The sequence below is a fragment of the Micromonospora sp. 15K316 genome (assembly GCF_004348525.1).
In the GTDB taxonomy this organism is placed as follows: Bacteria; Actinomycetota; Actinomycetes; order Mycobacteriales; family Micromonosporaceae; genus Micromonospora.
Map to the genome: position 1 here is coordinate 1 of NZ_SMKG01000026.1, position 43,352 is coordinate 43,352.

At 71.8% G+C, this 43,352-nt stretch carries 35 protein-coding genes, 4 tRNA genes and 3 pseudogenes; 16 read left to right on the forward strand and 26 right to left on the reverse strand.

The genetic code is table 11. The features are described 5' to 3' along the window. From E1211_RS08855 to E1211_RS08880, 6 genes and pseudogenes are all read right to left on the reverse strand, one after another. A pseudogene (locus E1211_RS08855) lies at positions 1-232 on the reverse strand (SDR family NAD(P)-dependent oxidoreductase); the annotation flags it as partial. A gap of 24 nt (positions 233-256) precedes the next feature. Then, a tRNA-OTHER gene (locus E1211_RS08860) sits at positions 257-329 on the reverse strand. 36 nt (positions 330-365) lie between these two features. Continuing rightward, entirely contained in the window at positions 366-1,928 is a 1,563-nt protein-coding gene (locus E1211_RS08865; protein ID WP_132347310.1) for an ankyrin repeat domain-containing protein, read from the reverse strand. A gap of 27 nt (positions 1,929-1,955) precedes the next feature. Continuing rightward, positions 1,956-2,027: transfer RNA gene (locus tag E1211_RS08870), tRNA-Ser, on the reverse strand. Positions 2,028-2,054: 27 nt separating this feature from the next. Further along, positions 2,055-2,130, reverse strand: a tRNA-Asp gene (locus E1211_RS08875). Between the two features lie 31 nt (positions 2,131-2,161). Next, a tRNA-Gly gene (locus E1211_RS08880) sits at positions 2,162-2,234 on the reverse strand. Positions 2,235-2,296: 62 nt separating this feature from the next. Between E1211_RS08880 and E1211_RS32950 the strand changes: the two are divergent. After that, a pseudogene (locus E1211_RS32950) lies at positions 2,297-2,644 on the forward strand (hypothetical protein); the annotation flags it as partial. A gap of 387 nt (positions 2,645-3,031) precedes the next feature. Here the strand turns inward: E1211_RS32950 and E1211_RS08895 are convergent. Beyond that, on the reverse strand, positions 3,032-3,496 hold the full coding sequence (locus E1211_RS08895; protein WP_243709441.1) for a MarR family winged helix-turn-helix transcriptional regulator: 465 nt from the start codon (positions 3,494-3,496) through the stop codon (positions 3,032-3,034). A gap of 111 nt (positions 3,497-3,607) precedes the next feature. Between E1211_RS08895 and E1211_RS08900 the strand changes: the two genes are divergently transcribed. Continuing rightward, a complete protein-coding gene (locus E1211_RS08900) occupies positions 3,608-4,024 on the forward strand; it encodes an SRPBCC domain-containing protein (protein ID WP_132347312.1) in 417 nt (138 codons plus the stop codon). A gap of 128 nt (positions 4,025-4,152) precedes the next feature. Here the strand turns inward: E1211_RS08900 and E1211_RS08905 are convergent, their stop codons facing one another. Continuing rightward, positions 4,153-7,383 carry a S8 family serine peptidase gene (locus E1211_RS08905; protein ID WP_132347314.1) on the reverse strand — a complete coding sequence of 1,077 codons (3,231 nt, stop codon included), beginning with the start codon at positions 7,381-7,383 and terminating at the stop codon, positions 4,153-4,155. 182 nt (positions 7,384-7,565) lie between these two features. Between E1211_RS08905 and E1211_RS08910 the strand changes: the two genes are divergently transcribed. Both E1211_RS08910 and E1211_RS08915 read left to right on the forward strand, forming a co-directional pair. Beyond that, positions 7,566-8,066: a SigE family RNA polymerase sigma factor gene (locus E1211_RS08910; protein ID WP_132347316.1), complete on the forward strand. Its 501-nt coding sequence runs from the start codon at positions 7,566-7,568 to the stop codon at positions 8,064-8,066. Continuing rightward, positions 8,059-8,772, forward strand: a complete 714-nt coding sequence (locus E1211_RS08915) for an RICIN domain-containing protein (protein ID WP_132347318.1) — start codon at positions 8,059-8,061, stop codon at positions 8,770-8,772. Before E1211_RS08910 ends, E1211_RS08915 begins: the two co-directional genes overlap by 8 nt. Before the next feature lie 141 nt (positions 8,773-8,913). Here E1211_RS08915 and E1211_RS08920 read toward each other — a convergent pair whose 3' ends face one another. The 5 genes from E1211_RS08920 to E1211_RS08940 form a co-directional block, all read right to left on the reverse strand. After that, a complete protein-coding gene (locus E1211_RS08920; RefSeq protein ID WP_243709442.1) occupies positions 8,914-10,944 on the reverse strand; it encodes a glycogen debranching N-terminal domain-containing protein in 2,031 nt (676 codons plus the stop codon). Next, a complete protein-coding gene (locus tag E1211_RS08925) occupies positions 10,941-11,318 on the reverse strand; it encodes an SCP2 sterol-binding domain-containing protein (protein ID WP_165947208.1) in 378 nt (125 codons plus the stop codon). The genes E1211_RS08920 and E1211_RS08925 overlap by 4 nt, the downstream gene beginning before the upstream one ends. A gap of 102 nt (positions 11,319-11,420) precedes the next feature. Further along, on the reverse strand, positions 11,421-12,059 hold the full coding sequence (locus E1211_RS08930; RefSeq protein ID WP_132347322.1) for an HD domain-containing protein: 639 nt from the start codon (positions 12,057-12,059) through the stop codon (positions 11,421-11,423). A gap of 112 nt (positions 12,060-12,171) precedes the next feature. Then, positions 12,172-13,983, reverse strand: coding sequence for a glycoside hydrolase family 15 protein (locus tag E1211_RS08935; protein ID WP_132347324.1), 1,812 nt, complete (start codon positions 13,981-13,983; stop codon positions 12,172-12,174). A 46-nt stretch (positions 13,984-14,029) separates the two neighbouring features. Next, a complete protein-coding gene (locus E1211_RS08940) occupies positions 14,030-14,506 on the reverse strand; it encodes a hypothetical protein (RefSeq protein ID WP_132347326.1) in 477 nt (158 codons plus the stop codon). A 472-nt stretch (positions 14,507-14,978) separates the two neighbouring features. Here E1211_RS08940 and E1211_RS33335 point away from each other — a divergent pair, with 472 nt between their 5' ends. Genes E1211_RS33335 through E1211_RS08950 form a run of 3 tightly spaced genes read left to right on the forward strand, consistent with a single transcriptional unit; the run spans position 14,979 to position 17,214 of the window. After that, positions 14,979-15,266: a glycosyltransferase family 2 protein gene (locus tag E1211_RS33335; RefSeq protein ID WP_243709443.1), complete on the forward strand. Its 288-nt coding sequence runs from the start codon at positions 14,979-14,981 to the stop codon at positions 15,264-15,266. An 18-nt stretch (positions 15,267-15,284) separates the two neighbouring features. Continuing rightward, positions 15,285-16,067 carry a hypothetical protein gene (locus E1211_RS08945; protein WP_243709444.1) on the forward strand — a complete coding sequence of 261 codons (783 nt, stop codon included), beginning with the start codon at positions 15,285-15,287 and terminating at the stop codon, positions 16,065-16,067. Beyond that, on the forward strand, positions 16,054-17,214 hold the full coding sequence (locus tag E1211_RS08950; RefSeq protein ID WP_132347328.1) for a glycosyltransferase: 1,161 nt from the start codon (positions 16,054-16,056) through the stop codon (positions 17,212-17,214). The genes E1211_RS08945 and E1211_RS08950 overlap by 14 nt, the downstream gene beginning before the upstream one ends. A gap of 28 nt (positions 17,215-17,242) precedes the next feature. Here E1211_RS08950 and E1211_RS08955 read toward each other — a convergent pair whose 3' ends face one another. The 4 genes from E1211_RS08955 to E1211_RS08970 form a co-directional block, all read right to left on the reverse strand. Further along, on the reverse strand, positions 17,243-18,844 hold the full coding sequence (locus tag E1211_RS08955; RefSeq protein WP_132347330.1) for a hypothetical protein: 1,602 nt from the start codon (positions 18,842-18,844) through the stop codon (positions 17,243-17,245). Beyond that, a complete protein-coding gene (locus E1211_RS08960) occupies positions 18,841-19,704 on the reverse strand; it encodes a hypothetical protein (protein ID WP_132347332.1) in 864 nt (287 codons plus the stop codon). The genes E1211_RS08955 and E1211_RS08960 overlap by 4 nt, the downstream gene beginning before the upstream one ends. A gap of 129 nt (positions 19,705-19,833) precedes the next feature. Beyond that, positions 19,834-21,678: a glycoside hydrolase family 15 protein gene (locus E1211_RS08965; RefSeq protein WP_132347334.1), complete on the reverse strand. Its 1,845-nt coding sequence runs from the start codon at positions 21,676-21,678 to the stop codon at positions 19,834-19,836. A 209-nt stretch (positions 21,679-21,887) separates the two neighbouring features. Continuing rightward, entirely contained in the window at positions 21,888-22,760 is an 873-nt protein-coding gene (locus tag E1211_RS08970; protein WP_132347336.1) for an alpha/beta fold hydrolase, read from the reverse strand. 461 nt (positions 22,761-23,221) lie between these two features. On the opposite strand from E1211_RS08970, the gene E1211_RS08975 reads away from it, so the two are divergent. From E1211_RS08975 to meaB, 3 genes are read left to right on the forward strand one after another with little or no spacing between them, the layout of a single operon-like run. Further along, the gene (locus E1211_RS08975) at positions 23,222-25,078 is read left to right on the forward strand and encodes a methylmalonyl-CoA mutase family protein (protein ID WP_132347338.1); all 1,857 of its coding nucleotides are present in this window, start codon (positions 23,222-23,224) and stop codon (positions 25,076-25,078) included. Continuing rightward, positions 25,078-27,297: a methylmalonyl-CoA mutase gene (scpA, locus tag E1211_RS08980; protein ID WP_132347340.1), complete on the forward strand. Its 2,220-nt coding sequence runs from the start codon at positions 25,078-25,080 to the stop codon at positions 27,295-27,297. The genes E1211_RS08975 and scpA overlap by 1 nt, the downstream gene beginning before the upstream one ends. A gap of 8 nt (positions 27,298-27,305) precedes the next feature. Continuing rightward, positions 27,306-28,325: a methylmalonyl Co-A mutase-associated GTPase MeaB gene (gene meaB / locus E1211_RS08985; RefSeq protein WP_132347342.1), complete on the forward strand. Its 1,020-nt coding sequence runs from the start codon at positions 27,306-27,308 to the stop codon at positions 28,323-28,325. Between the two features lie 49 nt (positions 28,326-28,374). On the opposite strand, the gene E1211_RS08990 is transcribed toward meaB, so the two are convergent. Continuing rightward, positions 28,375-28,830 carry an HIT family protein gene (locus E1211_RS08990; protein WP_207915309.1) on the reverse strand — a complete coding sequence of 152 codons (456 nt, stop codon included), beginning with the start codon at positions 28,828-28,830 and terminating at the stop codon, positions 28,375-28,377. A gap of 117 nt (positions 28,831-28,947) precedes the next feature. On the opposite strand from E1211_RS08990, the gene E1211_RS08995 reads away from it, so the two are divergent. After that, positions 28,948-29,403, forward strand: coding sequence for a hypothetical protein (locus E1211_RS08995; RefSeq protein ID WP_207915310.1), 456 nt, complete (start codon positions 28,948-28,950; stop codon positions 29,401-29,403). 21 nt (positions 29,404-29,424) lie between these two features. On the opposite strand, the gene E1211_RS32955 is transcribed toward E1211_RS08995, so the two are convergent. Beyond that, the gene (locus tag E1211_RS32955) at positions 29,425-30,159 is read right to left on the reverse strand and encodes a GNAT family N-acetyltransferase (RefSeq protein WP_132347346.1); all 735 of its coding nucleotides are present in this window, start codon (positions 30,157-30,159) and stop codon (positions 29,425-29,427) included. Between the two features lie 619 nt (positions 30,160-30,778). Between E1211_RS32955 and E1211_RS09005 the strand changes: the two genes are divergently transcribed. Continuing rightward, a complete protein-coding gene (locus E1211_RS09005; RefSeq protein WP_132347348.1) occupies positions 30,779-31,777 on the forward strand; it encodes an IS481 family transposase in 999 nt (332 codons plus the stop codon). A gap of 16 nt (positions 31,778-31,793) precedes the next feature. On the opposite strand, the gene E1211_RS09010 is transcribed toward E1211_RS09005, so the two are convergent. Beyond that, positions 31,794-33,335 carry a LamG-like jellyroll fold domain-containing protein gene (locus E1211_RS09010; protein ID WP_132347350.1) on the reverse strand — a complete coding sequence of 514 codons (1,542 nt, stop codon included), beginning with the start codon at positions 33,333-33,335 and terminating at the stop codon, positions 31,794-31,796. A 779-nt stretch (positions 33,336-34,114) separates the two neighbouring features. Next, entirely contained in the window at positions 34,115-35,503 is a 1,389-nt protein-coding gene (locus E1211_RS09015) for an alkaline phosphatase PhoX (RefSeq protein WP_243709445.1), read from the reverse strand. A gap of 356 nt (positions 35,504-35,859) precedes the next feature. Between E1211_RS09015 and E1211_RS09020 the strand changes: the two genes are divergently transcribed. Beyond that, on the forward strand, positions 35,860-36,351 hold the full coding sequence (locus E1211_RS09020; protein ID WP_132347352.1) for a hypothetical protein: 492 nt from the start codon (positions 35,860-35,862) through the stop codon (positions 36,349-36,351). 139 nt (positions 36,352-36,490) lie between these two features. Here E1211_RS09020 and aroA read toward each other — a convergent pair whose 3' ends face one another. The 5 genes from aroA to E1211_RS32410 form a co-directional block, all read right to left on the reverse strand. Further along, positions 36,491-37,768 carry a 3-phosphoshikimate 1-carboxyvinyltransferase gene (gene aroA, locus E1211_RS09025; protein WP_243709446.1) on the reverse strand — a complete coding sequence of 426 codons (1,278 nt, stop codon included), beginning with the start codon at positions 37,766-37,768 and terminating at the stop codon, positions 36,491-36,493. Positions 37,769-37,992: 224 nt separating this feature from the next. After that, on the reverse strand, positions 37,993-38,172 hold the full coding sequence (locus E1211_RS33340) for a GNAT family N-acetyltransferase (RefSeq protein WP_243709447.1): 180 nt from the start codon (positions 38,170-38,172) through the stop codon (positions 37,993-37,995). Positions 38,173-38,452: 280 nt separating this feature from the next. Continuing rightward, positions 38,453-38,968, reverse strand: a complete 516-nt coding sequence (locus E1211_RS09035; RefSeq protein WP_132347368.1) for a GNAT family N-acetyltransferase — start codon at positions 38,966-38,968, stop codon at positions 38,453-38,455. Positions 38,969-39,423: 455 nt separating this feature from the next. Further along, a complete protein-coding gene (locus E1211_RS09040; RefSeq protein WP_132347354.1) occupies positions 39,424-40,593 on the reverse strand; it encodes an FAD-dependent oxidoreductase in 1,170 nt (389 codons plus the stop codon). A 13-nt stretch (positions 40,594-40,606) separates the two neighbouring features. Continuing rightward, on the reverse strand, positions 40,607-40,768 hold the full coding sequence (locus E1211_RS32410) for a hypothetical protein (protein ID WP_165947210.1): 162 nt from the start codon (positions 40,766-40,768) through the stop codon (positions 40,607-40,609). Between the two features lie 259 nt (positions 40,769-41,027). Here E1211_RS32410 and E1211_RS09045 point away from each other — a divergent pair, with 259 nt between their 5' ends. The 3 genes and pseudogenes from E1211_RS09045 to E1211_RS09055 all read left to right on the forward strand — a co-directional run. Further along, positions 41,028-41,414, forward strand: coding sequence for a hypothetical protein (locus E1211_RS09045; protein ID WP_243709448.1), 387 nt, complete (start codon positions 41,028-41,030; stop codon positions 41,412-41,414). Positions 41,415-41,743: 329 nt separating this feature from the next. Further along, positions 41,744-42,199, forward strand: a complete 456-nt coding sequence (locus E1211_RS09050; protein ID WP_132347356.1) for a hypothetical protein — start codon at positions 41,744-41,746, stop codon at positions 42,197-42,199. A gap of 5 nt (positions 42,200-42,204) precedes the next feature. Further along, a pseudogene (locus E1211_RS09055) lies at positions 42,205-43,352 on the forward strand (hypothetical protein); the annotation flags it as partial.

The following is a 43,352-nucleotide window of genomic DNA, read 5'->3' on the forward strand; positions in this document are numbered from 1 at the left end:
GCGGGGTCGGGTCGGGGATCTCGTCGTGGAACCGGGTGGCCGCGGCGAGGACCGCCCGGTCGGCGGCCCGGGTCGCGGCCTCGCGGCGCGCCTTCGCCCGTTTCTTCACCCCACGGGCAGCCGCGCCGACGGCACGTTCGAGCGCCTGCCGGGCCTGCTCGTCCAGGTCGGGGTCGTCGAGACGGGCCAGCACGGCGAGGCAGGTCGCCAGCTCGTCCCGATCGACGGACACCCTGCCTCCCTGTGCGATGTGCGGCGAGACCGGCCGGATTCGAACCGGCGTCCTCCAGCTTGATGTCAAGGCGCGTCGACCTCTGCGCTACGGCCTCGCCGCGCGGCAGCATAACCAACCGCACCGACAAAGATCAGCCCCGGCGGCGGGCCTCCTGCAACACCCGGGCCGGGGTGCGGTTCGCACCGTTCACGGCGCGCCGGTCCGCACCCGCGTCCACCAGGGCCGCCATCACGTCCTCGGCTCCGGCGGCGGCGGCCCGGTGCAGCGGTGTGTCGCCCTCGCCGTCGCGCGCGTCGAGGGAGAGACCCGCCGCGAGGAGCGCCGGCAGGGCCCGGACGTGGTCCAGGTGGGACAGCCAGTGCAGCAACGTGCCGCCCGTCCCGTCGCGCAGCTCAGGGTCCAGGCCCGCGGCGACGAAGGCCAGCACCGTGTCGGTGTCGCCGTGGAAGAGCCGGGCGAGCAGATCGGCGCGGACGCGCCGGATCTCCTTCGGCACCGCCTTGCCGCCGGTCCGCCAGGCGCGTACCGCGTTGGCGCAGCCGGTGATCGGGCCGCCGAGCCGGGCCAGCAGCAACTCCCGCTCGATCTCCGCCGCGTCGTGGTGGCCGGTGCTGAGGTGCCCGCCGGTCGACCGGAGCAGATGCCAGTCACCGCCGCAGCGGACCCGGAACTCCTTGCCGGTTTCGGGCCGCGTCGCCGGGCGGTGCTGGTCGCGGCCGGGGAAGAGCGCCTCGTGCACCAGCGGGTGCAGCTCGCCGGCGCTCAGCGCGCCGGCAAGCAGCAGCGCCACGTCCGACGGTGCCGGCACCCCGACGAGTGGCCCGGGCAGCTTGTACGCCGACGGGTGGGCGTGCAGGCGCAGCACGCCGTCGTCCTCGGTGACCGCCAGCTGGGACGCGAACCGCAGCGACCGGTGCCCGTAGCGGTGCGCCAGCCGACGGTACTCCGCCGCGAGCAGCGGTAACGTCGGCGACGACCGGGTCAGCTGGTGGGTGACCAGGTGGGCCGAGCCGTACCGGGGTGGCGTGTGGTCGACGGCGAAGCCGGCTGCCCGGTAGGCGGCCGGCACATCGCCGGCCGCCAGCAGCGCGGTCAGCGCCTCCACCATCTCGGCGCGATCGGCGGGCCGCTCCGGCGGGCTCGTCTCGTCCGGCGCGTACGGGCGGCCGTCCGGGTGATGCCAGGGGAGACGCTCCGGCGACGCCCCGTACGCCCACCGCCGGTCCGTCGACGCATCGGCGTGCCAGCACCAGTCGGGCAGGTCCAGCCAGCCGTCGCCCACCTCGGCGGCGTCGACCACCCGCAGTCCCAGCCGTTGGGGCGCCCGGGCCTCCGTCGGCTGCGACACCACGAGCACCGCCGCGTTGCCGGATCGGGCGGGAAACGGGACGTTCAGCCGGGACAGCACCACCTGCTGCCGGGACGCCAGCGCCCACGAGTCCAGCCGGGGCAGGAACCGGCGCAGCAGGTCCGGCGCGAAGCCACGCAGCTCCGCCTCGATCCGTTCCGCCTCGCCCGGGCCCCACCGGCGGGCCACGTCCGGCAGGTCGACGTGCGCGTCGACCATCCCCGCCGTGCAGGCGCCACGCCAGTCTCCTGCGGCCCGCCGCCGGCCGACCGAGGCCACCATGGCCGGCGGCGACACCAGCGACAGCCGGCGTACCTCCCTGTAGTACGTCCGTCGGCGCCCCACCGGATCGTCCTCTCCCACGTCGTGCGGGCGGACCGGCCGGATTCGAACCGGCGTCCCCTCCATAGCCTGGAGGTGCGTCGACCTCTGCGCTACGGCCCGCCGCGGCGCAGTGTAGATGGAGGACGGTGGGCGGGCCGACCGGATTCGAACCGGCGTCCCCCTCCCTGATCAGGAGGTGCGTCGACCTCTGCGCTACGACCCGCCGCCGCGCAGTGTAGACGGGAAATCGAGGAGCGGGCCGACCGGAATCGAACCGGCGTCCTTCGTCTGGGAAGTACGACGCGACGACCTCTGCGCTACGGCCCGCCGATGCGAGTGTAGAACCGGAACACGGCGGGCGCGGGCCCCCGGATACGGTTCGGCCTGTGATGACCGGCCCGGTAGACCGTCACGTGCTCTTCCTCGACGTGGACGGACCGCTGATCCCGTTCAAAGCCCGCCCGGGACGGCGCGAGCCTGCCGACTCGCGATGGCGGGACGTCATCGGCAACCCGCTGCTCGATCGGCTCGACCCGGCCGACGGTCGCCGGCTGTCGGCCCTCGGATGCGAGTTGGTCTGGGCGACGACGTGGGCGGCGGAGGCGAACGAGGTCATCTCGCCACTGCTCGGGCTTCCCGACCTCCCGGTGGTCGAATGGCCGGACGGCGACGAGGAGCCGGAGCGTGGCCTGCACTGGAAGACCCGCCACCTGGTGCGGTGGGCAGCCGGCCGGCCGACCGAGGTGTCGGCGGAGGCTTTCCAGGCGGGTGGGACAAGCGTGAGGCACGCGCCCCTTTGTTCAGTCCGATTCGTCGAGGTGCCGTTGGAGGTCGTCCACGGTGTCGTAGAACCGGGTTCTGGGCCAGGGAGGCGTCTCGGCCTTGTTTCTCCACGTGAGGTGCACTCGGGCCCAACGCGCGCCGGGAAGCGCGACGATGATGTCGTCCGAGGCTTCGGATGTGGCGATGACGACGACGGGCTGGCGGTGCAGGGGGTGGTCGGCGGCGATTTCGGTCAGAAGCTCACTGCGCAGTGCCTCTTTCTGATCACGCTCGGCGGCGCCGCTCGGCCGTAGGTCCCACCACGGGTCGGTGAAGTCGGGCTGTTCGGTCACGGCAACGGTTCAGACCGACGATTGACGGGTCTCCCGCCACGCCTGCTGGTGGCCGGTGACCTCCTGTAGCGCCTCGCGGAACGCGGCGAAGCGCTGCTCGCCGAGGGTTCGCTGCAGGCGCTCTTCGATCGTGGCCAGGATGGCGCGGGCCTTGGCGATCTCGTCCAGGCCGTGTTCGGTGGGGACGATGCGCTTGGCGCGGCGGTCGGCGGGATCGGGTTCCCGGCGTACGTAGCCGAGGCTGACCAGCTCGTCGACGATCGTGCCGATGATCTGTTTGTGTTGGCCGGTCCGGGCCGCCAGGTCGGTCGCGCGGACTCCGTCGGCGTCGAGGAAGGCCAGCACCGAGCCGTGGCGTGGACGGACGTCGGGGTGCCCCTGCTCGCTGAGAGTTTCGAAGAGTTCGTTCTGCAACGCCCGCATGAGCTGCCCGGTCAGGACTCCCAGGTCGGGGTGGTGCTGCGCGGTGTCCACCGAACCGCCTCCCGAAATTAGTCACGATGCCTGACTGTCAAGTACTATGACTATACCGTGGTCTCAGCTGATCCCCCAAGCCACCCCGTGCAGACAGAGGAGAGACCCGACATGAGCGCCAACGGCTACGACTACGCCATCACCCGCACCCTGGACGCTCCGGTCGAGAAGGTCTGGGCCGCCTGGACCGACGCCGACAAGTACGGGCCGTGGGCCAGCGCCGAGGACGTCGTCCTGGACGTACGGCCGGGCGGCGCCTGGAGCGCGGTCATGGTCATCCCGGGCGGCGCCCGCATCCCGCTCACCGGCAGCTACGCGGAGGTCGTGCCGAACGACCGGCTCGTGATGGGCATGGACGTGCCGGGCCGTGACGAGCCCGTCCTGATGACCCTCGACCTGACGCCCGACGGCGACCGCACCAAGGTCACCCTCTCGCAGACCTTCGACACGGCCGAAGACCGCGACCAGTCCGAGCAGGGCAGCAACATGCTGCTTGACGGGCTGACCCGCTTCCTGGCCACCGCCTGACCGGTACGACCGCGCGGGGTGAGGAGAGCCCTCACCCCGCGCGGTCGTGCGCCGTCTGCATCCCCCGCTCCGACCGACGGCGAGGACGCCCAGCCACCGTGCGGCAGCCGAGTCGGCGCAGGCCGTGGTCAGGCGATCCGGTAGGCCCGCTGGATCGTCTGCGTCACCGTGTTCCCGGCGGTGTCGGCGGCCGTCACCCGCAGCGACACGAACCCGGACCGGCGCGGGTGGACGATGAGGGCGGCGTCGCGGATCACCGGCAACGGGAGCCACGTCCTGCCGTCGTCGAACGACGCGCTGACGCCGAGCGTCCGGTTACCCGCGGCGGACGAGCCCGCCTGCCGATCCAGGGCAACCGGGATGGTCATCGCCCGGCCCGCCCGTGCCGTGTTGGTGTCGTCGAGCGCCGGCGTCGGCCGGGCCGTCGTCAACGGCAGCCGCTCCGGCTTCGACGTGTGGGCCGAGGTGAAGGTCCACGCCACCGCGACCGACGTCGACAGGGTGTCCGGGGCGGCGCGGGTGACGGTCGCCTCCAGGCGGTAGGTGGCCTTCTCGGCGGGTACGGAGAAGTCCGCCCACGGGCCGTCCGCGGTGGCGATCTCCTTGCCGTTACGCAGCAACCGGAGGTGGACCGGCAGGTCGTCGCGGCTGGCCGGCCGACCTGTCGCGTCGCCGAACAGGGGTGGCGCCGCGATCGAGATGGTGTCGCCGTCGCGGCCCGCGTATCCCAGCGGCGACCACTCCGGCACCCCGTTCATGCTGGGCCCGAACGGCGCCGCGTTCCAGGTCTGGGCGTACCTCCTGCCCGGCTTGAAGGTGGACTCCTGGGTGGTGAGGTTGTCGCCCTCGACCAGGGTGGACGTCCAGACGATCCCGCCGTCGGTGTTGTAGTACTCGGTGCCGTGGAAGGGCAGGTCGATCGACGTGCTCGACCCGATCGGGCCGGGGCCACCGGGGGCTGCCGCGCGGTGCTGGCGGACGGCCGTGGCGGTGGTGGACTGGCTGCGGTAGGTCGCCTTGACGGTGGCGAGGTTCTTCGGCGACAGCTTGCGCGTCAGCCCGGTGAACATGTCGCCCTGGAGCACGTAGGCCAGGTCGTAGGTGTAGGGGCTGTTGCGGAAGCTGCCGTCCTTGCCGGGGCGGGCGAGCCCGATGCCCAACGTCACGGCGAGCTCGGGGGCGGCGACGGCGGGCCCGACCCGGCCGAAGAACACGTTCGCGAACGAGTCCCCGTCGAGCTGGACGCCCGGGTAGCGCAGGCCGTCGTTCCAGTTGGCGCTCACGTGGACGCCCAGCGGTGCGGCGTCGCGCTCTGGCACGGTGAGCGAGACCGGCCGGGCCGTGCGGGCGTCGATCGCCTCGGTGATCGGGCCGCGGACGTCCAGGACCGGCTGCACGAGCAGGCTCGACCTCTCGCCGTCGTGGATGGTGCTGTAGAGGGCGTAGCGGCCCTTGGGCAGCCGCATCGTGCCCCCGCCCGGTTGCCCGTCGAGGGTGGTGAACTCGCCGGTCGTCAGGCTGGCCGCTACGGCCCGGTAGTCGGTGGCCGGTCGGCCGTCCCGACCGGTGTGGTCGAGCCGTACGTCGTAGCTCTCGATCTCCCGGTTGAGCGCGAACGGTGTCCGCACCCGCAGGTCACCGGCGCCGGTAGCGGTGAGCGCGCCCTGGTAGACGCCGTCGGGGGCGTCCACTCGGGTGTCCACGGTGATCGTGGCCTCGGCGCGGCCGCCGGCCGGTACGACGAGGGTGGCCGGGTTGACCGTGAGCATGCCGGCCGGGGCGGGTGCGACGGTCAGCGACAGGGTGACCGGCGTGCTGCCGGTGTTCCGGTAGCCGACGACCTGGGTGATCGGGGTGTCGTCGGCGTGGGGCCAGCGCTGCACCGGGAAGTCGATCGCGGCGATGTCGGCGGCGATCGGCTGGGCGACGGCGCGGCCGATGTCCACCCGGCCCGCGCCCTGCTCGTAGAGGCTCTCCTCACCGGTGGGCTCGGCGGAGTCCATCAGGGCGGCCTTCAGCTGCGGGCCGGACCAGTCCGGGTGCTGCCCGGCGAGGATCGCGGCGGCGCCCGCCACGTGCGGGGTCGCCATCGAGGTGCCCGACATGGGGACGTAGCCGCCGCCGGGGGCCGCGGCGACGATGTCGACGCCGGGCGCGCTGATCTCGGGCTTGATGTGGTTGTCGCCGACCCGCGGTCCCTTGGCGGAGAAGTAGGCCCGCTGGTCGTCGGCGTCGACGGCGGCGACGGCGAGGGCGTCGTCCGCGGAGGCCGGCGTGTTTACCGACTTCGGCTTGCCCTCGTTGCCGGCGGCGACGACGAAGAGTGTGCCGTACCGGCGGCTCAGGTCCTGGACCGCGGTCTCCAGCGGGTCGAGCGCCGGCGTGTCCGTGTCGCCGATGCTCAGGTTGATCACGCGGGCCTGCGGCGCGGCCCACTGCATGCCGGCGATCACGTCCGAGTCCTGGCACTCGGTGGTGGCGCAGACCTTTCCGACGACCAGCTTCGCGCCGGGGGCGACGCCGCGGTACCGGCCGTCGGAGGCCGCGCCGCTGCCGACGATCGTCGACGCCACGTGGGTGCCGTGACCCACCGTGTCGGCGGGGTCGTCGGCGCCGGTGAAGTCCCGGACCGCGGCGAGCTGCCCGGCGAAGTCGGGGTGGCCGGCGTCGATCCCGGTGTCGAGCACGCCGACGGTGACGCCGGTGCCGTCGTAGCCGGCCCGCCAGGCCGAAGGGGCGCCGATCTGCGCCACGCTACGGTCCAGGGTCACCCGGCGCTTGCCGTCGAGCCAGACGGCGCTGACGCCGGCGGTGAGCGTACGGGCGGTCGGTGTCGCGTGGGTGAGTGACGACCAGAGCGCGGCCCGCTCGGTCCGGCCCGCCCGTACGGCGAGCGCGTGCGCGGCGGGCAACTCGGCGCGTACCCGGGCGGACCCCTCGACGGCGGCGGCGCGCGCCTGCGCCGGCTTGTTCTCCGGGTACGTCACCAGCAGCGGCAGGTCGGCGCTTCGGTCGTCGTAGCCGAACTCGCCGAGGACGGTGAGGTCGAACAGCCGCGGGTCGAGCCGGCCGTCGCGCAGCAGCGGCGCCGCGTCGGCGGGGATGACGTACTGGTGGCCGCCCTCCCGGCTGCTGACGAAGCGCATGCCGGTCCGGCCCGGTCCCCGCTGGATCTGCGGGTGGCCGGTGGCGTCCAGCGTCACGCGGTCGCCGGTGATCAGCGTGAAGGTGCCGCCCGGCCCGCTGGCCGGGGCCGCCGGTTGCTCCTGCGCGCCGGCTGGGGTAGCCGACACTCCGGCCGTGACCAGCGCGGTCGCGAGCACCGCGGCTGTCAGGGCGCGTCGTTGCCGTCGTCGCACATCGTCCTCTCCGCCTCGGGTTTCTCCCGGGTCGGCACGATGACGCCTGGACCGCTCAGCGGGTTGATCATCAACCTTGTGACGAGCATCACAATCCGGCACCGCGCGGGTGGGGTCCCTCCCCCCGACCGGGTTGCATGCGGCGTGACCAGGGGACGAGGCTTCGAGGGGGCGCCGGTCGGATGCGTGACGCTGAGGAGTTCGACGCCCTCTACGCGGCCTGCGCGGGCCGGATCGTGGGCCACGTCTACCTGCTGACCGGCAACCTCAACGAGGCGGAGGACGCCGTCGCCGAGGCCTTCGTGCGGGCCTGGCAGCGCTGGCAGACGGTGCGGGAGGCGGACAGTCCGGAGGCGTGGGTGCGGCGCGTCGCCTCCCGGATCGCGGTGAGCAGCTGGCGCAAGGCGATGAACCGGATCCGTGCGCACCACCGGGCCGCCGTCGAGCAGAGCGTTCCCGGCCTCGACGAGAACCACGTCGCGCTGCTGCAGGCGCTGCGGCGGTTGAGCGCCGACGAACGCCGGGCCGTCGTGCTGCACCACCTGAACGATCTCACCGTCGCCCAGGTGGCGGCCGAGATGCAGCGGCCGGTCGGGACCGTCAAGACCTACCTTGCTCGCGGCCGCAGGGCGATGGCCGCGATGCTGACCGAGGAGCCCCAGGAGGAGGCGTCCCATGGCTGATCCGCGCGACGACCTCACGGCCATCGCCGACGGGGCCCGTCGGACGACGAAGTTGCCCCCCGCGCAGACGCTGCGCGACCGTAGCGACAGGCGTCGCCGCCGTCGGACCGCCGTGACCGGCGTCGGCCTCGCCGCGCTCGCCCTGGTGATCGGGGCAGTGGTGGTGCAGGCGCGGGAGCAGGCGGTGGCGCCGGACCGGGGTGTGGTGGCCCCGGCGGGTCAGGTGCCGCCGTCGGCCGTCCCGTCCGTGACCGCGTCGGCGGGGCCGCGGGAGATCCTCACCGGCCGGCGGCAGGTCGCGATCGTGGTTCCCGGCATGAACCGGGCGATGCTGGCTATCGACCGCGACGGCGATCAGGTGCGGGCCACCACCGAGCGCGGCGTCGACGACCGGGCGCGGTGGGTCCTGCGGCCCGACGGGGACCGGTTCCGGATCGTGCTCGCCGGGCCGGGAGGCGGCGGGCAGACCTGCATGACGGTCGTGCACGACGCCGCGCCGGGCAGCGTCCGCGTCCGGACCTGCGAACCGGGCGCGCAGACGCAGCTGTTCACGATCGAGCAGGAGGCCGACGGAAGCTTCTCGCTCTTCCAGGGCCGTCGTTACGTGCAGGTGGTCGACGGCACCAACGCACTGGTTCCCGACCTGCCGGAGGCGCTCACCACCACGTACGAGTTCGAGGACCGGGGTCCCGTCGTCGACGAGTAGTCCGGAGGCGATCGATGCGCCCGACGCGGAGCTGGTCCGGCGCGCACTGCCAAGGCGCACACACCTCAGGCACGGCACCCCGGCCCGGACCCACCACCCGGGGGCCTACCTCACGGTCCGGAGGCCCTTACGAAACACGGGCTAGTAGCGCCCGCGCCCGAACGCATCGGCTACCCCCCAGCGCCCGGGGATATCAAGCAGTTCGATGCGTCCGATCTCTTCCGGCACCGCGGGATCGACCAGCAGGTGTTCGCCGTGCGGTTCCATCCCGAGCATCGTGCGGAGAAGCAGCAGGGTCGCCCCGCTGGACCAGGCCTGTGGGCTGCAGGCGGTCGGATACTCGACCGGGTACTGGGTCAACTCGCGGTCGTACCCACCGAACGCCTCGGGCAGACGGCCCTGGAAGTACTGCGCGGCGTCGATGATTCCATGGGCGATATGGGCAGCTTCCTCCTTGAAGCCGTAGCGCCGCAAACCCAACGCGATCAACGAGTTATCGAAGGGCCAGACGGTGCCTACGTGGTACCCGACCGGGTTGTAACGCTCATCGCCCTCCGCCAACGTCCGCACACCCCACCCGGAAAACAGCCGCGGCCCGACCAGATGGGTTGCGACTTGCTCAGCCCGCGAGTCCTCCACGATGCCACTCCAGAGCAGATGACCGATGTTCGAGGAGAGCGCGTCGACTGGTTCGCCCTCGGTGTCGAGCGCGAGCGCATAGTACTGTCCGTCCTCGATCCAGAAGTCACGGTTGAACCGATGCTTGAGGTTCTCCGCCTCCCGTTCCAGCCGATCTGCGAGCGCCGGGTCGTCCCAGAAGTTGCGGGCGAGGCGAGCGGCGCGCAATTTCGCGTCGTACGCGTATCCCTGGACCTCGCAGGTTGCCCGCGGAAAATCAGGCAGCCTGCCGTCCCGATAGGAAATCGAGTCCCAGGAGTCCTTCCAACACTGGTTCACCAGCCCGGTCGCCTCGTTACGGCGCTTGTACCACACGTAACCGTTGCCCATCAGATCGCCGTACTCATCGATCCACCCGAGAGCCGCGCGAGCGAAGTCCTCCGACTGGCGTACCAGTGCGCCGTCGCCGGTCCATCGCTCGTACTCGTCGAGGAGGATCAGGAAGAGTGGGGTCGAGTCGACGCTGCCGTAGTATGGCGAGTGCGGCTGCTCCTCGAACGCGGCTGATTCGCCGAGGCGCAACTCGTGCATTATTTTGCCGGGCTCCTCCTCGCGGAAGTCATCCAGCTTGCTGCCCTGCATGGACCCGAGGAGGCGCAAGGTTGTCGCGGCGAGTTCCGGTGTGAACGGTAACGCCTGCAGGCTGGTGAAGATGCTGTCGCGGCCGAAGAGCGTCATGAACCACGGCAGACCCGCGGCTGGCATCGTTCGACCGCCCGAGATGAGCGGCGTGTACCGCAACGCCGCGAGATCAACGAGGCTGCGTCTGTACGTCATCGCCAACGGCTCGTAATCACATTCCAGGCGTGGTGTCCGGCTGAGCCACTCGTCCTGGTCCCTCCGGACTTCTGGCCGAGGTCGGCCGCGTTGGCCCTGCAGGCTGGTTCTGATTTCTCTACCGCGTCCCCCCAGCGCCTCGACGTGCAGACTCGTCTGCCAGGTGCCGTGCGGTTCAATGCGGACGGAGAACGTGAGACCATCCTCGTCGATCTGAGCGGGCGCGGTACTGGAGATGAGGGTTTCGCGCCGGAAGGTGTCTCGCTCGTAGCCCAACCGGAGGCGCCCGTCCTCAACCACTGCGTAGCGTTTCCCGGCCTTGTGCTTCCGCACGTTCTTGATCTCGAAGATGTCGGCGAAATCGCTGCCGACGTCGAGGCGGATGGTGAGGTCGACGGGCTTGCCCGTATGGTTGAAAATGCTCAACTGCTCTTCGAGGCTGCGTCCGATCTCCTGCTTGCGGATAACCGACACCTTGGCGTCGACGTAGTGAGTAGGTTCTCCAGGGACCAGGAAGAACCGCGCCTCGAAATACTGCAGGTTGTCGACGGAAAGCGACTGGAGTCGTTCACCGTTGACGGTGAGACGCCAAGTCGACAGGAAGCGGGTGTCATACGAGAAGAATCCCGCCGGGAAGGTGGGGGACACCTCCATGTCGCCGCGCTCGTCGCTCACGACGAAGGTGTTTCCGTCGAGGATACGAACGCGTTCGGTCACCGCCGCCCCCTGGGGAAACGGGCGGCAGGCCGCGGATCATGCGCATCGGGCGGTCCTGGAAAAACCTTCGTGAGGAAGCGAAGCAGGAGCAGGTCGCCGTCACAGGTGAGTTGGTTGCGCAGCCATGCCGCCAGCGCGTTCACCTCACCGCTCGTGATGCGGTCGAATAGGACGCGATCGGCGCGGACGACGCAGTCAGCGTGGCGCTCCTCCCGCGAAACACTGACGTCTCCCTTCGTGATTGCGAGTATCCAGTGGTCCGTCCGCCCCTCATGATCAAGGTCAAAGCGCATCACGCCGCTAACCTGCGCCAGCAGGCGCTCGTGCCCGCGCCGGCCAAGCTGATCGAAGAACTCACCAGTTGGATCGGACATGTCCGAAAGCATGGTGCGGGAGATGGTGGCTCCGCATCACCCGATGCGGGTGAGATCGGTACGAGGCGGTCTGGCGTTCGCGTGACCTCGTGAGTTGTCCGATCAGCTCGGCCAGGGCGAACCGACGATGCGCTCGACCGTCGTCGAGCGCTGGAGGCCGGGGATGAAATGCTCGAGCACGTCGGAGCTGACGGTGCCGTTCGTGGTCTCGGGACGATCCTTCAGCCCGTCTACGCAGGCTCGCAGAAACTCGTTCTTGAAGTCACCTCGCGGGTGGACGGCGAGAATTTCGTCCAGCTGGTCGCGGTCCAGTCCCTCCAGGCCGAGGCCGATCACGTCGGTCAGGGCACCGAGGTGCGTGGTCGCGATTTCCGGGGCCATCCGCTCGGGGATGCCCGGGGTGGTGTGCAGCGCGATCGCCATCCACACGGTCTCGGCGGCGGCGGTCGAGAAACCCCGGTCCAGGAGGAACTTGCGCGCGTGGTCGGCGCCATCGACTTCGAAGCGCTGCACGACGTCGGAGAAGGGAGTCAGGAGGCCGACGTCATGGAACATGGCCGCCAGATAGAGCAGCTCCGGGTCCAGCTCCGCGCCGAGTCTGTGAGCGTGCATCAGACCGAAGAAGAAGACTCGCCGCGAGTGGTGGTAGATGACGGGACGTGTCGTCTCCCGGGCGATCCTGGTCGCTTCGGCGACCGCCGCTGTCTCAGGAATCTCCAACCCCGCGATGACCTCTGGCATGACCTCTGACCTTTCCGGGGAATGTCTGCGGACAGTTTTCCAATCTGCGTGCGTATCGATCACCGCTTCGCCGTGACGTGGAACAGCCCCACGCACTTTCTGGAAGCACGCCTCAGGCGGGCGCGTCGCGGATGGCGAGCGCGGCCTGCACGAGCGCCGCGTGCGTCAGCGTCTGCGGGTAGTTGCCGAGGTGGGTGCCGGTCGCCGGGTCCAGCTCTTCCGCGTAGAGGCCGAGTGGGCCGGCATGGTCGAGCATCGCCTGGAACAGCTGAAGCGCCTCGCCGCGCCGCCCGGTGCGGGCGAGCGCCTGAACGAGCCAGAACGAGCAGGGCAGGAACGCGCCTTCGCGGCCGGGAAGCCCGTCGCGGCCGGGCGGGTAGCGGTAGAGGAGCGGGCCGCCGGCGGAGAGCCGGTCGCGGATCGCGTCGATGGTGCCGCGTACCCGGGGCGAGTCGATGCCGTCGAAGTTCAACAGCGGCAGGACGAGCAGGGCGGCGTCGAAGTCCTGGGAACCGTAGCTGCGTACGTAGCTGGCCGCCGCCGGGTCGAATCCGCGCGTGCGGACCTCGACGGCGATGGCCTCGCGGGTCTGCTGCCAGCGTCGCCGGCGGCGCTGCGACAGCGGGTGCGTGTCGGCGATGGCGAGGGCCCGGTCCAGGGCGAGCCAGCCCATGAGCTTGGAGTGGACGTGCTGGGCCGGTTCACGGACCTCCCAGATCCCGGCGTCGGGCTCCTGCCAGCAATAGCTGACCACGTCGGCGAATCCCCGTACCGCCCGCCACGTCTCCGTGTTGAGGCGCCCCCCGGCCTGCACGAACGCCCAGGCGGCGTCGATCACCCAGCCGTACCCGTCGAGCTGGTGCTGCGCGGCGGCGGCGTTACCGGTCCGGACCGGAGCGCTGCCGCGGTAACCGGGCCAGCCGGGTACCTCCCGTTCCCGGGGCACGGTGCGCCCGTAGAGGGTGAGCAGCGCCGGCAGGCGTGGGCGCTGCAACCGGCTGGCGTGCAGCAGCCAGGCGAGGAACCCGCGAGCTTCCTCGGGTTTGCCCACGCTGAGGAAGGCGCTGACGCCGATGCTGGCGTCCCGGGGCCAGACGTAGCGGTAGTCCCAGTTGCGCATCCCGCCGGGATCCTCGGGCAGTGACGTGGTGGGTGCCGCCACCGGCGCCCGTGAGGGCGAGTAGGTCAGCAGCCGCAGGGTGAGCAGGCTTCGTACGACGTGTTCCCGGAACGGCAGTGACTCGTCGATCTCGGCGGTCCAGGTTCGCCACCGCTGTTCGTCCTCGACGAGCAGGTCCCAGGCCGCTGCCGGGTCCACGTGGATCAGTGGTTCGCGGTAGGCCACGGCCAACACCAGGGTGAGCGGACGACCAGGGTCGACAGTGATCCGGGTGAGTCGGCCCGGTTCGACGGCGAGGTCGCGCGTGCCGCCCAACGAGACCGCCAACGCCCCCCACTGGCACACCAGGCCCTGACGCCGCCGGTGGACCCGGGGCCGTTGGTGGTGTTCGCCGTGGCGGGGGTCGAACTCGACGACGGCGTCGATCGGCGCGTCCTCGGCCGACAGCCGCCGCACGATCAGCGTCGTGGGCAGGAGGCGGCCGCCGACCTCGGCCACCATGGCCTCGGTGAGGGTGAGCCGCCCGGCGCCGACCGCCCAGGTCGTCTCCAGCGTGGCGGTGTGCTGCCGGTAACGCCGTTCGACCACCGGAGCGGGTTCGGCGGGGCCGACCCGGAAGGTTCCCGCGTCGGGGCCGCCGACCAACCGGCCGAAGAGCGGCTCGCCGTCGAAACGCGGCACGCAGAGCCAGTCGACGCCGCCGTCGCCGGCGACGAGCGCGGCGGTGCGGGTGTCGCTGATCAGCCCGTAGTCGCTGATCGGCCTGGGCGGCCGGAGCCACGTCGGGTCGGGTCCACCGGTCATGGGAAAGCTCCTCGGGTCACGTGACCGGGTGCGCGGGCCGTCGCGGTCAGCCGGCCCGCAGCAGCAGCCCGAGGACCAGCCCGTAGAGGACGTGGACGACGGCCGCGACGGCGGGCGTCTGGTTGCCGTAGTTCAGGGCGAACAAGCCCGGCGGTTCCAGCACCGCGGTGCTGGCCAGGCCCGCCCGCTGGGAGGCCATGCGCGGGTGGACACCGGGCAGCAGCGGCAGCAGCACCGTCAGCGCGATCCCGACGTGGACGAAGCCGAGCAGCGCGCCGATCCACCAGGTGGCGTGACCCAACAGGGCGAAGGTGGCCGCGTAGCCGAGGGCGAAGCCCTGACCGACGCCGAGGTGCATGACGAACCCGATGACGCGGGCACGGTCGGGATCCTCGGTGACGAGGGTCCCGAGTGCCAGCGGAAAGTCGATGCGGGTGAGCCCGGCCAGCTGGGCGGCGGTCAGCGCTGCGGTCAGCGCGGTGGTGGCGACCAACCCGAACAGCGCCCATCCGGCCCAGTCCATCTCAGTGGTGGGCGGCGCGCGGGTTCACGGCCGCCGCGCCGCCCGGGCTTTCCGCGCCGCACGGGAAACGTCCCCCGTACGGCCGGCTCCGGGGCACCGGGCGGTTCGGGGCCGTCGGCGCGGGGCGCGGCGGCGTTCTCGCGGTCATCGGTCCGTCCTTCGGCTGGCCGGCGTGCGGCTGCGCGGCCGTGATCGGGGAGTCCCGCGTCGCACCACCGTCGGACGACCCTGGCCGCGCCGGTTTTTCACCATATGTCACCGCGCGGCGGTGTGTGGCCGGCTCGTCGAGACGCGACCGACACCGGGCGAGCCGCGCACGCCGAGGCCGGGACCGGTCGGGCCGCGTCGCCGGCGCGACAGCAACACCACTCCCGTTGTGCGCCCGGACGCCGGTTTCCATTCACCGGCATGACGGGTGGGCCCCCTAGCGTCACCGGCTGACAGTTCGTCTCCGGCCGGATGAGTGGTGATCATGTCATCGGCACCCGAAGTAAGCGTCGTCATCCCCACGTTCGCCCGCCCCGACCTGGTCACCCGGGCTGTCCGTAGCGTCCTGGCCCAGACGGTCACCGACATCGAGGTCATCGTCGTGATTGACGGCCCCGACCAGGCGACCCAGGACGCGCTCGGCGGGATCGACGACCATCGCCTGCGGCTCGTGCAGCTCGCGCAGAAGGGCGGCGCCCCGAACGCCCGCAACGTGGGCGTGGCGCACGCCGCCGCGCCGTGGACGGCCCTGCTGGACGACGACGACGAGTGACTTCCGGAGAAGCTCGCGGTGCAGTTGGCGTACGCGCGGCAGGCCACCGCCGCGCTGCCGGTCATCGCCAGCCGGCTGGTCAACAAGACCCCGCGTGCCGAGTTCGTCATGCCCCGCCGCCTCCCGCTCGACGGCGAGCCGGTGTGCGAGTACCTCACCGTCCGGCGCGGTCTGTTCCACGGTGACGGGTTCATCCAGACCTCGACGATCATGGCGCCCACGTCGTTGCTGCGTCGGGTCCCGTTCACCGTGGGCCTGCGCCGCCAGCAGGAGCTCGACTGGACGCTGCGGGCGCTGGACCAGGACGGCGCCGACCTGGTCATCGCCGCCGAGCCGCTGGTGCTGTGGCACCAGGACGAGGACCGGCCGCGGATCAGCCTGAACTCGCCGTGGGAGGCGCAGCTGGAGTGGGTGCGCAAGATGCGCCCGCTGCTGACCCCGAAGGCGTACGCCGCCATCGTCATGAGCATCATCAGTTCGATGGCGGCGCCGACACGGAGTTTCCGCGTGTTCCGGATGCTGCTCGGCGACGCGCGACGGCACGGCCGGCCGAGCGCGATCGACTACCTGACGTTCTTCCAGATCTGGCTGATCCCACCGCAGCTGCGGCACACCCTGCGTGACCGGATCCTGAGCCGCCGACGCCCCGCCCCCGCACCGGACGCCGAGCCCGTCCCGGCCACCTCCGCGACGCGCGGCGGCGGGGTGCCGCCCGCCGACCACCCGGTCCGCACGACAGCCGCCGCGCTGCCGGTGTCACCGGTACCGACGACCGGCCCGGGAAGCGATGTCCGGAGCTAAGGTCGCGGTGATCTGGCGCAGCGGTCTGCTGCCGATCTCCGAGACGTTCGTCCGCAACCAGGGCGACGCGTTGCCGTCGTGGCGGCCGGTCTACCTCGGCGCCAACAAGATCGCCTCGCCGATCGCGGCCGACGGCGACGTGATCGTCTACCCGGGCACTCCGGCCGGCCGTCGTGGCTGGCACCAGCTGCGGGCGACCGGCCGCTCGGCGCGGCTGCGCCGGCTGCTGGCCCGCCTCAAACCGACGGTGGTGCACGCCCACTTCGGTGGCGACGGCTGGTTGATCAGCCGCACCGCCCAGCAGTTGGGCGTACCGCTTGTCGTCACCCTGCACGGCGTCGACGTGACGCGGCAGCCGGCCGTGCCCGGCCTGCGTGGCGCGCGGCACCGCCGCAAGCTGCGCGCCGCGTTCGACCGGGCCGCCCTGATCATCGCCGTCTCGGCCTTCATCCGCGACCGCGCTCTGGAGTTGGGCGCCGACCCGGCGAAGGTGCGCGTCCACTACACCGGCGTGCCGATCCCGGCGGAGCCGCCGGCCGGTCCGAAGACGTGGGACGTGGTCTTCGTGGGCCGGTTCGTCGACAAGAAGGGCGCCGACGACCTCGTCGAGGCGCTCGGACTGCTCGCGCCGCTTCGGCCCCGCGTCCTCTTCATCGGCGCGGGCCCGCGGCAGGAGGCGACCCGGGCGCGGGCGGTTCAGCTCCAGGTGGACGCCACGTTCCTGGGCGCGCAGCCGCCGGAGCTGGTCCAGCAGCACATGGCGCAGGCCAGGATGCTTGCCGCGCCGTCCCGAACGGCGTCGGACGGCGACTGCGAGGGACTACCCACGACCGTCCTGGAGGCGGCGAGCCTCGGACTGCCGGTCGTCGCCACCCACCACAGCGGCATCCCGGAAGGGGTCCGAGAGGGGGAGACCGGCCTGCTCTGCGCCGAACGGGACCCGGCGGCGCTGGCCGAGAACATCCGCCGGCTGCTCACCGACGAGCCGCTGCGGGAACGCCTCGGACGCGCCGCCCGCCGGCACGCCGTGGAGAACTTCGACCTGCGCCGGCAGACGCGACTGCTCGAGGAGCTGTACGAGAGCGTCGTCGCTCCCGGCGTCGCCCGGCCGGATGCCGCCGAGGCCGCCACCCCGGCGCCGCGCTGAACCGTGCCGCGCCGCCGCCGTCCGCTGGTCAGCCGCGGGGCAGGACGCGGCGGGCGACGGCGCCGGCGGTGCGGCGAGCCCGCCGGGCACCGGCCAGCATGAGCTTGCCGGCTCGCGCCGTCGGTGTGCCGCTCAGCACCGCGACGAGCCCACGCGCCCGGCGCAGCTCCGCCTCCCGGTCGGCGAGGGCCCGCTCGTACCACGCCTCCCGCTCGCGGGCCTCGGCCAACTCCTGCGCCAGCCGGTCGCGGCTCATCGTCAGCTCCCGCAAACCCGGCGTCGCCGCCCGGCCTGGCTCGTCATCGGTCGGTGCGACCGGCTCGGGGGCCCGCCCGGCCAGGGCCGCCAGCGTCAGACTCAGTTCGGCCGGGTCCGCGGGTGACGGCCAGAGGTAGCCGAGCCCGGCGTCGAGCAGCCGGACGGCGAGGCGCCGCAGAGCGGCCTGCGGGGGCCCTGCCGGCGTCAGTGGCGCGAGGTCGTGACCGGGCGTCATGACGACCTGGTCGGCCGGGACACCGGCGTGCGGGCTGGCCTGCCACCGGTGCAGCAGCTCCCGCACGGCCGGCAGGTCGCGCCGCAGGGACGCCACAATGAGGAGCTGTTCGAGGAGGTGACCGCTGGGCAGCAGCCAGGTGCCGTCGGCCGGGCTGTGCCGGAACAATCCTCCGCCGGGACCGCGGGTGACCTCGACGCGATCGCCGTCGACCGCGATCATCGCCTCGGGCAGGGGCGGGAACCGCAGCTGTGCGGCCGGGATTCCGGGCTGCTCCGGACCGCTCCCCGGTGCCTCGAACCAGAGCTGACCGGTGACGCCGCCCGGATCGAGGACGGCCCGTTCGGCCTGCAGGATCCAGCCCGGCGCGAGGACGGCCGCCGCGTCGTGGCGCACCGACTGGGCGGCCAGCCGTCGCGGGTCGGTCAGCACGGTCGTCAGGGGTGCACAGGCCTGGTCGAGCACCGCCGTGAGGAAGGCCCTCGCCTCCTCGTCGGCCAGCAACCCCGGCGTCACCAGCGCGGTGGGCGCGATCGGCGTCGGCCAGGCGGTGTGGATGTGCGTCACGGCCAGTCCGGCGGCGGCGAGGCGGTCGCGGAGCCGGTCCAGGCCCGCCGGCCGGTTCGGGTCGTACTCGCCGGCGTCCGCCCAGTCCGAGTCGGTCACCTCCGGCGGCAACGCGACCAGCCGGTGCACGCCCAGGTGATTCTCCGCGGCGAGGAGCAGCCGCGCGCCCGGCCGCAGCGCGGCCGTCAGCAGCGCGACGGTGTCGTCCCAGGTCAGGTCGGCGCCCTCGGTGGAGGTGAGCCGCCGGGTGCCGTCGAGCGCCACGACCGTGTCGTACGCCGGTTCGGCCGCGAGCTTCTCCGGGCTGCCGCAGAGCACCGTGACGCCGGGGCGGCCGGCCAAGCGGGCGGCGAGCGCCTCGGCGTCCGGCAGCCCCCGCACCAGGACCGTCAGGTCCTCCGCCGGTACCGCGTCGAGCAACGTCGGGTCGAGCGGGCCGAGGACGAGGGCGCGCCCGGTCACGGTGGCGAGCAGCGGGGCCAGTACCTCCCCGCGGACCGGGCCGGGCCCGTGCCGGCCGTCCAGGTCCGACCAGGCCTGCATCTCGCCGCCGATCAGTCGCAGGTTCATCGCGCCCCCTCCAGCGGTGCGGGCTCGGCGGTCACGGACGCCGGTTCGGGCCAGCGGAACAGCCGGCGCAGCGCGACGGCCGGGAGCAGGATGTCGGCGCCCAACTCGCCGACGGCGACCTCCCGCGCCACCACCGGGTCGACCTGCGGACCGTGCAGCTGCGCCCACTGCCGGCGGATCCGGGGCTGCCCACCCCAGATCGGCACCTCCCCGTCCAGTTGCATGGGGTCGCCGTACACGGCCGGCTCGCAGCCGGCGAGGATGGCGTAGAGGACGGCGCTGCAGAGCCGGTTGGAGGCGACGCGGCGATGTCGTCGCTGCTCGGCCAGTTGCCGGCGCAGGAAGTCCGGGTCGAGGCTGTCCCACTTGCTGCCCCGGTAGCCGTGGCAGATGACCCGGAAGCCCGCCCGCTCGTACCGCTCGCGCACCCGCGTCGCCCGGTACTCCTGCCAGTACAGGCAGACGGTCACCGGCCCGGGCTCGGTCGCTTTGATCTCCGCGATCAGCCGGTCGTGGTCGCCCACCACGTGCTGGCCCTCCCAGCCGTGGAACGGGTACCAGATAGTGCCCTCCCGGGGTGGGGGTGCGTCCGGCTCCGGCTCCATCGCGAGCAGGTACGCCCAGGGCGAGCCGATGGCGTACGTCTCGCGTCGCCCCAGCGACCAGGCCCGCCGGCGGGTCCGCTCCGACCAGACGAAGAGCGGTAGGCCGGGTACGAACTCGTGGTCGGGGGCCATCCCGTGGCCGATGTTCCACCCGTGCTGGAGGTAGCCGTGGATGCGTTGCGGGGACCGGTCGTCCAGCCCGCAGTAGCGGGCCAGCACGTGTGAGTGGCCGTAGTAGTGGTTCGCGTGATGCACGGCGGTGCCGACCGTCTCTGGTCCCGGGTGAGAGCGCGCCCCGAACCGTAGCCACGCCACATGAATGCCGTGCCACGCGGACATGGCCGACCGGGGACGAGACCGGGAGCGCGGACACGTCCCGCGGCGTCAGCGGTCCTCGGTCGGGCCGCTCTCCTCGTCGGTGGGGATGAGCCGCCCCGGCGCCAGCGGAAGTTCGCGGTGCCCGGAATCCAGATCGGTGAGGTCCCCGGCGGCGTTGATGAGCCCGATGTGGGAGAACGCCTGGGGGAAGTTCCCCAGGGCCTCCCCGGTGCGCGGGTCGATCTGCTCGGCGAGCAGGCCCAGGTCGTTGACGCAGCCGGCGACCCGCTCGAACATCTGCCCGGCGCGGCGGCGCTCACCGGCCAGGGCCAGGCAGCTGACCAGCCAGAAGGAGCAGATCACGAAGCCGGCGGGGTCACCGTCCCAGCGGCGCAGCAGGCCGTTGTCGGAGAGCCTCTCCTCGATCAGCCGGATGGTGGACCGCATCCGCGGGTCGTCGGCGGGCAGGAAGCCGACCAGTGGCATCAGCAGGACGGAGGCGTCCAGGTCGTCGCTGTCGAACACCCCGGTGAAGGCCTGCAGCCGGTCGTTCCAGCCCTCGGTCAGCACGCTTCGGCGGATGTCGTCGCGGATCGCTGCCCACCTGGCGACCTCCGCCTCCGACCCGAGGTGGGACCCGAAGCGGACGGCGCGGTCCAGCGCCGTCCAGCACTGCACCTTCGACGACACGAAGTGCCGTTCGGTGTCGCGTACCTCCCACATCCCGGCGTCCGGCAGCTGCCAGTCCCGGGCGGCCCGGTCGGTGATCGCGCGGAGCAGCTCCCGGATCCCCGGCGGCATCGGGTCGAGGTGGTCCCGCATCAGCCAGGAGGCGCTCAGCGGTTCGCCGTGCACGTCGTTCTGCCGCTGTCGCCAGGCGTCGTTACCCACCATCACCGGGCGGCTCTCGGCGTAGCCGGTCAGGTGATCGAGGTGGTGTTCGGTGAGGTCCCGTTCCCCCTCCACCCCGTACATGATCGGCACGACACCCTCGTTCATGCCCATCGACCGGGTCAGCCATCCGATGTGCAGGTTGAGCTCGTCGGTGCAGCTCACCCGCCACAGCGCCTCCAGCGTGAAGCTGAAGTCGCGCACCCAGGCGTAGCGGTAGTCGTAGTTGCGTTCGCCCCCCAGCTCCTCGGGCAGGGCCATCGTCGGTGCGGCCACCACCGCGCCGCTGGGGCGGTAGGTCATGCCCTGCACCACCAGCGAGCTGCGCCGCACCTGATCCCGGTAGAGGCCGCGGTAGTCGTGGTCGCCCATCCAGGAACGCCAGCCCTCGGCCGCGTTGTCTATCGCCTGTTCGGCGTCGAGCACCGCCGGCGGGCCGGAGCCGTACGCCGGCGCGTACCCGAGGGTGAAGCGACACGTCTCGCCGGCCCGTACCGTGAACGAGCCGAACGCCTCGCCGACCTCGCACGTCAGGGGGGTGTCCGCGCGCAGATCCAGCCGGGCCGACGCGGCGCTGGCGACCAGGGCGTCGCCCTCCTGCACCAGTTGCGGGATCATCCGGCCGTACTCGAACCGGGGCCGGTAGTGCATCCGCATCCGTACCTCGCCGGAGAGGCCGCGCACGACCCGGGCCAGCATCCTCGGCGAGCGCAGGCCGACGTCGTGGCTGCGGGCCCCCGGCTCCAGGGCCAGGGCGTCGGTCAGCGCCACGCTGCCGGTCTCGGTGCTGAAGACGGTACGGAGCACGAGCGTATCGGTCAGATAACCGCGTTCGGTGCGGAACCGACCCTCGGGGCGGATCGCCCAGTGTCCGGCGTCGTCGTCGAGCAGCCGCGCGAAGACGGACGGGGAGTCGAACCGCGCGGGGCACCACCAGTTCACCGACCCGGTGCTGTCCACCAGCACCGCGCTGCGACCATCGGCCAGGAAGCCGTGGTCCGCGATCCGTGCGTGCCCCATGAGGCGGACTACCCGTGCCGGGTGAAGTGACACCGCCATCCCGTCCGCGCCGACGGGGGCGGACGAACGTTACAAGGGCCCCAACCGACTCGGGTTGCCTGCATATCGGGGTGTCCGGGCCGAGCGGTGGCCCGAATTCAAGGAAATCGAGTCGATCAAGAGAGCGTCCCTGGGGCGCGCCGTGGCTCCGTCGGGGAGCGCTCGGCGGCTCAGGCGGCGGCGAGGACCTCGCGCAGCTTCGCGGCGAACTCCTCCGGCTTGCCCGCGTAGCCGAACTCGCCGCCGAGGAACCCGCCGTGGTGGCTCGGGAACACCGTCGCCTGCTGGCCGAGCAGGGCCGCGGTGGCGATGGCCGTACGGGCCGTGTACGTCTGCCCGGACTCCTCGCCGACGGCGATCACGATCCGGGTCGACGCCGCGCCGAGCAGGTCGGGGTCGGGTCGGTAGTCGGTGACCGCCCACGAGCTCTTCGACAGCAATGGATCGTCGCGGGTGCCGTCGTCCTCGGTCGGCATGCCGAACATCGCCGGGTCGGGGGTGGGCTGGGCGAAGTAGGCGTCGGTGAACTCGCCCTGCCAGGAGGTCATCGCGACGAACGCGGCCATGCCCGCGCCGAAGCCCTTCGCCTGGTACGCCTCGTGGAAGTCGGCGCGGGCGCGCTCGGCGCCGGCGGCGTCGGGCAGCACCGCGTTGATGGGTGGCTCGTGCGCCACCAGCGTGATGACGTCGCCGGGGTGGGTGGCGACCAGTTCGAGCGCGGTCACCGCGCCGCCGCTGCTGGCGAAGAGGTCGACCGGACCGGCGCCGAGCGCCTCGATCAGCTGGTGCAGGTCGGCGGCCTGCTGCTGCGGCGTGTGCTCGGTCCGGCCGTCGTTGCGGGTGCTGCGGCCCAGGCCACGCGGGTCGTAGGTGACGACCGTGCGGTCGGTGAAGTGCGCGGCGAGCGCGGTGAAGCCCTCCGCCGTCATCGGCTGCCCGATCATCAGCAGCGGCGGCTGCCCACCCGCCGGCGGGAGCGGCCCGCGCACGTCGTAGACCAGATCGACGCCGGGGAGGGCGAGCGTGTGCGTCTGTGTCGTCATGGCGGTCAGACTACGGCCGGGTGGGGTCGACGTGGGGGAGTCGCCGCGCGTGGCGGGCGCTCGTCCCGCCGGGCGCGGGAGGTTCGCGCCTCAGGTGGTTGGCTGGCAGCGCGGCCATCGCGTCGAGCAGGTCGGTGGCGCTGTCGGCGTCCTCTGGAGCTGATGTCGTTGCCGCATCAGGCGATGACGCGATCGACTCAGTTCCGAAGCAACCACGATGCGTGGGCACACCGCCCCACGTCGACCAGCTCCGCCTCCGTGCGCCCGAGCCACCCAGGCTGAACGTCCGCCCCGAGCTCGCGGCCCCGGGCACCGCCCGCCATGACGGGCACCAGCGAGCCGTGACGGGCACCGGCTGCATGCCGCTGGGTGACCCGGCGGGTACGCCTCGTGAGGACCGGCGCAGTTGATGTCGTCACATCCGGGCGACGGTGAGCCGGACGGCCCTTAGCATCCCCGGAATGACGACGCCGTCAGAGACGCTCCGCCTCGCCGCCGAGTTTCCGGCCACCAGCCACGAGCAGTGGCAGCGGCTGACTCTCGGGGTGTTGCGCAAGGCCGGCCTGGCCGACGAGGACACCCCGGTCGAGGCGGTCGAGGAGTTGCTGGCCCAGCGCGGCTACGACGGCGTGACGCTCGCGCCGCTGTACTCGGCTGACGATTCCACCCCGTTCCCCGGCCCGCCGGGGCTCTTCCCGTACACCCGGGGCGGCCGGGCGACCGGCGCGGTGCCGGCGGGTTGGGACGTCCGGCAGCGGTACGCCGATCCGGATCCGAAGGCCACCGGTGAAGCGGTCCGCGCCGACCTGGAGAACGGCGCGACCTCGCTGTGGCTGGTGCTCGGCGAGGGTGGTCTGCCGTCGGCCGGGCTCGCGGCGGCCCTGGAGGGCGTCTACCTGGACCTGGCCGGGGTGGTGCTGGACGCCGGCGACGCCGCGGTCGAGGTGGTGCCGGCGTGGTTCGCGCTGCTGGCCGAGCGTGGAGTGCCGGCGGCTGAGGTGCGGGGCAACCTGGGCGTGGACCCGCTCGGCTGGCGGGCCCGCACCGGGCGGCGCTGGGACGGTCCGGTCGACGAGTGGGCGCGCCGATGCGCGGCCGGCTTCCCGGGCCTGCGGGCGCTGACCGTCGACGCGACCGGTTACCACGATGCGGGCGGCTCCGACGCGCAGGAACTCGGCTGCGCGCTGGCCACCGGTGTGGCGTACCTGCGCGAACTCACCGAGGCGGGGTTGGACGTGCCGTCCGCCCTGGGGCAGCTGGAGTTCCGGTACGCGGCCACCGCCGACCAGTTCGCGACGATCGCCAAGCTGCGGGCGGCCCGCCGGCTCTGGGCCCGGGTATCGCAGGTGTGCGGGGCGCCGGAGGCCGGCGCGCAGCGCCAGCACGCCGTGACGTCGACGGCGATGATGACCGCCCGCGACCCGTGGGTGAACATGCTGCGAACCACGCTGGCCTGCTTCGCCGCCGGGGTCGGTGGCGCGGACGCGGTCACCGTGCAGCCGTTCGACCACAGCCTCGGCCTGCCGGACGGCTTCGCCCGGCGGATCGCCCGTAACACCCACTCGCTGCTGGTCGAGGAGGCGAACGTGGGCCGGGTGGTCGACCCGGCCGGCGGTTCGTGGTACGTCGAGCGCTACACCGAGGAGTTGGCGCAGGCGGCCTGGGCGTGGTTCACCGAGATCGAGCGCCACGGCGGGATGGGCGGCGCGCTGGCCAGCGGCCTGGTCGCGGACCGGCTCGCCGCGACGTGGCAGCAGCGGGCCGAGAACCTGGCGCACCGCCGGGACCCGCTGACGGGTGTCAGCGAGTTCCCGAACCTGGAGGAGCGGCTGCCGGTCCGTGCGCCCGCGCCCGCCGCCCCGGCCGGGGGGCTGCCCCGGCACCGGTACGCGGAGGCCTACGAGGCGCTGCGTGACCGAGCTGACGCGCATACGGCGACGAGCGGTGCCCGGCCGACGGTGTTCCTCGCGACCCTGGGCCCGGCGGCGGTGCACAACGCGCGCGCCGGCTTCGCCGCGAACCTCTTCGCGGCCGGTGGGGTGGCCACCGTCCGGCCGCCGGTCGGCGACGACGACCCGGCGCGGCTCGCCGCCGAGTTCGCCGCCAGCGGCGCACGGGTGGCGTGCCTCTGCTCCTCCGATCGCGGCTACGCGGAGTCGGCGGAGGCGGTGGCCCGGGCGCTCGCCGAGGCCGGTGCGGTCCGGGTGTGGCTGGCCGGTCGACCGGCGAGCCATCCCGGCGTGGACGACTACCTGTACGCGGGCTGCGACGCCGTGGCGGTGCTGGAGACGACGCTGCGTGACCTGGAGGTGGCGTGATGGACGGCCGGATTCCGGACTTCTCCGGCATCGAGTTGGGCGCGCCGCCCGCCGGCGGCGACCTGGGGCGGTGGCGCGACGCGGTCCGTGCGGAGACCGGCGGTGAGCCGGACGCGCTGACCTGGTCGACGCCGGAGGGCATCGCGGTCGCCCCGCTGTACACCGGCGCCGACCGGGCGGGGCTGGACTTCCTCGGCACGTACCCGGGCATCGCCCCGTACCTGCGGGGCCCGTACCCGACCATGTACACCACACAGCCGTGGACGGTCCGCCAGTACGCGGGCTTCTCCACCGCGCAGGAGTCGAACGCCTTCTACCGGCGCAACCTGGCGGCCGGCCAGAAGGGACTCTCCGTCGCCTTCGACCTGCCGACCCACCGTGGCTACGACTCCGACCACCCGCGGGTCGCCGGTGACGTGGGTATGGCCGGGGTGGCGATCGACTCGATCTACGACATGCGCCAGCTCTTCGACGGCATCCCGCTGGACAGGATGAGCGTGTCGATGACGATGAACGGCGCGGTGCTGCCGGTGCTCGCCCTCTACATCGTCGCGGCCGAGGAGCAGGGGGTGGCGCCGGAGCAGCTCTCCGGCACCATCCAGAACGACATCCTCAAGGAGTTCATGGTCCGCAACACCTACATCTACCCGCCGCAGCCGTCGATGCGGATCATCTCCGACATCTTCGCGTACACCTCGGCGCGGATGCCCCGGTTCAACTCGATCTCCATCTCCGGCTACCACATCCAGGAGGCCGGCGCGACCGCCGACCTGGAGCTGGCGTACACGCTCGCCGACGGGGTGGAGTACCTGCGCGCCGGCCGGGACGCCGGGCTGGACATCGACGCGTTCGCGCCCCGGCTGTCGTTCTTCTGGGCGATCGGCATGAACTTCTTCATGGAGGTGGCGAAGCTGCGGGCGGCGCGGCTGCTCTGGGCCCGGCTGGTCCGCGACTTCGCACCGAAGAACCCGAAGTCGCTGAGTCTGCGGGCGCACTGCCAGACCTCCGGCTGGTCGCTGACCGCGCAGGACGTGTTCAACAACGTGGTCCGTACCTGCGTCGAGGCGATGGCCGCCACCCAGGGGCACACCCAGTCGCTGCACACCAACGCCCTCGACGAGGCGTTGGCGCTGCCGACCGACTTCTCCGCCCGGATCGCCCGCAACACGCAGCTGGTGCTGCAGCAGGAGTCCGGCACCACGCGGGTGATCGATCCGTGGGGCGGCAGCGCCTACGTCGAGCGGCTCACCCACGACCTGGCCGCCCGCGCCTGGCAGCACATCACCGAGGTGGAGGCCGCCGGCGGAATGGCCCGGGCCATCGACGAGGGCATCCCGAAGCTGCGCGTCGAGGAGGCGGCCGCCCGTACCCAGGCCCGCATCGACTCCGGCCGGCAGCCGGTGATCGGGGTGAACAAGTACCGGCCCGACGCCGACGAACCGATCGACGTGCTCAAGGTCGACAACGGTGCGGTCCGGGCCCAGCAGGTGGAGAAGCTGCGCCGGCTGCGCGCGGAGCGGGACGAGGCGTCCTGCACGGCGGCCCTGGACGCGCTGACGCGGGCGGCCGGCGCCGCTCTCGACGGCACCCGCGGCCCCGGACTGGACGGGAACCTGCTCGCGCTCGCCGTCGACGCCGCCCGCGCCAAGGCCACCGTCGGGGAGATCTCCGACGCGCTGGAGAAGGTGTACAGCCGGCACTCGGCGCAGATCCGTACCATCTCCGGGGTGTACCGGGACGAGGCGGGCGCGGTCTCCGCCATCGAGCGAGTCCGCGCCGCCACCGCGGCGTTCGCCGACGCGGAGGGGCGTCAACCACGCATCCTGGTGGCGAAGATGGGTCAGGACGGGCACGACCGTGGCCAGAAGGTGATCGCCACCGCCTTCGCCGACCTCGGCTTCGACGTCGACGTGGGTCCGCTCTTCCAGACCCCGGCCGAGGTGGCCCGGCAGGCCGTCGAGGCCGACGTGCACATCGTGGGCGTGTCGAGCCTGGCCGCCGGTCACCTCACGCTGGTGCCGGCCCTGCGCGACGAGCTGGCCGCCCTGGACCGCGACGACATCATGATCATCGTGGGGGGAGTGGTCCCGCCGCAGGACTTCGACGCGTTGCGGGAGGCGGGAGCGGCGGCGATCTTCCCGCCCGGCACGGTCATCGCCGACGCCGCGCTGGACCTGCTCGCCGACCTGTCCCGGCGGCTCGGCCACCCGGACGCGTGAGCGCCGCGATGCGCGCGGTGCCGATCGAGGCGTACGTCGAGGGGGTGCGGGCCGGCTCGCGGGCCTGGATCGCCCGGGCCATCACGCTTGTCGAGTCGACCCGCCCCGACCACCGGGTGGCGGCGCAGCAGTTGCTGGTCGCGCTCACCCCGCACGCCGGGCACGCCCGCCGGATCGGCATCACCGGCGTACCCGGCGTCGGCAAGTCGACATTCATCGACACCATCGGCAGCCGCCTGACCGCCGACGGGCACCGGGTGGCGGTGCTCGCGGTCGACCCGTCGTCCACCCGCACCGGCGGCAGCATCCTCGGCGACAAGACCAGGATGGCCCGGCTCGCGACCGACCCGGCCGCGTTCATCCGGCCCTCGCCGACCGCCGGCACCCTCGGCGGCGTCGCGAAGGCCACCCGGGAGGCGATCGTGGTGGTCGAGGCCGCCGGCTACGACGTGGTCCTGGTGGAGACCGTCGGCGTCGGCCAGTCCGAGACCGCCGTGGCGGAGATGGTCGACACGTTCCTGCTGCTCACCCTCGCCCGCACCGGCGACCAGTTGCAGGGCATCAAGAAGGGCGTGCTGGAACTCGCCGACGTGATCGCCGTCAACAAGGCCGACGGGCCCCACGCGACCGACGCACGCCGTGCCGCCCGCGAACTCGCCGGGGCGCTGCGCCTGATCCACCCGCCCAACGGCGGCTGGCAACCCCCCGTGGTCACCTGCAGCGCGCTGGAGGAGACCGGCCTCGACGACGTGTGGGGGCAGATCCGCGCCCACCAGGACGCCCTCACCGCCTCCGGTGACCTCGCCGAACGTCGCCGGCGGCAGCAGATCAACTGGGTCTGGGCGATGGTCCGGGCCGAGCTGCTCGACCGGCTCCGCACCCACCCCGCCGTCCGGGCGCTCACCCCGGAGGTGGAGCGGCAGGTGGTCGACGGCACGCTCACCCCGGCGCTCGCCGCCGAGCGGCTGCTGGCCGGCTTCACCGAGCTGCCCGGCACCCCGAGCACGCCACTCGACCGGCTCCCGTAGGAAGGCACTGCCACCGGGCGGTCAGGGCCGGGCCGACGGGGATCTGGACCTATCCGAGGTCGGTGTGGTCGAGGTGTTCGCGGAGCGCGGCGGCGAGTTCGTCCTGCTGCTGTTCGGTGACGCGATCCTGTTCCGCAGCCCCCAGGTAGCTGAAGACGCGGGGTCCGCGACGGTCGGCGGGCAGGTCGGGCATCCGTGGCACCATGTGGAAGTGGACGTGCGCGAAGCCCTCCTTCTCGGCGAACTGCACCACGTAGGTCTTCGCACAGCCGGTCACGGCTCGTAGCGCGCGGGAGAGCCGGACCTGCCAGGTGCCGAGGGTGGCCGCTTCGGCGTCAGTAAGGTCAGCGATCGACGCCACGTGTCGGCGCGGAACAAGTACCAGCCAGCCCGGCAGGGCCGAGTCGAAGGCGTGCGCGACCCGCCAGTGGTCGTCGACGGCGATGACCTCACGGGGCGGCAGCGCGCTGATCCGCGTGTTGTTGCGGCAGGTGAAGCAGTCCACGATCGAACCCTAGGCGGAGCGTTCCAGGGCCCCTCTGTCCGGCACGCCGAACCGGTAGCCTCCCGAGCACCGGCGAGCGGGCCCGGCGGCCCGCCCAGGACGGGGAGCGTGGAGGCGGTGAGATTGACAGCGTTCCGGCGGTGGGCCGGGGTGCCCCGGTGGGTCCGGGCCGTCGTGGTCGCCGCCGTCTGCGTTTTCGCGTACGGCGGGATCGTCCACCTGGGTGACCTGCTCGGCGTCCGGCCGGGCGGACCGGGCCCGTCCATCCCCACCTGGCTGATGGTGTACTTCACCGCGCTGACCGTGTTCGACCCGCTCGCGGCGCTGCTGCTGGCCCTGCGCCGGGTCGAGGGGCTGCTGCTCGGCTGTGCCGTGCTCGCCAGTGACGCGGCGGCGAACGGGTACGCGAACTATGTGCTGGACACCGCGCCCGGGGTCACGCCCGGCCGGGTCGGGCAGGCGGTCATCGCCGTGCTCGCGCTCGCCCTCATCGTGGCCGCACCCAGGGTCGCGCCCTGGCTGCACGGGCCGCTGCGCTGCGCGCGTACCCCTGGGCGCCCGGCCGGCGCGTGACCCGCCGGGCGGCGGGGGTGGTCAGAACGAGAGCAGCTGGAAGGTGCCCACCGTGCGGAAACCCAGGTTCCGGTAGACGGGTTCGCCGACCGCGGTCGAGGTGAGGGCGGCGGTGCGTACGCCGTGGTCGCGGGCCAGGTCGAGCGCGGCTCGGGTCATCGCGGTGCCGATGCCCTGCCGGCGGTGCTCGGGTTGGGTGCCCACGTAGTAGAGCGTGAGCAGGCCGTGGCTGAGCCAGGCGACGGCCGTTCCGACGATCCGGCCGTCGTCGAGGCGGCCGGCGAGCCGCACCAGCGTGCCGTCACCGCTGAACGATCGCTCGCGGGCGATCGCCGTCGGCACGCCGGCCTCCGGGATGCCGGACACCCGGGCGTAGGCCGTGACGAACTCGTCGACGTCGGTGGTCTCCGCGATGCGGAGACCAGCGGGGGTGGGGGCGGGGGAGGGCTGGTCGATCGAGGTCGCCATGATCGGCAGGGCCAGGACCGGGACGGCCCCGAGGGCCGCCAGGGCGTCGGCGGTGCCGGCGTCGCTGTCCGGTCCGACCCACCAGACCCGCGGTACGCCGTCGAGGCGGTCACGGGCCTCGGCGAGCGCGTCAGCCGGATCGCGCCCGACGAGGCGCAGGACGCCGTTGAGTGGCGGGTGCGGCACCTCGCTGCGGTAGGTGACGAGGTCGTCGTCCCCGGCCTCGCCGACGTTCCAGCCGAGCAGGTACGCCCGGTGCGCCGCGAGCAACGTGTCAACCGACTCCACGTGTTGATCTTATCGAGGATTCGACGGCGCCCCCTGTGACCTGCGACAACCCCCGGCCGCCGATGATCTTCCTGGTCCACCCCGGCTTCGCGCCCGATATGGGGAGCGGCGGCGGTGAGGCGGGGACGTGTCTACGCCTGATTCGTCTCACCCCTGCTCTACGCGCGCCACGCCCCTCGGCGCGACGGTCGCTCTCGTGTGCCTCGATGTTGACCGATTCGCCCTGGGGTGAGCGCCGGTCCTGTTCCCTGATGCTCGCCCACCATCCGCCTGCCGTCTCGGTGGCCTGCTGGTCCCAGGCCCTCCGGCCGCCCTGGATCGGCCATGCCCGCGTCCGGCCCTCCTGCGGCAGGTCCGCGCAGCTGCTCGCGAAGCGGCGGGCGAGAGCCGCCTCCGCCCGCTCTGCGTCAGCGCGGTCGCCGGCCGTGTCGGTCACTCGGTCCAGCAGTTCGACGTGTTGGGCGCAGCGTGACCCGGCGCACCGGTCAGGCCTAGGTGTACTGCCCAGGGAGGTTGGTTGAGGTCGTGTGACGACACGGCGTGAATCTGCTGGATGACGAAGGCCTCCGGTTGTGGAGTGGAGCTGTCTAGGAACCGCTCCGCCAACCAGGAGGCCTTCGTGTCCCACGCTAACGCCGCTTTGACTCCTCGTGCACGTCTTCGCCTGGCGCGTCTGATCGTGGATGAGGGATGGTCGGTCGCTCGCGCCGCGGAACGCTATGACGTGTCCTGGCCGACGGCGAAACGCTGGGCGGTGCGGTATGCCGAGCTCGGCGAGGCCGGGATGGCCGATCGGTCATCCCGGCCTCGCCGCAGCCCGAACCGCACGCCGAAGCCAGTTGTCCGCAAGGTGGTTCACCTGCGGTGGAAACACCGCCTGGGCCCGCTGCAGATCGCCGGCCGGCTGAGGATGCCCGCCTCGACGGTGCACGCCGTCCTGACCCGCTGCCGGGTGAATCGGCTGTCTCACATTGACCGACGCACGGGTGAACCGGTGCGCCGCTATGAACACGATCAGCCTGGCGCGATGCTGCACATCGACGTCAAGAAGCTCGGCCAGATCCCCGACGGCGGTGGTTGGCGCTTCGTCGGCCGGGTCCAGGGCGAGCGCAACCGGGAAGCCACCGCCCGCCGCACGGGCGTGCGTAACCACCGCTGGGAACCACGCGTCGGCACAGCGTTCGTGCACACCGTCGTCGATGACCACTCACGGGTGGCCTACGCCGAGATCTGCGACGACGAGAAATCCGCCACCGCCATCGCCGTGCTGCGCCGCGCGGTCGCCTGGTTCGCCGCCCGCGATGTGATCGTGCAACGCGTGCTCACTGACAACGGCGCCGCCTACAAGTCCTACGCCTGGCGCGACGCCTGCACCGAACTGGGCATCACCCCGAAGAAGACCCGCCCCTACCGGCCCCAGACCAACGGCAAGGTCGAACGCTTCCACCGAACCCTGACCGACGGCTGGGCCCTCGGCCGCTTCTACTCATCCGAAGCCGCCCGCCGGAAGGCACTGCCCGCCTGGTTGCATCACTACAATCACCACCGGCCCCACACCGCCACCGGCGGCAAACCGCCCATCACCAGGTTGACCAACGTCCCTGGGCAGTACACCTAGGCCGTCCGGCCGCCCGTCACCGGGGATCGAAGCGGAACACCTGACCACGTGCGTTCGGGTCGCAGGTGAGTTGGACCAGGTGTGCGCCCGCGTCGACAGAGTCGTTGCGAAAGCCGGCACACAGGTTGCTGTGCACCGGACGCAGCCGGTACCCGGGCAGCGGAGCGCCCACCGGCTCGATGCGGAACCGCTGCCCCCGCCCGTCGGCGCAGTAGTCGTCGTAGAACGGCGCGCCGACGGCGGTCGAGCCGCCCTCCACCCCGCTGCATCCCGGGCCGTACACGTCATGGTCGGTGGCGATGCGGTACACGCCGTCGCCGGTCGCCTCCAGGGTCATCCTCGGGAACTGGGTGTCGCAGCCGGGCTGCTGGTAGAGGTAGCCGCTGGGGCCGGTGCCCTCGGTCAGGCACATCCCGGCGTGTGCGGCCCGGGTCCGGATCGGCCCCGGGGCCGGTGCCGCCGGCAGCCCGAGCAGGCTCGACACCTCCTGTGCCGGTACCGCCCGGGCGAGCACCTGCACCTCGTCGAGGTCACCGGTCCAGAAGTCCGCCCCGGAACCGGTCCGCAGCCCCCGGCCCAACGTCAGCGCGCCGGCGACGGGCCAGGTCGCCAGGTGTCCGGCGGCGCCGGCCAGGGTCCCGTCGACGTACAACCGCGCCTGGCCGGTGTCGACGTCGAAGACGCCGACCAGGTGGGTCCACACGTTGGTCCGGGCCGCCGTCATGGAGACCGCCGCGTCGCTGCCGGCCGTCGCGTCGTCGGCTCGCAACAGCCGGAACGCCCACCGGCCGGTCGCCGCCTCGTAGCCGAGCCGGAACCGGCCGCCGGAGCGGCCGTCCTGGCCCACCGCCACCGCGTCCCGACCGGTGCGGGTGAGCCGCACCCAGGCCGCCACGGTGAAGCTGGCCTTCCCGGTCGCCACCGGGCCCGCCGTGTACGCCTCGGCGGCCGTCCCGTCCAGGCGCATCCCGCCGCCCTGTCGTCCAGCGGCGAACGTCGCCCCACGCGCCAGGTAGACCGCGTGCCCGTTGCCGCTCGCGTCGGTGGCCGCCACACCGGCCGCCTCGTCAAGATGCCACCGGCCCTCCGGCCCGTACGGCTCGCCGGCCATCTCCTGGACGATCTTCTGATCGTTGGCCGGGTGGTCGTACAACTGGATCTCGTCGAGCGCGCCGCGCCACGGGCCACGCGTACCGGGTGCACCGTTGCCCTGGCCAAGCAGCAGAGGACCGCTCGCGTTCCAGGCACTCCGGTACGGTGTGCTGCCGGCCAGCCGACCGTTGACGTAGATCCGCAGCTCGCCGACCTCGTGGTCGTACACCCCGGCGAGGTGCGTCCAGATCCCGGCCTGGGCCGCGGTGTCGGCCACGGCGGCCCGCTCCGGCGCGGTCGCGTCGTCCCGCTCCCGCAGGGCGAACACCCAGCTTCGGCGGGCGTGGTCGTAGCGCAGGGCGAACCCGTTGGTCTGGACGCCGCTCTGGGCCACTGCCGTCCGGTCCTGGTCGGCTTTGTCCAGGCGTACCCAGGCCAGGACGGAGAAGCTGCGGGCGGTGTTCACGACCGGGCCGGCCGAGCGGCCGTTGCTGCCTACGACGCCGTCGAGGCGGACCGCGCCACCGTGCCGCCCGGGTTCGGCGTGGGAGGCGCCACCGCTGAACGTGACCCGGCCGTCCGGTGCCCGGGAACAACACCTGACCGGCCCGGCCCGGTCACCGCACGCCTTCTCGAAACACGTCAGCTACCGGTTATGGGAGAGCCAACCCGTCTTCCCCCCCGCACGGCGAGCATGATCCGTGTGAAGCGCGTTGTGGCCGCATCCACTGCCGCGACGAATTCCACTCGGGTCGATAGCACCAGCCACAGCGGGAGAAGTGGCTGCGCGAGGTGGGCGTGAGCTCGTTCGTGGCTAGTCGGCGCACCGGTGTCGTCGTCATTTCGGTGGGGAAACCTGGGGCGACATCGGGTGCGAGACGTCGCGTTACGCCCGCGATCCGCCGACGGACCAACGGGTCGAGGTCGAAACGAGCCCGCGGGTCAGAGAGACCGGCTGGTTTCTGCCGCTGCCTGAGGCCGCACGCCCCCACCTCACGCGGGCGGAGGCCCAGATGAGCCGCAGCGACCCTCTGGTCGAGCTGATCTCCGACCAGCTCGCCGACGACCAGCCGCCGGCATGCCTTCCGATCACCGTCGCCAGGTTCCACGACGTGGACCGGGAATGCACCCTGCCGGGATCCAGCACGTGCAGTCCCGTCAGGCCAGCTAGCACCGCCGCATCGGCCCTGGCCGCCCGCGGGCTCCCCGATCACATGTGGACCGGGGAGCACGGTGGCTGCGGCATCAGCGTTGACGACGGTTCCAGGGGCCGGTGACGGCGTATGTGATGCCCGGGTTGTAGACGTTGAAGAACATGGTCCGGCCGTCGGCGGAGAACGTCGCTCCGGCCAGCTCGCCGTACTCCGGGTCCTCGGCGGTGCCGACGTTTACCCGGTTACGGGCGAAGACGAACACCTCGCCGTCGGCGGTCGTACCGAGGATGTGCTGGTCCCCGACTCCGTCCTCGCACATCATCAGGCCTCCGTACGGGGACATGCAGATGTTGTCCGGGGCGTCGAACTCCGGGTTCTCCGGGGCCGGCGTGGGGCGGGTGAAGATGGTTTCCAGCCTCAGCGTCTTGGCTCGGGGGTCATACCGCCAGACCTGGCCGTCGTGGTCACGGGCCGAGCCCAGCTCACGCCGGGCGAACGATGAGACGAAGTAGGCGCAGCGGTCCTTCTCGCCCCACCAGGCGCCCTCGATCTTGTATCCACCGGTGATCGGTTTGCGGTAGTCCTGCGCACGGACCGATTCCGTCGACGCCAGCGGGTCCGGCACGTCAAGCCACTCGATGCCGGAGAAGGACGTGCCCGCCTCGGTCACCACGGACAGGTCCGGCAGGTCCGGGACGTGCAGAGCCTGCAACACGCCACCTGCCCGCATGCTCCCGTGACCGCGCAGCGGCCGGTTCGGCAGGAAGCGGTAGAAGCTGCCCAACGGCGCCACGAAGGCGTCCTCGGTCTCGTAGACGATGCCGGTGCGCGGGTCGACCGCGACTGCCTCGTGCTGGAACCGGCCCATCGCGGTCAGCGGCGTCGGGTCGGTGTTGCGGGCATCGTCGTACGGGTCGACCTCGAAGATGAACCCGTGGTCCTTCGTGTACCCGTTCTTCCCCGCCTTGTCTTCGGTCTCCTCGCAGGTCAGCCAGGTGCGCCACGGGGTTGGGCCGCCGGAGCAGTTGATGGCCGTGCCGCCCAGGCTGACGTGCTCGGAGGCGGCGCGTCCTGACGCCTTGACGATGATCGTGCTGGTCCCACCCCCGGCGGCCGGGTCGTACGTGCGTTCCGGCGGAGCCACGACCCTGATCCTCGCGGTCGGCGAGCACTCATGGTTGCGGACCAGGCGGGTGCCGCGCGCCTTGTCGGCGAAGGCGCCCATACCGTCGAACCGGCTCGGCACGATGCCGCCGTCCGGCCGGACGGCGCGTTCGCGAGACAGCACCGTGTAGCGGAAGCCCACCGGCAGGTCGAGCATGCCGGCCGGGTCAGGTACGAGCGGACCGTACCCGACATCCGGTCCGGACACCCCCAGCGCGGGTGCCGCGGTGAACAGGGCGTCGACCGAACCGGCCACGACCACGGCGAGACCGGTGCCGGCTGAGCGGGAGAGGAACTGGCGGCGAGACAAAGACACGGACAGACCTCCTGGACGTCGTGGCGTTGCGGCCCGAATAGACATCGATTCGATTCGCTCGATCCACTACGTCACATCCCGCCTCGCCCGTCAAGGCATCGATCAATTTGATCGCCTTGTCGGTGCCGGGTTCCAGTCCGGCGCCGTCAGACAGTCGTCCCAGGCCGCCTCGGCAGCCGTCACGCCGAAGTCATTGTCCTGCTCGGCGGCCCGGCCTACCGTCGCCGATCCCGTCACCACCACACTCGGCGCCGGACCAGCTTACGAACCAAGCGGGCTGCAACCCGTGAATGGAAAGATCCACTCAGACTGAGCCGCAGTCATCACCGGCACCCAGGCGCCCTTAGCCTCGGCGCGTGGATGACGAACTCCTTCGCCGGCTTCGGACCGAACAGGCCCGAGCGCTGCTCGACGACGCCGACCCGCACCACGCGGTGATGCTGGCCTGCGACCTGCTGATAGCCGGCGTCAACGGCGAAGCCGTGGTGGCGCTCGCGGCCGAGTCAGCTCGGACCCTACCGGCGCACGACGCGAATCGGCGCCTGGCGGCGGTCACCGACGAACTCGGACTCCCGGAGCCGGACCTGCCAACCGCGGTGGCGCTGATCGCCGCCGACACCTGCGAGCGGATCCTCGACCGCAGCATCCCCGCCGAGGTGGGAACCCACCGTCTCTACGTGGTGGGACACGAAGCCAGCCCGCTGGACGACCTGCTCCCGGCGGTCGCCGCCCTGGCCACGCATCTCGAAGACGACCTCGGTGGGCGGGCCGACGACGACCTGCGAACCCGGCTCGCCGCGCTGGCCCGGACCATCCTGAACCGCCTGGCAGCTGGAAATCCGGCTTGAGGCTGCGCTGCCCGAGGGCTTGGGCGACCGCCGGCACGCGCGCGCCTGACGATCACCCACAGCCCGTACCGGACCGCCAAAAGGGCTACGAGAAATCGCTTAGGCGAACAGTTCTCCGCCCTCGTGCTGGGCCGGCCGTTCATCTCAGGCGGTTGAGGTCGCGGAAGAATCCCGGGTAGGTCTTCGCCACGCATCCGGGTTCGGCGATCTCGATGCCGGGGGCCCTGAGACCCAACAGTGACAGGCTCATCGCCATGCGGTGATCGTCGTAGGTGGCGAATCGCGCCGGTGTCGGCGCGCCAGGGCGGACGGTGAAGCCGTCGTCGTGCTCGGTGGCGTCGATGCCGGCTCGCCGCAGCTCAGTGACAATGGCGCCGATGCGATCGGTTTCCTTGCCGCGGATGAACCCGATGCCGCGGATTCGGGTGGGCGTGTCGGCGAAGACGGCGACTGCGGCCAGCGTCTGCGCGGTGTCGGAGATATCGGCCATGTCAACATCGATGCCGTGCAGCGCGCCGGTACCGATAACGGTGAGACCGTTGGGGGAGCGTTCCAAGCGCGCTCCCATGCGCTCCAACACGTCGGCGAAGGCCACGTCTCCCTGCAGGCTTGCGGTGCCCAATCCTTCCACCGTGATCCGGCCGCCGGTGATCGCGGCCGCAGCCAGGAAGTACGAGGCAGCGCTGGCGTCCGGCTCGATGGCGTAGTCCGTCGGGCGGTAACTGCCGGGGCGCACGCTCAGCCCGTCGGCATCCACTCCGAATGCCGCCATCACGGCAACGGTCATCCTGAGGTACGGCACGGACACCAGCGGGGAGGTCAACTCCACGTCCAGGCCTTCACGCATCAGCGGCCCGGCCATCAGTAGGCCGGACAGGAATTGACTGGACAGATGCCCGGGCAGTTGGACATGACCGCCGCGGGTAGGCCCGGCTACCGCGACGGGTAGAAATCCTGGTCGTCCGAGTTCCTCGACGGTGGCTCCCAGCTGGCGCAGAGCCTCGATCACCGGTCCGAACGGCCGCGCTCTGAGTTGGGTGGTCCCGTCAATGGCGCTGCGGTGTGGGCTCAAGGCCGCGGCCGGCAGGATGAACCGTGAGGTGGTGCCGGAACGCCGTGCGTCGATCGTCGACGCGCCGGCCGATGCGCGGGGATCGGCACCGGTCACCGTGACGGTGCTGCTCGCCTCGTCCGCCACCACCATGGCACCCAGTGCTGTGACGGCACCAAGCATGGCTCGCGTGTCATCAGCGAACAGCGCGCCAGTCAGTGTGCTTCGGCCAGGGGCCAGGCTGGCACAGAGCAAAGCCCGGTTGGTGATGCTCTTCGAGCCCGGAGGCCTCACCGAGGTATCCGGCGGTACCGGCAACGGGGACACGGTCAGGACATCCGGAAGATCTTCGGCGATGGCGGCCACGGCCGACAGTCTCCCGCAAACTCGATCCAGTCGTCGCCCAGGATGAGCTCCCAATACCGAGATCGACCGAACGCCCTCAACCCGACAGTTCAGGATGCTGCCGGTACCAGGGGCCATTCACCGAGTGTGACCGCTCTCGGTCCGCGGACAGCGGTAGATGCGTGTACGGTCTGCACCACCGGCCGGAGGATGATCAACGACCGGGTAAAGAAGCCGCCTTGGCGTCAGAAGGCGACCTTTGAGCTAGAGCTCGTCCAGTAACGCCGCACGAAGCCATGTTCGGTATCCCGGACGTCCTCGAGGATGCCGCCGTGGCGCTCGATCGTCTTTGCCGAGGCGACGTTGTCCACCGCACAGATGACTAGCACGCGCTCCAAGCCGAGCCCTCGCGCCTGGTCGAGCATCCGTCCCAGCGCCCGGCCGGCGAGTCCACCTCATCAGACGGCCGCAGTCCGAAACCGTCCTCATGGACGCCCGGCCCCCACTCGTGGTGCGCATCGAGCCAGGCCGCATGCAGGTCGACGGTGGGCGCGATCAAATCAGGCATGCGGCGACGATAGCTCCCGAATCGCGCGCTGCCGCCGGGACGATACTCCGCTCGTTCCTCGGAGGCGCCAGGACTTCGCCGTGTTGCTCGGAAACGAGTCGCGCTTACGTCGGCAAAGTCGCGTGGTCAGCGGCAGATCAGGACCCCCAGCGGTTGGGCTTGATCATCGCGCAGCGCTTGGTGGCATCGATGCCCGGATACGCGCCTTCGGCGCTCAAGATGTCCTGCAGCTCAGGACCGATCTCTTGCAGGACCAGCTCACGGTAGCCAAGACGCCGGTAGTAAGGAGCGTTCCACGGGACGTCGCGAAAAGTGGTCAGGGTCGTGGCCGACATGCCTCGGTGTCTTCCGGTGACCTCGACGTGTTCCATCAGACGCCGTCCGATTCCCTGACCTGCCAGATCAGGCGCACACGACACCTGTTCGATGTGCGCTCTCCCGTCAACGATCGACGCGGTGACAAAGCCGGCGATGCGCCCCTCGTACTCGCCGATCCACACCTGGCCTGCCGCCTGCCTGGCCTCCAGGTCGGCCATGTCCACGTCGTTCTGGGCGACTTCTGGCATCCCTACGTTCCGGAACACCTGACCCGCCGCCACTTGGAGCTCCGCGAGGCTGGCGAGGACTCCGGCGGAAGCCTGACTGATACGCATCCCGGGCACGGATCGATGGTACGGAAGCGGAGCCGAGGGGCCTCTGGCGCCTTCGGACTCCGCACCCGGGACCATCCGCACATCGGCAACTTGTTTCTTGACCTGCGACCGTGGCCCGGCCAGGCTTCGGTCGAGGCGCCCGGGCTGTCGCTCTCACATCGGCTGCCCACGCTGGTCGTGTGGCTCTCATCTGGCCTGCGCGGCCCGGGCGTCACCCCAGGGCGGGGAGAGGTTCGCGCTCCGGCCCTCGGGGGTCGGGTCGACGGCCGGAATCTGCTAATACCCGTCAACGACACCGGGCTCCCGCCCGAAACCATCAACCAGAACTGTCTGCGGGTGGAGTTGGGCGGGGAGTTGCTCGACGCCGACCTCGACGCGTGTACAAGCTTGAGCCAGTCGCCGGCACTGGGTCTTCGGCGAGGTCGCCGTCCGGGTTGGGAAGGGCCGACGGCAGGTCAGGCGGCGGTCGGAGGCCGCCAGTCCGCGTAACGCGCCATCGCGCGGAGCGAGGTGCGAGCGGGGGTGAGCCGAAGCAGGGCGTTACGGGTCGCCACCGCGAGCGGGTTGCGCAGCTGCTGCCCGTAGCGGCCGGTCCGGTAGGCCGCCCGGGCGATGGCCTGACTGCGCGGGCGGCGCTGCGCGTCGTACGCGGCCAGCGCGGCGGGCAGCCCCTCGTCGGCCCCGCCGGCGCAGACCGCACCCAGCACCAGGGCGTCCTCGATGGCCTGGCCGGCGCCTTGGCCCAGGTTCGGGGTCATGGCGTGCGCGGCGTCGCCGAGCAGCACCACCCGCCCCCGCACGTACGACGGCAGCGGAGCGGCCAGGTGGACGATGTCGTTGCGCAGCACCGCCTCCGGCGGAGTCGCGGCGAGCAGCGCCGGGATCGGGTCGTGCCAGGCACCGAACAGCTTCCGGCAGGTCGCCAGCTCGTCGGCGGCGTGGCCGCCGGGTGGCGCGTTGACAGCGCCGAACCAGTAGACCCGGCCGTCGCCGAGTGGCACCATTCCGAACTCGGAACCCCGGCCCCAGGTGATGGCCGACGGGACCGGCTCCGGCCACTCGATCGCCGCCCGCCATGCGGTCGACCCGGCGTACGCCGGTGGTGGCGACTGCGGCCAGAGTCGGGCGCGTACGACGCTGTGCACGCCGTCCGCCCCGATCACCAGGTCCGCCCGGACGGTGTCCGGGGTGCCGTCGCGGCGGTACCGGACCTCGGCGTCGGCGGGACCGGTGACCACGTCCATCACCTCGGTGCTGGTTTGCAGCGCGGCCGTGGGCAACGTGTCGCGCAGGAGACGGTGCAGGGTGGCCCGGTGGATGCCCAGCGCCGTGGTGCCGAGTAACCGGGTCATCGCCTCGCCGTCGACCCGGGACAGCCACCGCCCGGCCGAGGTGCGGATCCCGCCGGGCGTCTCATTGTGGCCGCTGCGGCGTACAGCTGGGCCGAGGCCGAGCGCGTCCAGCCCGCGCATCGCGTTCGCCATCAGGGTCAGCCCGGCGCCAACCTCGCGCAGCTCCGGCGCACGTTCCAGCACGGTGACCCGCCAGCCGCGCCGGTGCAGGGCCAGTGCCGCGCTGAGCCCGCCGATCCCACCGCCGACGACCACCGCGTGCGAGCCCGTCATCGTCGCCGTCCCGTCATCGTGACGCCGGAAGCGCGCAGCCACGGAACAGCGCGGCAACGGCCGGCGAGACGCGTTCCTCGACCCGCAGCGCGTACGGCGGGTGTTGTATCGAGTGCAGCAGGAATCCTCTCCCCTGCGCCCTGGGATCGTGCAGCAGCCCGGTGAGCGGGTTCATCGCCCGATGGTAAGCGATCGCTCGTGCGGTTCTGAACGGCGGGAGGATTCCGGAGCCGGAGTCGCTGATCGTCCGCCGCACGCCCTTCTATCTCGCGCCTTTGGTGGCATGCGCGGGGCGCATCGGTAATCGCCAGACATCGATGATCGGCATTGACAGGCCGGACTACTTTCACCGTGGTCGATATCTTGGCCACTCCGGCCCGGTCCGGGTCGGTGCCACCAGGGCCGCGCCCCTACGTCGTATCGAAGGAGAAGCGTTGAGCAGGACAGCTATCCGTCGACCCCTCACTGTCGCCGCAGCGGCGTTCGCACTCGTCGCCACCGGCGCACTCGTCGCCCCGTCACCCGCCTCCGCTCACTGGAGCTGTGGACGAGCGGCCCCGCCGGACCTCGACACCACCGGCGGCCACCACACCGTCTTCACCGCCAACCTGCGCGTCGGCTCCAGCCTCCGCTGCCTGGACGTCGGTGACGTGTACATGTCCGAGTCACTCGACTATCACTGCTACGCGCTCGACATCAACGGGCTCGACACGTGGACCTACGTGGTCAGCGTGCAGACCAAGGCCCGCGGCTGGATCCGCGACGACGGGCTGAACGACAACGGATCCCAGGTGTGGTGTCCCGGCCAGACCCAGGTCTGAGGCCGACGGCGAGAGCCTCCGACTGACCTCGGGCCAGCAGCGAATCGGCTGGCGGGGGCCGCCGGGCGTCGACGATCACGTCGGCGCCCGGTGGCCTGTCAGCCAGACACCGACGCGGAGGGGACCGGGCCGGCATTCGAGATCCACGATCAGCACGGGAGACAAGCGCTGAGCTGTCGTTTGACCGACTCACCTACCGTGGAGCCGTTCTCCGCCGACAACACCATGCATGTAATCGTTTGAATCCGACAGGCGGGTGATTCCCGGCCGATGGTGTCGTCGTGAACTCGACGGGAGATCACCGATCACGTGGAGAGGACCAGCCGTTGTTGACCGAGGCATTGACGGTGTTGGCCACCAACGGCGGCGCGGCTCTGGCCGCGGCCATGGCCACCGACGCCTGGCAGGCTGCCCGCAACGGTACGGCCCGCCTCTTCGGCCGCCAGGGCTCCGATCGGCAGGCGGCCATCGAAGCCCAGCTGGACGGCAACGTCGTCCTGGTGGAGCGGGCCGGCGATCGCGTACAGGCGCGACAACGTCTGGTGCCGTTGTGGGAGATGGAGCTGATCCGGCTGCTGGAAGACCACCCCGAGGCCGAGGCCGAGCTGCGGGAACTCGTCTCCCACATTCGTGAGGCGCTGCCCGCGGGGCAACAGCGGTGGGCGCAGGTACAGGTGAACATCGCCCACGGCAACTCCCGACAGTTCGCCGCGCTGGGCGGCAACGTCATCTACCACCAGCACCCCTCACCCGCCGAGGGCGTGGCGGACGACAAATCGGGCTGACAGCCGTGGACGGCATGCTTGGCCAACTCGGACGCGCACAGGGCGTCCAGCAGCAGGTGTTGGTCAGAAACGGCTTCGGCTACGGAGTGATCGGCGCGGACCTGCACGTCTTCGGCGACGGCAGACCGGTGTACCTGCTCACCGAGGCCGGCGGGCGGCCCGACCTGGCGCTCGCGAGGGACGAGCGAGGGTTGCCGGCTCAGCCGAGTCACCTGCTCAATGCCCGCCACGCCGTCGTGGACTTCACCGGCCGCGACCGGGAGGTCGACGACCTGACCGCGTGGCGAGACGGCGACGACGGCCGCGCCGTCCGCTGGCTGCACGCCCCAGGCGGCCAGGGCAAGACCCGCCTCGCCGGTCGCGTCGCCGGGTCGGCCGCCCGCGAGGGGTGGAAGGTGATCGCCGCCGAACACTCGCCGGCTCGCGTGGTCGACGGCGGGGAGCAGGCCGGCCACGACCTGCGTGTCGGGGACGCCGATGGGCTGCTGCTGCTCGTCGACTACGCCGATCGGTGGCCGCTGGCCCACCTGACGTGGCTGTTCAGCAACAAGGTGCTCGACCAGAACGTACCGGTGCGGGTGTTGCTCGTCGCTCGCAACGAGCACGTCTGGCCCGCCCTGCGTCACGCCCTCACCCAGAGCGGCTGGCCGCCCGGTATCTGCACCACTCAGGCGTTGGGCGCGCTGCCACCCGTCCGGGCCGTCCGCCGCGACATGTTCGTCGCCGCCCGGGACTGCTTCGCCCGCCACTACGGCACACCGGACACGACCGCGATCGGCGTGCCCGACTGGCTGGAGCGCGACGAGTTCGGCCTCACCCTCGCCGTGCACATGGCGGCGCTGGTCGCCGTCGACCGACATGCCCGCCGGGTGCCCGAGCCGGCCGCGCCGCGCGAGGGTATGACGGCCCTCACCGCCTACCTGCTGGAGCGCGAGAGCCTTCACTGGCACGCCCTCCACGGCACCGCCGACACTGCGGCGGGGGCGCGTACGGCGTTCCACACCGACCCGCACCAGATGCGCCGAGCCGTGTTCACCGCCGCCCTCACCGGTCCCCTGGCCTACCGGGACGCCAAGGCGGCCCTGGAGAGAGTCGGTGTCGGGGGCGACACCGACCGGGTGCTCACCGACCACACCTTCTGTTACCCGCCCAC

Coding starts and splice junctions, on each gene's coding strand:
- E1211_RS33335 (WP_243709443.1), top strand. CDS start 14,979: ATGTCATCGGCACCCGAAGTAAGCGTCGTCATCCCCACGTTCGCCCGC.
- E1211_RS09040 (WP_132347354.1), bottom strand. CDS start 40,593: ATGACGGGCTCGCACGCGGTGGTCGTCGGCGGTGGGATCGGCGGGCTC.
- meaB (WP_132347342.1), top strand. CDS start 27,306: ATGCGCGCGGTGCCGATCGAGGCGTACGTCGAGGGGGTGCGGGCCGGC.
- E1211_RS08910 (WP_132347316.1), top strand. CDS start 7,566: ATGCGTGACGCTGAGGAGTTCGACGCCCTCTACGCGGCCTGCGCGGGC.
- E1211_RS08970 (WP_132347336.1), bottom strand. CDS start 22,760: ATGACGACACAGACGCACACGCTCGCCCTCCCCGGCGTCGATCTGGTC.
- E1211_RS08925 (WP_165947208.1), bottom strand. CDS start 11,318: ATGTCCGATCCAACTGGTGAGTTCTTCGATCAGCTTGGCCGGCGCGGG.
- E1211_RS08930 (WP_132347322.1), bottom strand. CDS start 12,059: ATGCCAGAGGTCATCGCGGGGTTGGAGATTCCTGAGACAGCGGCGGTC.
- E1211_RS08915 (WP_132347318.1), top strand. CDS start 8,059: ATGGCTGATCCGCGCGACGACCTCACGGCCATCGCCGACGGGGCCCGT.
- E1211_RS08975 (WP_132347338.1), top strand. CDS start 23,222: ATGACGACGCCGTCAGAGACGCTCCGCCTCGCCGCCGAGTTTCCGGCC.
- E1211_RS08950 (WP_132347328.1), top strand. CDS start 16,054: ATGTCCGGAGCTAAGGTCGCGGTGATCTGGCGCAGCGGTCTGCTGCCG.
- E1211_RS08955 (WP_132347330.1), bottom strand. CDS start 18,844: ATGAACCTGCGACTGATCGGCGGCGAGATGCAGGCCTGGTCGGACCTG.
- E1211_RS08900 (WP_132347312.1), top strand. CDS start 3,608: ATGAGCGCCAACGGCTACGACTACGCCATCACCCGCACCCTGGACGCT.
- E1211_RS32410 (WP_165947210.1), bottom strand. CDS start 40,768: ATGAACCCGCTCACCGGGCTGCTGCACGATCCCAGGGCGCAGGGGAGA.
- scpA (WP_132347340.1), top strand. CDS start 25,078: ATGGACGGCCGGATTCCGGACTTCTCCGGCATCGAGTTGGGCGCGCCG.
- E1211_RS33340 (WP_243709447.1), bottom strand. CDS start 38,172: ATGCTCGACCAGGCGCGAGGGCTCGGCTTGGAGCGCGTGCTAGTCATC.
- E1211_RS08940 (WP_132347326.1), bottom strand. CDS start 14,506: ATGGACTGGGCCGGATGGGCGCTGTTCGGGTTGGTCGCCACCACCGCG.
- E1211_RS09035 (WP_132347368.1), bottom strand. CDS start 38,968: ATGCGTATCAGTCAGGCTTCCGCCGGAGTCCTCGCCAGCCTCGCGGAG.
- E1211_RS08935 (WP_132347324.1), bottom strand. CDS start 13,983: ATGACCGGTGGACCCGACCCGACGTGGCTCCGGCCGCCCAGGCCGATC.
- E1211_RS08965 (WP_132347334.1), bottom strand. CDS start 21,678: ATGGGGCACGCACGGATCGCGGACCACGGCTTCCTGGCCGATGGTCGC.